The following is a 57,671-nucleotide window of genomic DNA, read 5'->3' on the forward strand; positions in this document are numbered from 1 at the left end:
GTCAAGGCCAGCGAGTTGGTATTTTTGCAGGCTCCGGCGTAGGGAAGAGTACGCTTCTCGGTATGGTCGCAAGAAACACTTCAGCTGACGTCAACGTAATTGCATTAATCGGTGAGCGTGGACGCGAAGTGCTCGAGTTCATGGAGAAGGATCTTGGTCCAGAGGGACTCGCTCGCTCCGTAGTCATTGTTGCTACTTCAGATCAACCGGCACTCATCCGAATCAAAGGCGCGCTTATTGCAACGACCATTGCGGAATACTTCCGTGACCGTGGTCTGAATGTAATGCTCATGATGGATTCCGTCACCCGTTATGCAATGGCATTGCGTGAGGTCGGACTAGCCATCGGCGAACCGCCTGCAACGAGAGGCTACACGCCGTCGGTGTTTGCAAACCTGCCTAAGCTGCTAGAACGTGCTGGAACAGGTGAACGAGGCTCAATTACAGCATTCTATACCGTCCTCGTTGATGGTGACGATATGAATGAGCCTATTGCCGACGCTGTTCGCGGTATTCTGGACGGACATATCGTACTCAGCCGTGCTTTAGCACATAAAGGTCATTTTCCTGCGATCGACGTACTTCAATCGATTAGCCGGGTTATGAAGGAAATTGTGCCGGAAGAGCAGCAAGAGGCTGCTAATGAACTGAAACGTTTGCTCTCAATTTATAAAGATTCGGAAGACTTGATCAATATTGGGGCGTACCAACGAGGTTCTAACGAAAAAATTGATCAAGCCATCGATTCTATCGACAATATCTGGTCTTTTACGCGACAGAAAACGAACGAAAAGGTTGGCTATGAGGAATCAAAAGAGAGGCTCATTCACGAATTTCATGCCTCAAACGGGAGATGAACTAGCTAGATGGCACGATTTCGTTACGCCTATCAAAAAATCGTCGACTTAAAAACAAGCGAGAAATCGCAAGCGGAATGGCAATTATCCGTTGTCGTAGGTGAGCTTCAGCATGAGGAACAATCTCTCTTAAAGCTTCATCGGGATCGAGCAGAATGGAGCGACCGTTTGCAGCTTTCATCGAATCAGGCGGTGACGCTCTCGGAGCTTATGGTAATCCAAGAGTACATCGATTATCTGGATCTTTGCATTAAACGGAAAATGATGGATATCAAGAAAGCTGAAGCTGCCGTCGAAGTCAAACGGAATGAATTGTCTGAACGAATGAAAGACGAGAAGGTATGGCAGAAATCGAAGGATAATGCGCGTCAGCGTTTCCAAGCCGATATGTTGCTTATCGAGCAGAATGAGCTTGATGAAATGGCATCTGTTCGTTTCATGTACGCAGCGCACTAACAGTTGAGACGTTTTGCGAATCGGGAGCCAATACCCGAGGGAGGGACTTATTTTGGCGGATTTGGATATGGAGAAGCAAGGCTACAGCGGGTTTGAACGGTTTATGTTTTTTGTCACACCGATCTTGTTTACGCTCATACTGCTTGGCGTACTGGTCACACTGTTTAATTTCGACTTGCGAAATAAGGCACTTGAAATTGGGAATACCGTTCCCTTCTTAAATAAAGTGCTGCCGGAGCCTGCAACTGATGAGAATTCAGCTGTTGTGGATGAAGGTAAAATCAAATCGGAAAATACGACAGCTAAGATTAGCGAGCTGAGAGCGCAATTGACCGTGAAAGAAACCGAGCTTAGCAAGGCTGCAGATGAGAAAACGAGATTATCGCTGCAGCTTAAAGATTTACAAGCTCAAGTAGAGCAGCTTAAGCAAGAGGGTACGAAGAAGGCGCTGGACGATGCAGAGTACCAGAACAACATCAATGAGCTTGCAGCCATGTATGGCAAGATTACGCCGAGCAAAGCGGCCCCAATCCTCGAAAGCATGGAGATGGATGAAGCCGTTCTCGTAATGGATGCTATGAAACCGGATGATCGCGTTCGAGTACTAGAGAAGATGAATCCGAAGAAAGCGGCCGAGGCAACGGTTAAGCTGAAAGATGTGAAGACCGCAAAGGATCGTCAGATCGCCGCGCTTCAAGCCAGAATCAAGAAACAAGATTCTGCAGTTGCCCAACCGGAGATCGTACTTAGCAAAGCACAGCTCAACACTACTTTCTCGACTATGGATCCGGCAAGTGCCGGAGAGTTGCTGCTAAAGATGGCAGATGTGAGCCCAAGTAAAGTGCTTCGTATTCTAAACGCAGTAGATGATGCGTCACGCTCTAAGATTATTGCGGAGATGTCGGGATTGAACAAAGACATTACGGCACAATTGGTTTCAAAGCTCATGCTAGGCAAATAATGCTGTTTGCCGAAGGAGGTGAAATAAATAATGCAAATGCCAGTATCAATTGCTTCTTCCAGCGTTAATGCTCCAACTGCGGTATCAGGTACAGCTTCTGGTAAAGGGACTGAAGGTAATGAGTTTAACCAGACCTTAGTTCAGACGCTTGCCGGTAATGGAGCAGGTTCAACTTCTGCACAACCTTCCAAAGATGCAGCCGTTGTTTCTCAGTTACCGGTAAATACCCTGGCATCACTATTAGGCGACAATGTATCGTCTACCGAGTTGCTTGCAGCCATCGAAGAGCTTCTAAAGAAGCTTGATGATGCAGACAGTGAGGATTTGGCTCAAACGACAACGGAAAGCAGTTTGGGCGATGCTTTGGTGCAATTAGACAATCTGTTGAGCATGCTTTCCGGTATGCCATCCGTACAGCCCGTACTTCCGCTTACCGGAAATCAAACTGCGGACATTGGCAATCAAGTCGAAGGCGATTCAGCTGGTGGGATCAACCAACTGCTTAGTATCATGGCAGGCATGATGAATGGTCAAGCGTTAGCTGCCAACATGCAAGGTCAAGCAGCACAAACGACATCAGATGCTTCTAGCAAAGAGTCGGTGAATGTTGAAGCGATCTCCGCATTGAAATCAGGCTTACAAGATGCATTATCTGACCTGCGGTCACTCTTGCAGAAGCAAAAAGGGAACGCGGCAGAGCGTGAACAAAACGTAGTGGTTAGCAAGCAGCTGATTGCAATCGAACAATTAATCAATGGGAAGAAATCGGAGCCGGCAACGGTCTCGGGAACACAACCATCCGAGCAATCGAACGAGATTGATTCCATCCGTGCTCTGCAAACGACGACTGTATCCAACAATCATCTTCAGCGCATGGCACACCAATTACTACATATAGGATTAGTGAAAACTACGGCAAAGCCTGAAGCTACACAGGGTGAGGTTGAGTCATCGCAGCCGCTTACGGAGCCAAGCAACATTAATCTAGGTCTATTAGCTGGTAATCAAGAGTTGCAGCGCCAAGCGATAACGGCTTCGAAGCAGCAGATTCAACAGCCTGTTCCGATCCAGCAATTCGTTTCAACCATTCAAAAGATGGTTGTGGGTCAGTTTAATGTAACGGCAAGCAATGGCATGTCCAATGCGCAATTGACGCTATTCCCAGAGCATCTCGGCCAAGTGAATGTCAATATTTCGATGCATAACGGTACACTCACGGCCCAGTTCGTAGCAGATACTGTAACTGCCAAGGATATGCTGGAAAATCAAATGGCACAGCTTCGTTCCACGCTGCAAGCGCAGGGGATGCAAGTTGAGAAGCTCGAGGTAACGCAATCATCTATACTGCCGAACATGTTCCAAGACCGTCAAGGGCAAAGCGGAAGAGAACAAGGAACTTCCAAACGTCAATCCAGCGATGAAACGATCGGAGAGATCGACTTTGATTCAGGGCTGGAAGAAGTAACGATGGAACAAGCGGTTGACCGTGATCTAGGCCTAGGCCGAGGTATTCATACGAGAGCATAACCTTTCGCGGTTATGGATGATTACGATGAACCTACAGATCGGAGGTGACGAGAAAAATGTCCGGTGATAATATTTCTACCCGCAACGTTTGGCCTTATTACAGTGCCAGCAATGTCCAAGCAGCAGCTGAGAAGAAAGCGGACACTTCCCTTGGCAAAGATGATTTTCTGCGGATTCTTGTAACGCAGCTGCAAAATCAAGACCCCATGCAGCCATTACAGGACAAGGATTTCATCGCGCAGATGGCGCAATTCTCTTCAGTCGAGCAGCTGGTAAACATGTCAGATCAATTAACGATGCTCCGTCAGAACCTGGGCATGGCTTCCAGCATGATCGGCAAGGAAGTTCAGTGGTATGAATACGCCAATACCGGTGAGATGCTTGCTGTAACTGGAAAAGTGGATTCTATTATTATTAAAGATAAAGCGCAATATGCAAGAATCGGTGATAAAGATATAAAGCTGGATGACATCGTATCGATCGCTGATCAAGGCGGTGAAAATACGAATGGATGATATCTTGAAGATCGGCCATTTACGCCTTACCGGGAATAGTCAGCTCCGTAAACCGAACCAGCAAGAAAGCGCAGCAGCGAGTACGGCAACTTTTAAAGAAGTGTTGGACCGCAATGTGCTTAAATTCAGCAATCATGCCGAGTTACGCATGGCGCAGCGCGGCATAACGTTCAAACCCGAAACGCTATCCAAAATCGTGAACGCAATCGATCAGGCTGCCGCAAAAGGTGCGAAAGATTCGCTGGTTGTATATCGCGACATCGCGATGATTGTCAATGTTCCAACTCGTACTGTCATCACTGCAATGGACGGAAATTCACTCCAAGGCAATGTATTCACCCAAATCGACAGTGCAGTCATTGTTTCTTAATCGGCTGGACCTTCATATTGGAAGCCGAAGAGTCGTGGATCGACTGAAGCGACTCACACGATTGACTTCTTTGCAAGGCAGATTAACTGTACTTACACCACTAGGAGGTTAACAATTCATGTTAAGATCAATGTACTCCGGCGTATCCGGCATGCGTGGTTTTCAAACGAAGCTTGACGTCATCGGTAACAATATTGCGAACGTAAATACGGTAGGCTTTAAAGCAGGCCGTGTCATGTTCAAGGATATTCTAAGCCAAACGGTCTCCGGCGTTACGCGTCCGGAAGAAGGAACGACTGGCGGCGTCAATGCAAAGCAAGTGGGCCTCGGTGTTGCGATTGCATCCATTGATACAATTCACACACCGGGTAGTGCAATGACAACAAACGTGCCGACCGATGTTCGTATTGATGGTGATGGATTCTTCGCGGTTTCTCCATCGGCAGACGGTGCTGAAGCGCCTTATCTGACTCGCGCAGGTAACTTCACGCTCGATGCAGCAGGCCAACTTGTTAATGGCGACGGCATGTTTGTACTAGATTCTAATGGCGGCCCGATTGTACTTGATCCAGGTGAGGTTAAATCCTTTACAATCTCACAGGATGGTTCGATTATTTCGGTTGGAGCAGACGGTCAAAGCCAGCCATCTGGTTTCCAGCTCGGCGTCGTGAAAGTTACGAACCCGAACGGACTTGAGAAAATCGGAGGCAACCTTTACCGGATGACGCCAAACGCGAATGTTGACGGTGAAGTGGTCATGACTACAGCCGGCGACGCTGAAGCAGGTACCGGAGCAATTATCGCAGGTCAGCTCGAGATGTCGAATGTTGATTTGACCTCTGAATTTACCGAAATGATTGTCGCACAACGTGGATTCCAAGCTAACTCACGGATCATTACAACTTCTGATGAGATTTTGCAAGAGGTTGTTAACTTGAAACACTAGTGAATAACCGTAGGGGAGGCCTACCTGCCTCCCCGCTAGTTTAAGGAGGAAGTCCATGATCGCAGTAAAGCGTTTGAATGGAAAGACATTACATATTAACGCGCTCTTGATTGAGCAAGTTGAAGAAACACCGGATACATTGATTACCTTAACAACCGGAAAAAAATTACTGGTATTGGATAAGGCCGATGAAGTTATTGCCTCCATACAGTCGTATCTTCGCAGTATAGGCGTTTATGCGGCTACCATAAAGAGTGAACATTCGGAGGGACCCTCGACATGAAAAAAATGCTGCCCTGGCTGATTACCATTTTACTAGCGATCACACTAATTGCTATCGTAGCTGTTATTTTGTACAACTCACTTATGGGTGGGGATGATCCGAAGGACGCTGTTGGCAAAGCGGCAAATAATGCAGAAGCCGTAAAGGTGGTCAAGCTTACTGCGGATGAACGGGTTAAATTAACCAGTGAAATTGCGGATATTAAAACAAACCTGGCGGACCCGGAATACATCGCGGTACTTGGGCTTGCTTTTCAATTAGATGAGAAATCGACGAAAGAAGATTTCGATAAAATTAAAGATATCCAAATCAAACCGATCATTATTCGTACATTATCTGACATGAAGCCGGATCAAGTTAAAGGTTCTGCCGGTAAAGACGAGCTGTGCGCGAAGCTGCTGAATTTGATCAATCAGGAGCTGCCGGAAGGCAAGCTCATTAAGGTAGAGGTAACCAACTTTATCGTGACGACGCTGTAGTCATTAGTTTGCAACATGACGCATTCCTTGAAGGGGGTGAAATAATTGGTTGATGTTCTGTCGCAGAACGAGATTGATGCGTTGCTCGCTGCTTTATCATCCGGTGAAATGGATGCTGAAGAATTAAAAAAGGAAGAGACGCAGAAGAAAATTCGTGTATATGAATTCAAACGTGCGGTCCGTTTCTCGAAGGATCATATCCGAAGCTTAACTCGGATACACGAAAACTTCGCGCGATACTTGACCACCTATTTCTCAGCACAGCTTCGTACATTCGTACAAATTAGTGTTGTTCAAGTTGAACAGCTGCCCTATGACGAGTTTATCCGCTCCATTCCCAAGATGACGATTCTAAACATTTTCGAAGCGGAGCCGTTAGAAGGCAGGATGGTGCTTGAGGTTCATCCGAACGTTGCCTATGCGATGTTGGATCGATTACTGGGAGGACAAGGTCTGGCGCCTTCCAAGATCAACGCACTGACCGAAATCGAAACGAACATTATGGAGCGAATATTCAGCAGGGCGTTTGAGAGCTTACAAGAGGCTTGGAAGACAATTATTGATATTTCGCCTCGGATGGAAGCACTTGAAACGAATCCACAGTTTATGCAGATCGTTTCACCGAACGAAACCATCGCGCTCATATCGCTGAGTACGAAGATTGGCGATACAACCGGGATGATTAACTTATGTATCCCGCACGTTGTAATCGAACCGATCATGCCTAGACTGTCCGTACACCATTGGTTCGTGTCGCAGAAGAAGACAAGGGCTCCTGAGGAAGTAGAGGTCCTGAAGCAGCGTGTGAGCAAAGCTAGGCTGCCAATCGTATGTGAGCTTGGTCAGTCCAGCATTTCGATTCGAGAGTTTTTGGGACTTTCGGTGGGAGATGTCATATCGCTCAGTAAACCAATAGATCAAGGACTTGATATCAAAGTCGGGGATAAGCTGAAATTTATCGGAAGCCCAGGATCGATTAAAGATCGTATGGCCGTTCAAATTGATGAAATCCTCACTGAAGGAGTGGAAGAAGAGTATGACGAGTAAAGATTACTTATCTCAAGAAGAAATCGATGCCTTGCTGCGTCAGACTTCCGATGAGGCTGAGATGCCGGAGTCGTTTAACCGGGAGCAGGAATTAAATAATTATCTGAGCTCAATCGAGCAGGATGCACTTGGTGAAATCGGCAATATAACATTCGGAAGCGCAGCAACAGCTCTTTCGACACTGCTTGGTAGAAAAGTAGATATTACAACTCCAAAAGTATCTTTGATCAAACGCAGTGAACTCGATAATGAGTTCCCTAAACCGCACGTAGCCGTATCAGTAAGCTATGTTGATGGTTTCCAAGGAATCAACTCACTCGTTATTAAAACAAAAGATGCACAGACCATTGCGGATTTAATGCTTGGCGGTGAAGGAAAGCTGCTTGGTTCAGAGTTGAATGAGATCCATATCAGCGCTGTGCAAGAAGCGATGAATCAAATGATGGGCTCATCTGCGACATCGATGTCTACCATCTTCAACCGCTTTGTAAACATCTCACCGCCGGGTATCGATATTTTGGATATTCATAGCGGTTCAGGCGTAGAGAAGCTCCCGCCGGACGATCTCTTCATTAAAGTATCGTTCCGTTTGGCTATCGGCGACTTGATTGATTCAACCATTATGCAGCTGCTGCCTATTTCTTTTGCAAAAGAGATGGTAGACACGCTGATGGGCGGAACTTCAGCTGCTGAACCTACACCGGCTCCAACACCTGTTCCAGCGCCAATACATACACCTGTAGCAGCTGCTCCAGTACCTGCTCCGGCACCTGTGCATACACCGCCTCCGGCCTATATACCGGAACCGCCGGCAGCTCATATGCCGCCTCCGGCAGCTTACATGCAGCCACCGATGCCGCAGCAGTATGCAGCAGCGCCGGTTGGGCCTCAAACTTATGGTGCCGCAGCGAGCCGCAATGTGAATGTGCAACCTGTACAATTCGCTAATTTCCAAGGCGCGCCGTATGTGCAGACAGATGATTCAAATTTAAATTTATTACTCGACATACCGCTTAAGGTCACAGTAGAATTAGGGAGAACTCAGAAGCAAATAAAGGATATTCTTGAGTTGTCGCAGGGGTCAATCATTGAGCTGGACAAGCTGGCAGGGGAACCGGTTGATATTTTGGTCAATAACAAGTTAATCGCCAAAGGCGAGGTTGTCGTTATCGATGAGAATTTCGGTGTTCGTGTCACTGATATCGTAAGCCAATGGGACCGTATTTCAAAATTACAATAACACCTTAGGGGGAAGAAAAGATGGCAAATCGCATTTTAATCGTAGACGACGCAGCATTTATGAGAATGATGATCCGCGACATACTTACAAAAAACGGATATGAAGTCGTAGGGGAAGCACAAGACGGTGCTCAAGCAATCGAGAAATACAAAGAATTGAAACCGGATCTTATTACAATGGATATTACGATGCCGGAGATGGATGGTATCGTAGCTTTGAAAGAAATCAAGAAAATCGATGGCAATGCAAAAGTGATTATGTGCTCCGCAATGGGACAACAAGCTATGGTTATCGATGCTATTCAAGCCGGCGCAAAAGACTTTATCGTTAAACCATTCCAGGCTGACCGCGTAATTGAAGCGATCAAGAAAACGCTAGGGTAATAGAATGAAGGTTTTAAAGAGTGTTCGACTTGCTGCTATGGCTGTCTCCGGCTGGCTTTTGACAGCAAGTCTCGCGTCAGCAGAGATTAGCGGTGATGAGGATAAACCGGTAATCGGGACGAGTATCGGGTATTACATCTGGGTCATCATTGCGCTCATGCTGGTCATCGGACTTATCATCCTCGTTATTAAGTGGCTTTCCGGTCGTAATCGTGGTTGGGGGACCAATCGAGCGCTTCGTTCATTAGGCGGCATTCCGCTTGGTCAGAATAAATCGCTGCAAGTGGTAGAGCTCTCCGGCAGAGTTTACGTTGTTGGTGTTGGTGAAGATATCACCCTGCTCGATAAAATCGATGATCCGGAAACGGCATCAGCAATTTTGGAAGCGATTGAACAACAGAACGGTCGCCATTGGAACACACCGACATTGACGGATGTTATCAGTCGATTCCGTAGAAGCAACAAAGCTGATGAGCCTACTAGCGAGCCTTGGCAAACTGCAACCTCATTCAAGGAACTGCTCAATAACGGGATGATGCGTCAGTCAGATCAGAAGCAGAAGGTTGAGGAACTGCTTAAAGAGCAAAATCAAAATGATCGGTTGTTGGATGAATGAAAAAGAAACTATTACTAGCGGCTGCTGCTTTTCAAGTGTTTACCCTATTGTTTCACGCTCATGCCTTTGCAGAGCCGCTGCCAAATGTAAGCGTAAGTATTGGAGACAGCGGCAGTGAAACCCCTGGTACGAGCGCGCTTTCCCTCTTATTGATGATAACCGTTCTAAGTGTGGCTCCGGCCATTCTCGTATTAATGACCAGCTTCACGAGAATTGTAATCGTTCTGGGTTTCGTCCGCACATCACTCGGAACGCAGCAAATGCCTCCGAATCAAGTATTGATCGGACTTGCCATGTTTCTCACGTTCTTCATCATGTCGCCGACTTTAGGGGCAGTTAATCAAGTGGCTCTTCAACCTTATCTCAAAGGTGAATTAACGCAAACGGAAGCGCTTAACAAGGCCGCTGTTCCAATGAAGACATTCATGATGAAGCAAACGAGAGATAAAGACTTACTTCTGTTTTTGAAATATACGAAGACAGAGAAGCCGAAGTCCATAGAGGATGTTCCAATTACGATTATGGTTCCGGCTTACGCGCTAAGCGAGCTTCGAACGTCATTTCAGATGGGCTTCATGATATTCATACCGTTTCTCATTATAGACATGGTAGTCGCCAGTACGCTAATGGCGATGGGGATGATGATGCTTCCACCGGTTATGATTTCACTGCCGTTCAAAATTTTATTATTCGTACTGGTAGATGGCTGGTACCTCATTGTCAAATCGTTACTATTAAGCTTTAATCCGTAGGTTCTGTCAGGAAGGAGTGCAAGCATGAGTACAGACTTCATCATTGCCTTGGCTGGACAGGCAGTATATACGGTTCTGAAAGCAAGTGCGCCAATGCTCTTAATCGGACTTGTAGTTGGACTGATCGTTAGTATTTTCCAAGCTACCACTCAGATTCAGGAGCAGACATTAGCATTCGTTCCTAAGGTGGCGGCCGTGTTGCTTTCCATCTTGCTGTTTGGGCCGTGGATATTGAATACGCTGGTCGATTTCACTTACAACCTGCTGAATAACTTGTATAAATACATCGGATAGGCTGTGGATCGATGGAGTTGTTTCTTCAAGGATTCCCTATTTTTTTGCTTATTTTTTGTCGAATAACAGCGTTTTTCGTCGTGGCGCCTATCTTTTCGACTCGAAATGTGCCGAATACGTTTAAATTGGGATTCTGTTTTTTTATATCGCTTCTCGTTTTCTTAACGTATGGTCTCAAACAAACCATTGTACCCGATGCTGACTATGTATTAGCGATCATTCGGGAAATATTAGCAGGTGCTTTGCTTGGGTTTGCAGCCTATCTGTTTTTTACGATTGTAAATACAGCGGGTAGTTTAATCGATATGCAAATGGGCTTTGGTATGGCGAACATCATTGACCCCATGACAGGTGCTTCGGCGCCGCTCATTGGCAACTTCAAAGGAATGATCGCAACCCTCGTCTTCTTATCGATTAATGGTCATCATTACTTGATTTCCGCTTTACTGCAAAGCTACGAATGGGTTCCGTTAACGAACACGCTGTTTGCCCACGTCAGTAGCGGGAGCATATCCAGCTATTTGATCGGAATGTTCGGGCAAACATTTATGCTAGCCGTTCAGATGTCAGCACCATTGGTTGTCGCGATGTTCTTAACGGACGTTGGACTTGGATTTCTTGCGCGGACAGCGCCTCAGTACAATGTATTTGTAATCGGGATCCCGATCAAAATTTTAGTCGGCTTTCTCATGTTGGCTGTTATGATGCCGGGTTTGGTAGTCCTGTATGAGCACTTGTTTGAACAGATGTTCACTGCCATGCGGAAGCTATTCGACATTTTACAAGGTCCTGCAGCTTAGGTAGGAGGCAGTAATTATGGTTAACTATCGTTGGACGCTCGATTTACAGATGTTCAATGGTGAAAAAACAGAGCGTGCAACACCGAAGAAGAGGCAGGATGCTCGTAAGAAAGGCCAGACGGCCAAAAGCCAAGAAGTTCCGGCTGCTCTTATTCTATTCTTTATTTTTCTAAGCTTTATCATGATGGGTGATTACTATAAGGTTCGTCTGATGCGTATATTTGGCCTGATATTAGAACAGAAGCTGTTGATGCAAGTGACGACGGATAATATCATTGCATTGTTTTCGGATTTAATGATGCAGGGCTTCATGTTATTGGCGCCAATATTTGCGATCACGGTACTTATCGCGATATTGGGCAATTACGCACAGATCGGAATTATGTTTACCGGTGAGCCGCTTATGATGAAGTTCAGTAAAATCAGTCCTCTAAAAGGCTTTAAACAAATTTTCTCCATGCATTCTGTAGTCGAGTTTGTGAAAAATATTTTGAAACTGCTTCTCATTGGATTCATGGTCTATTGGATTCTGTGGGGCGAACTGGATGTCATTATGCAGCTCGCGACGGTTTCGATTGGCGGTATCTTTAGCCTCATTGCAAGAATTACGATAAAGCTTGGTTTATATATTGGTGCAATCCTTGCTGTATTAGCGATTTTCGATTACATGTACAAGCGATATGAACACGAGAAGAGCTTGAAGATGTCTAAGCAAGATATCAAGGACGAATATAAGAAATCCGAAGGTGATCCGCTCATAAAAGGGAAGATCCGGGAGCGGCAGCGCAGGATGGCTCTGCAACGAATGATGCAGGATGTACCTAAAGCTGACGTCGTCATCACCAATCCTATTCACTTCGCCATTGCCATTCAATATGAAGGATCAAAAATGGATGCTCCTAAAGTAATCGCAAAAGGAATGGATTTTGTGGCCCTTCGCATCAAAGATGTGGCAAAGGAGCATGGCGTCATAATGATGGAAAATAGGCCGCTTGCCAGAGCGTTATACGATCGAACGGAAATCGGTGATACGGTTCCCGTTGACCTATTCCAGGCTGTGGCGGAAGTACTGGCATATGTATATAAGCTCAAAAAGAAAGTGAAATAATCTACATTTACCTATGGAGGAGGGAACGTCATGAAGGCTAGAGACCTGACCATATTAATCGGGATCATCGGCATCGTTCTTATGATGGTCATTCCGATTCCACCAGCTTTACTTGACGTGCTCCTAATAGTCAACATTTCAGTTGCGCTCATGATTTTGCTCATAGCTATGAATACGCAAGATGCATTGGAATTTTCCATATTTCCGGCATTGCTGCTCATCACAACCTTGTTTCGATTAGCCTTAAACGTTTCAACCACACGGAACATCCTTCAGCATGCACATGCCGGTAAGGTAGTAGCAACTTTCGGTAATTGGGTAGCCGGCGGCCAAATCGCAATTGGTTTCGTTGTCTTTCTAATCCTTGTAGTTGTTCAGTTCCTCGTTATCACGAAAGGCTCGGAACGTGTCGCTGAGGTAGCCGCAAGGTTTACATTGGATGCGATGCCCGGTAAACAGATGAGTATCGATGCCGACTTGAATGCCGGCCTCATCAACGAAGTACAGGCCAGAGAGCGTCGTCAAAAAATCGAACGTGAAGCCGATTTCTACGGATCGATGGATGGTGCCAGCAAATTTGTTAAAGGGGATGCCATTGCATCCATCATCATTCTCATTATTAACCTTCTTGGCGGATTTGTAATCGGGATGTCGATTCATGGCATGAGTTTTTCGGATTCGTTACATACGTTCTCCGTTCTGACGATTGGTGACGGACTAGTCAGCCAAATTCCTGCCCTATTGATTTCAACGGCTACCGGTTTAATCGTCACGCGTGCTGCATCCGATGGAAACTTGGCCCATGATGTTACTTCGCAGCTGTTTCGTTATCCGAAGCTGCTCTACATTGTAGCAGGTACGATCACGCTGCTTGGAGTTGGAACGCCAATCGGTCCGATTGCGACGCTGCCTTTTGCAGCTATGATTTCGTATGGAGCCTACAGGATGCAAAAATCGCTTACGAAGGAACAAGAAGCGCAAGAGCTTCTTGTGGAAGAACAGGAAATTGAAGAAGTTCGAAGCCCTGAAAGTGTAATCAGTTTGCTGCAGGTTGATCCGATCGAATTTGAATTTGGTTACGGTCTCATCCCACTTGCCGATACGCAGCAGGGCGGCGATTTGCTGGATCGGATTATCATGATTCGCCGGCAATGTGCGCTTGAACTCGGGCTTGTTGTACCGGTTATCCGAATTCGAGATAATATCCAGCTTAAACCGAATGAATACATAATTAAGATTAAAGGCAATACAGTAGCGCGCGGCGAGCTTCTGCTCAATCATTACCTTGCGATGAGCCCGGGCTTTGAAGATGATTCGGTTATTGGTATTGAGACAGTTGAGCCAGCCTTCGGCTTACCGGCCATTTGGATAGATGAGGCTACAAAAGAGAGAGCAGAGCTGACAGGCTATACGGTTGTGGACCCTCCATCTGTTGTCGCAACTCATCTGACCGAGCTCATAAAACGTCATGCGCATGAGCTTATCGGGCGGCAAGAGACGAAAGCACTTGTGGACAATGTTAAGGATTCTTACCCTGCATTGGTTGACGAACTCATTCCATCTATTCTAAATATCGGCGAAATTCAGAAGGTGTTGTCCAAGCTGCTTCGTGAGAAAGTTTCTATTCGCGACATGGTAACGATATTCGAAGCACTCGCCGATCATGGAACCTATACGAAGGATACGGATATTCTGACCGAATATGTTCGCCAGGCCTTGTCAAGACAAATTACACAGCAATTCTCCCATAATGGGGACACTCTTCGCGTCATAACAGTGGGACCAACGCTGGAGAAGAAGATTGCAGAATCGGTACAAAGCTCGGAGCAAGGCAGTTACTTGGCTCTAGACCCGGTATCGACTCAGACCATCTACCAGAAGTTGAATGAACAAGTCAATAAACAAATTCAATCCGGCAATCAGCCGATCGTGCTCACATCACCTACTATTCGCATGTATTTAAGACAAATCGTGGAACGTACCATGCAGGATGTTCCGGTTCTATCTTACAGCGAGCTCGAACCTAGTATTGAAGTACAAAGCATTGGAGTGGTGAATCTATGAAGGTAAAGCGTTATGTGGTCAATGCATTACCCGAAGCGCTGCCGATGATTCGCAATGAGCTTGGTGTAGATGCCATTATTCTGAATACGAAGGAGATTCGGGTTGGCGGATTTCTTGGTATGTTCGGCAAGAAGAAAACCGAAGTGATTGCGGCAGTCGAAGCGGGAAGCAAAGCACCGACACCTAAGTCGCCTTCGCGCCCCCAAGCGGCGAAACAGCCTACTGTCTCAGCGACAACGATGGCTTCGATTACATCAATGGCTGCAACTGCTGTAGCCGAACGGCAAGCCAATAAAGACAAACTTGCCAAACCGGAAGTAGCGGCTCAACTAGCACCTGAACTATCAGAGTTGCCTCGTGTCACCTCATCTGCGGCATATGAGCCTAGATTACCTGCACAACAGCAGCAAACCAGCGCGGAGAATCGCAAGCCTCGAATGTCAGAAGATGAATTGATTTCAGAGATTCGGGATATGAAGCATTGGATTGTCAAAATGTCCAAGCAGCAGAAGCTAGAGACAAGACCTGAAGCATTGCAAGCTTTATATGATCGACTTCTTGATCAAGAAGTCAGTCAGAAGCTGATTGACAAACTAATTGAAGAAATCGAAGAAGAGCTGGAAGCTTCTGATTTTTCAAGTCGGACGACTCCCGTTGATCGATTGACGGTATGGCGCATTGCTGAACGGATGCTGCTAGACTGGCTCAAAGATTTTGAAGCAAGTGTCATTGGAAGAGATACGCAGGTTATCCATTTCGTTGGGCCAACCGGTGTTGGGAAGACGACATCTATTGCTAAACTGGCTGCCGAGCAAACGTTAAAGTCGGGTCGTAGAGTCGGATTCATCACTTCCGATACTTATCGCATCGCCGCAGTCGATCAATTGAGAACGTACGCTACGATTCTGAATGTACCTCTTGAGGTCGTGTTCTCTCCATCGGAAGTAGCAAGAGCCTTCAAGCAGCTTGAAGACCGCGAGCTGATTTTTATGGATACAGCGGGACGGAACTTTCGCAACGAGCTTTATGTATCTGAAGTGAACAGCTTGCTTCAATCGGACCGACGTTCAGAAACATTCCTAGTGCTCAGCCTAACCGGCAAGTTTGCCGATATGTCGAGCGTCGCCGAGAATTTCGCGAAATACGGCATTGATCGCGTGCTGTATACGAAACAGGATGAGACCAACGCGTGTGGAGCCATTCTCAATTTGGCTTTGGAACAAGGACTCCGTCCCACTTACATTGCATACGGTCAAACGGTTCCTGACGATATTACGACGTTCAAGGTATCGAGTTACGTTTCGCAATTGTTGGGGGCTTCTCAATGATGACTGACCAGGCGGAAGCACTGCGAAATTTAGTGCGCAATCAAGAACAGAAGAATGAAGGACGCACGACCAAAGTCATTACGGTGACAAGCGGTAAAGGCGGCGTTGGGAAATCTAACTTTAGTCTGAATTTTTCACTCGCTCTGCAGCGGGTAGGGCAGAAGGTGCTCATTTTCGATGCTGATATTGGAATGGCCAATATCGATGTGTTAATGGGTGTGTCGTCGACCTACAACCTCTACCATCTCTTGAAACAAGAGAAAACGATTTGGGAGATTATTCAAGAGGGGCCGCAAGGGGTTCATTTTATTGCTGGCGGCTCGGGGTTTAAGGATCTTCTAGATTTATCGGCAGCACAGCTTGACTACTTCGCTGAACAAATTAGCAAGCTGCATGGTCAATATGATGTGATTCTGTTCGATACCGGGGCGGGGCTTTCCAAAGAAACGGTGAAGTTCATCACTGCAGCCCAGGAAACGATCGTCGTCACGACACCTGAACCGACCTCGATTACAGATGCTTATGCACTAATTAAGATGGTCACAGCAATGGAACATGACGTTAAATTTAAACTGATTGTGAATCGGGCCATCGATACAAAGGAAGGCAACGCAACCGCAGACAAAATCGGTCTTGTGGCACAGCGTTTTCTGAATATTGAACTGCCGGTGCTGGGCATATTGCCGGATGATCCAAATGTAACAAAGGCCGTAAAGAAACAAGTTCCATTCGCTATTGCCTATCCGGGTACCGAAGCGTCGAAATCGATCTTGGAAATTGCCAAACGATTCGTTGACGTACCTCTCACTCCTGCCGCCGCAAATAGCGGTGTCAAAGGATTTCTACATAAGATGTTCAGACTTTCATAATAATCCTTTGAATCGAGGAGGCACATCGATGAATGCAATCTCGCGAGTATTGGTGGTAGATGATTCTGCCTTTATGCGGAAAATTCTGTGTGATCTGATCGCTGTTGATCCCCAATTTGACATTATTGCTACAGCAAATAATGGCCGCGAAGCAATCGAGGCAGTACGAACGCTTAAACCGGATGTCATTACGATGGACTTGGAAATGCCGGAGATGAACGGGCTAGAGGCGTTAGAGCGTATTATGCGAATTCATCCGGTGCCGATTATCATGCTCTCCAGCATTAGCGATGACGGAACAAGAGAGACAATTAAAGCGCTGCAGAATGGCGCCTTTGACTTTATCCGTAAGCCTTCTGGACCGATGTCTCCTGATATCCATACCGTTGGCGAGCAATTGCTGGAGAAGCTTCGTATCGCAGTACTGACGAAGAGGCATTCTTACTTGTTCCAGCCTTCAAAGCCGGTTCCGGCACCGAAGAAGCCCAATATCGCTAAATCGAAGCCTGAGACAATCAGCTTTGAATCAGCACCAATGGTTAAGGATGAGCTCCCACAGAAGTCTGCGCAACCGCTAATGGAAGAGTTTACGAGTCTTCGTGAGCGGAAGCCTGCTGCTAAAGAGAAAACAGCGAAACCAACGCCTCCGATGGAAGCAAACAAACGCACGACAAAGAAGGAAACTGAACCCTTGTTACCGACGGTGGATTCAGAAATGGAATCGGTCATTAAGCCGAATAAGCCTGTCCGTTCCAGAAACTTCAAGCATTTGGTTGCGATCGGAACCTCTACTGGAGGACCGCGTGCCCTTCACGAAGTCATTACGACACTTCCGATGGACTTCCCGGCTCCTGTGCTGGTTGTACAGCATATGCCGCCCAAATTCACACGTTCCTTGGCACAGCGGCTCGACACATTCAGTTCGCTGCATGTTACGGAAGCTGCACATGGAGAGCGAGTAGAAGCGGGAGTCGTTTACATCGCGCCAGGCGGATACCACATGGAGATTGTGAAAGAAGGCGGCGGGTTTTCGATCAAACTTTCCGAAGATGCACCGCGCGGCGGGCACAGACCATCCGTCGATACGATGTTCGAATCCTGCGCCGCATTCCCGGAATTGCGCAGACATGCGGTCATTATGACGGGTATGGGAAGCGATGGAGTAAAAGGGATGAAAGCTCTTAATGACAGCGGAGCAGAAACGGCAATTGCCGAGTCGGAAGAGACTTGTGTCGTATATGGAATGCCGCGTTCCGCAGTAGAAGCAGGTGTCGCCAAGTCGATTGTTCCGCTTCGACAGATCGCAAACGCAATTACCCATGCCGTCAGAAAGTAAGGGATACATTTTCGTATGGCAACCATTTATACAGGAGGTGCATGGAAATGGATATGAACGCTTATCTATCAATGTTTATTGACGAATCAAATGATCATTTGCAGTCTTTAAACGAGAATCTATTGAAACTCGAAAGCGCTCCGGAAGACATTAGCATCGTTCAAATCATTTTCCGTTCTGCCCACACATTAAAAGGCATGTCAGCGACCATGGGCTTTGAAGATCTCGCGTCGCTCACGCATGAAATGGAGAATGTACTTGATCTTGTTCGTAATAACAAGCTCAAAATGGATAACTTCATTTTTGATACCTTATTTAAAGGTCTGGATGCCCTCGAATCTATGGTACAAGACATTATTGGCGGCGGTACGGGGAAGGCGGATGTTACGTCCATCGTGGCTTCCTTGCAAACCATCGTGAAAGCTGACTATAAAAGTGAGCAAAGCACTTCTGCTGCAGCTGCAGCTGGGGGCAGCAATGGAGATGGAGCGATCTTGGATGAGTTCCAAAGCTCAATTCTCCTGCAATCTATCGATGCCGGCCACTCCGTCTATCATGTAGTAGTGACAGTCCGCGAGGATTGCGTGCTTAAAGCGGCACGTGCCTATATGGTATTTGATTTCCTGGAACGAAGCGGAGAGATTGTGAAATCAACGCCAAGCGTCCAAGAGATCGAGCAAGAAAAGTTCGATCGTTCCTTCACCGTGTTTACGATTGCCAGCATCTCGGAAGAGGAACTGCGCAAAGGCATTGAATCGGTTTCCGAAATCGAAGGTGCAGCCATAACACAGCTTGATCGTGAATCCTTACAGCAGCTTTGTGGCGCAGCATCCCAAAGCGCACCTGTTGCAGCAGCGAGTCCGGTGAACGCAGCCCAAGGAGAAGTGAATGCCGCTAGATCCCAGGCGGCAGCGACAACAACGGCTACAGCGACTACACAGCCAGCCGTCTCAGCTGGTGGCAATGCTTCTCGCACCATACGCGTAGATATCGAGCGGCTGGATGCATTAATGAATCTATTTAGTGAGCTGCTGATAGATAGAGTAAGGCTTGAACAGCTTGCTAGTGAGATTCGCCGTAATGAACTTACGGAGACAGTAGAACACATGACTCGTGTCAGCAGCGACTTGCAGAATATCGTACTTAAGCTAAGAATGGTTCCGGTAGAATCGGTATTTAACCGCTTCCCGCGGATGATTCGCGATCTTGCCAAGACGCTTGATAAGAAAGTGGATCTAATCATCTCAGGAGCTGATACGGAGCTCGATCGTACCGTAATCGACGAAATCGGTGATCCTCTCGTTCACTTACTTCGCAACTCGCTGGATCATGGCATCGAACCGATCGCAGATCGAATTGCAGCGGGTAAGTCAGAGACGGGTGTTGTGCATCTCCGTGCTTTCCACAGCGGCAACCATGTCTTTATTGAAGTAGAAGAGGATGGCCGTGGGATTAACCGAGAGAAAGTGAAACAAATCGCCATTAAGAACGGAGTTGTTTCAGCTGAAGAAGCCAAGCGCCTAACAGACAGTGAAATTAATATGCTGATCTTCGCGGCAGGCTTCAGTACGGCGGACAAAATTTCCGATATTTCCGGCCGTGGCGTAGGACTTGACGTCGTCAAATCCAAAATCACTTCGCTCGGTGGTCATGTAAGTGTAGAATCCGAACCGGGGAAAGGTACGAAATTCTCGATTCAGCTGCCACTTACGCTTTCCATCATTTCTGCGATGCTAGTAAAACTCGGGACGGAGAAATACGCGATTCCGCTTTCCTCTATCGTTGAAACTGGAATTGTACCGCGTGAGCAAATCCGTAAAATTCACGGCAATCGCATGATCGATTATCGCGGTTCATTGATACCGCTTATCTCTCTTAGCCAAGTGCTCGATGCGAAATCCTTCCTGGAGGAAGAAGAGCAAGAGACGGAGATCGTCGTTATTCGCAAAGGCGATAAAACGTGCGCAATTACGGTAGACGAATTTATCGGTCAAAGTGAGATCGTATTGAAATCGCTGGGCAAATATTTAACGAATATAGAAGCAATTTCTGGTGCGACCATACTTGGTGATGGACAAGTTGCCTTGATCGTGGATCCAAACGCGCTCATTAAATAAAGGAGGGATTACGAATGGCTGAGGAAATCAAAGTTATCGTATTTGGCCTGGCACACGAAGAGTATGGAATTGAAGTGGAAAAAGTACGCACGATTGAGCGTATGATGCCGATTACGCGTGTTCCTAAAACACCGTCATTCATTAAAGGTGTCATTAACCTGCGTGGTGTTGTTCTTCCGGTCATCGATCTGCGCGGCCGTTTTAGCTTGGCGGAATCAGAAGAGACGGAAAGCTCCAGAATCATCATCGTAGCCGTAAATGATTTGGAAGTGGGATTCATCGTTGATTCAGCAAATGATGTCATCGATATTGATCCAGACTCCATCGATTCGCCTCCAGAAGTTGTGGGTGGCATTAAAGCGAAGTACTTACGCGGTGTAGCAAAAATCGGAGACAGCCGATTGCTTATCATGCTCAACCTTTCCGAAGTGCTCAATAAGAGCGAAATTATTCAACTGGAACAGCAAGAGGTTTAAGCCCCGTGAATCCATTAGATACGCTAGAAGCATTCAAGCTTGATGTATTGAAGGAAGTCGGGAACATCGGTGCGGGCAATGCAGCAACGGCGCTTTCCAGACTTCTGGACAAGCCTGTCGATATGAATGTTCCCACTGTCAGTTTAATCCCCTTCGAGCAGGTTGCCGATCGAGTAGGCGGATTTGAACAAGTAGTCATTGCCGTGTTCCTTCGAGTTGAAGGCGATGCACCAGGTAATATGTTCTTTCTTATCGAGGAGCATTCAGCGAAGAAGTTGTTGCGTAATTTGCTTTCCATTCCAGTTTCAGAAGAAGGATATTCCGAAATGGAATTTTCCGCACTGGCTGAGATCGGTAACATACTAGCAGGTTCTTATTTATCATCTTTGGCCGATTTCACGCAGTTGAACATGTCGCCGACCGTCCCAGCCATCGCAATCGATATGGCCGGAGCTATCTTGAGTTATGGACTTGTTCAATACGGTGAAATGGGCGATTCCGCGCTGTTAATTGATACCACGTTTCTTGAAGGTCGGGAGGAACTTGCAGGTCATTTCTTCCTTATTCCGGATCCAGAATCTTTTGGTAAAATATTTAGCGCTTTAGGAGTGCCTAACGAATGATGCAGGAAAATCTCGTGAAAGTGGGCATGGCCGACCTCCAGATTGCACTGAATGGTGCAATCTTGAAAACAACGGGTCTTGGGTCATGTGTAGGCTTGACTTTGTTTGACGAACGCTCGAAGGTGGCGGGCATGGTACATGTCATGCTGCCCTCCTCCGAGATTGCAAGAGAGGCTCCGATTAATATCGCAAAATATGCAGATACGTCGGTTCCTCATTTGATTGGGCTCATGAAGCAAGCAGGCGCAGAACCGAGAAGACTCGTTGCCAAGATGGCAGGCGGCGCGCAAATGTTCGCTTTCATATCAAACAGTGATTCGATGCGGATCGGTCCGCGTAATGTTGAATCCTGTAAAGAGATGCTGCGTCAATTCTCAATCCCGCTATTGGCGGAAGATACCGGAGCTAATTACGGTAGGACGATTGAATTTAACAGTCTAAGCGGTGTACTAGTGATACGCAGTGTGCAGCAAGGAGTAAAGGAGATTTAGCATGGTAGGGTCTTGGCGCTGGAATGTCTTCCTTGGAGTAGGCGGCAGTTTACTTACATTATTATTCTCGCTGGACAGTAATGGGATGGCGGTTACTAGCCTTCGTTGCTTGTATGCTTTTCTAACCTTTTTTGTACTGGGCTTTGTTTTCCGCGCGTTAGTGGCACTTATTATGAATCCAAAGGCGCAGGCTTTATCACAGCTAGACGGTGATGAATCGAAAGGGACTTCGATTGACTATGCAACACCGGATCAAAGTGATGAGTTGAATAGTTTGTTGAAAAATCAGCTGGATGGAACCCAATCGCTTGATGCAACGCAAGGAGCCATCTTTCAGCCGCTGACACCTCCCAAATTAGTTTCAACTCAGAATAGAGAGCCTGAAGAACTGGCTAAAGCAATACGTCACCTAACAGGAGGGTGAGAAGATGATTGAGCCGAAAGCGCCTCATTTGTCTAACATCGAGATTTGGCAGAAGTGGAAAGAAGACGGGGACATTGAAGCGAAGAAACTGTTGATCGAACAATACTTAACGTTGGTTGATTATGTGAGTAACCGTATGGCTATCGGTTTGCCTAAGAATGTGTCCAAGGATGATTTGGCAAGCAATGGGGCTATGGGGTTAATTGATGCGATTGAGAAATTCGATTATAGACGTGGTCTTCAATTTGAAACGTATGCTTCTTGGAGGATTCGTGGCGCTATTATTGATGGTTTGCGTCAAGGCGACTGGGTACCGCGTTCGGTACGCGAGAAAGCCAAGCGTATCGAAGAAGCGTATCAATTGCTTGAGCAGCAATATATGCGTTCGGTGACGGATGCGGAGATCAGCGGATATTTGGATGTTTCGGAGAAAGAATTTGACGTTATGCTGCAAGAGATCGCGGTTACAACGGTATGTTCGCTCGAGGATCCGATTCGAGAAGAAGAATCCGAAACCCGCTTGTCGCTGCTCATCGATGAGAAAGCGAAGAACCCGGATTACAAGGTGCATGAGTTTTTCCTTAAAGAATCACTGATTCGCGGTATCGATCGTTTGACAGAGAAAGAGAGAACGGTAATTTCGCTTTTCTATTACGAGGAGTTATCGCTAAGTGAAATTGCGGAAGTCATGTCATTATCACCTTCAAGGATTTCACAACTTCATTCAAAAGCAATTTTGAGACTACGAGGTGCTTTAGAAAAACAAAAGGATCAATTAATGCAGCATTAGTGTAATAAAGGGGGGCCAGTTTTGTCTACATCTGAAACATTACAATCACATCTCGTTGTTCAGCTTGCACCTGATAAACTGACCGCTACGATCCAATTTAATGTTGCGGATGAGCAGTTTTCATGTACGGAAGGGCAGCTAGAAGAGTTTTTGAAAAGCCACGGAGTCAGTTACGGCATCAGTCGCGACATGCTTCGAAGTATCTCGCAGCGGCCGAGTGCTTATTTTTACAGTCAAAATGTCATCGCACAAGGCAATCAACCCGTTCATGGTGAGGACGGCTACATCCGTTTCTCCCATGATATGAATGAAGGCGAATACCGTCCGGTGGAACTCGAAGGCGGTAAGATTGATTTTAAAGAAGTAACACAGCTGAAAAATGTGAAGCGTGGTCAATTAATCGCCGAGAAGGTTCCCGCTAAAGCGGGAGTGGATGGCAAATCAGTAACCGGCGATCCGATTGCTTGCAGAAACGGAAAAGAAGCGTATTTTAAAATCGGCAAAAATGTCGTGTTGAATCCCGAACAAACAGCTATGTACGCTACAATTGACGGGCTCATCTCGCTTACAGATAAAAGCAAGATCAATGTGTTCCCGGTTTTTGAAGTAAATGGCGATGTGGATTACAAGGTTGGCAACATCGACTTTGTAGGTACGGTAGTCATTCGAGGGAATGTATTGACCGGATTTAAGATCAAGGCATCCGGCGATATCCGAGTAATTGGCGGCGTTGAAGGGGCCATACTCGAATCAGACGGCTCGATTGAAATTACCGGCGGCATACTCGCAAGTAATAAAGGGTATGTGAAAGCAAATCGTAATGTGAAAAGCTCGTTTATTCAAGACAGCAACGTCTCAGCTGGAGAAGATGTACTAGTCTCGCAAAGTATCATGCACTCTCATGTTCGTGCAGGAAGAAATGTCGTTTGCAGCGGACCCAAAGGGCTGCTTGTCGGAGGGAATATCCAAGCCGGTGATCGTGTAGTAGCGAGAACGATTGGGAATACGATGTCAACGGCCACCACGCTCGAGGTTGGTGTGCGTCCGGAATTGAGAGCGGAGCTAAGCGATCTTCGCTTACAAATTAAGCAAACCGTGGATAATTTGGACAAGACGGAGAAAGCACTCAAACTGCTGGACCAGCTTGCTGCTGCCGGCCAATTGACCCCTGATAAAATGACGATGCGCATTAAACTGACTTCTACCAAACGCGCTGCGGTAGAAGAGATCGCAACAGCAAAGGATCGCGTACTTGAAATTGAGAAGTCACTTGAAGATACCGATCGCGCCAGAATCGATGTCGTCAACGTCGTTTATGGAGGTACTAAGATCGTAATCGGCCGGTACACTCGTTTTGTCAAAGACGCGACGCAGCGTGTTTCGTTCCGGTATTTTGAAGGCGACATTGTAATGGCGCCTTACGTCTAGCACCTTATGTCGGGTCGAAGAATTGCTTGATGTTTAGGAGGAAACGGGATGCCTTTTAAACCTATTGATTTCCAAATGTCTATTCCGCGCATGCCTGATAACAGTACGCAGCAGCAGCAGATAAATCAGAGACCAATCGCAGAACAAATGCGTCTGGAGAATGATACGGCCAAACAAACCGAACTGCTGCGTAACCGCAATACAGCTGTTGAACAGAACATAGACACCAAGATCAAAGATAACCGGCAGCGGGGATCTGAGAGGAAGCAGAATCGGAAGAAACAGCAAGACGGTGAAGCCGGAACGGATGCGGAAACCGAGCAAGGGCAGAACCATCCCTATAAGGGAAAACATATCGACATATCAATGTAACTGATTGTTAAACCGAAATGCAGGTGAATGAAGATGGAATCATGGCAAACGATCATGTTAATAGGCGGAATTGTTGTGGTTTGCGCAGCTGTTCTGCCGCGTAGAGCATCAAATGGCAAACCGGAACAATCGACGCAAACCGTTCGCAATATGGAAACGGCACTGGAGCAGTTTATGGAGAATATGGAAGCGGACAATCGAGAGCTTGTTGAGCTTGTCAGTAAATCCACCCAAGATACGCAGCTTCAGTCCAAGAAGCGCGATGAGCGTGTGGAAGTGCTGGAGAAGCGCTGTGCCGAGCTTGAACTGCTTCTAGCTGAACAAACGAAGCTGCATGTTTCTGCGATGGAGATTCAGTCTGTAATGGCCCCGAATCCTCCGATCAACCAAATACCGGGTACTCATGTAACTCAACCGATGATTCAAAATCCATTCGCTGCAGCGGCAATTGAAGCTGAAGCTGAGTTGAAAGTTGAAGAACCTATTTTAACGATTCGTGATCGTTATACCGACTTATTTGAAATGTATCAAAGCGGAAAATCGATTGATGCAATAGCCAAGAAGCTCGGTAAAAACAAAGGTGAAGTCCAGCTTATTCTTCAGCTTTCGAAGCAGGAGGAAGCTGCGCGTCATGAATAAACGTACATTTCTCTTTGGCGTTGGTGTCGGAATAATTATTGGTGCAGCTCTTCTGCAGCTCATGTTTATTGGTGAGAACCAAGTGAACCGTATGGAAGAGCCGGTAAAGCAGGAGACTACAGAATCAGCGGTCATTGGTTATTCGAAAGCTGAACTGGATCAAGCTGTTGCCGATGAGCATAAACGGGTAGAGACTGAATATAAGAAGAAACTAGCGGAACAGCAGGCAAAACAGGAGCAAGCGAAGCAAGATGCTGGAGCGGCTGCAGATAAGGATGATAAGGAGACAGCAGCAGCTTCAGAGAATACTGCTGTCTCAAAACCTATAGTCGTGCGCATTCCGCCGAATGCAAGTGTAACGGAAACAGCAGATATTTTGAATGCTAGTGGCGTCATAACGGATAAGAAAGCTTTTATCAGCCTGATGCGTACAACGATGATACGCGCAGGTTATTTTGCTTTTAAAGGTGACTTGTCATTGAAGCAAATTCGCACGATTATTACGAGCAAACCGAATGCTTCGTCAGCCGATATGCCTTCATCCGACGATTAAATCAGAGTCTAGCGAAATATGCTAAGGAAACCTGTCAATTGCGGTTGCATGCGTGCATACAGATGTGGTATAGTAATTGACGGTGTTAAAAACACACGCCGATTAATTTCGTTATTGGTGCTTCGACCCGGTCGAAGTGATGACGGAAAATGATATTGGCGGAGGTAACCACTAAAAACCATTTAACAGGAGGTGTGTAAGAGATGGCGGTAATTTCCATGAAACAGCTTCTAGAAGCTGGGGTACACTTCGGTCACCAAACTCGTCGTTGGAACCCTAAGATGGATCGTTATATCTTCACAGAACGTAACGGTATTTACATCATTGACTTGCAGAAAACAGTTAAGAAAGTCGAAGAAGCTTACAACTTCGTACGTTCGATCGGCGAAGAAGGCGGCACTATTCTCTTCGTAGGTACTAAGAAACAAGCACAGGATTCGGTGAAAGAAGAAGCAGAACGTTGCGGTAACTTCTACATCAATCAACGTTGGCTCGGCGGCACGCTGACTAACTTCCAAACGATTCAAAAACGTATCGACCGTCTTAAAACGCTTGAGAAATGGGAAGAGGACGGCACTTTCGAAGTTCTTCCTAAGAAAGAAGTTATCATTCTCCGTAAAGAGAAAGATCGTCTTGAAAAATTCCTCGGCGGTATCAAAGGCATGAGAGGTTTGCCAAGCGCATTGTTCATCATCGACCCACGCAAAGAGCGTATCGCGGTTGCTGAAGCACGCAAGCTTGGTATCCCAATCGTAGGTATCGTTGATACAAACTGTGATCCGGATGAAATCGACTACGTGATCCCAGGTAACGATGATGCAATCCGTGCAGTTAAATTGCTGACAGCTAAAATGGCTGATGCAATTGTTGAATCGCGTCAAGGCGAAGTAACAACTGCTTAATAGAGTTTACGATACGACACGAAAGGGTGGTCAGAAGGTGCATAACCTCTCACCGCCCTTTTTTCGAATGTTCACGCTGATTGTTTTGAATGGACCAACGGTTCACTCCGCGGTCAGTTATACTTAACTAATTTCAGGAGGTTTCCAACATGGCAGTTAGTGCGAGTGCAGTAAAAGAATTGCGTGAAAGAACAGGCGCAGGCATGCTTGATTGTAAAAAAGCGCTTGATGAAACAAATGGTGATATCCCGAAAGCAATCGACTTGCTTCGTGAAAAAGGTCTTTCCGCTGCAGCAAACAAAGCGGGTCGTGTAGCTACTGAAGGTACAGTAGAATCCTACATCCACGCTGGCGGCCGTATCGGTGTCCTGGTTGAAATCAACTGCGAAACTGACTTCGTTGGTAAAACAGAACAATTCCGCGAGTTCGCTCGTGATATCGCAATGCAAATCGCAGCTGCAAACCCTAAGTTTGTTAGCCGCGAAGAAGTGTCCCAGGATGAGCTTGATAAAGAGCGCGAAATCCTGAGAGCACAAGCGCTGAATGAAGGCAAACCAGAGAAAATCGTTGAAAAAATGGTTGATGGCCGTATCAGCAAATACTACGAAGAATACTGCTTGCTTGAGCAGCCGTTCATCAAAGATCCAGACAAAACAATCCATACATTGCTGAAAGAGAAAATCAGCACAATTGGAGAGAATATCTCTATCCGCCGCTTTGCTCGTTTTGAGCTTGGTGAAGGCCTTGAGAAAAAAGAAGACAACTTCGTTGCAGAAGTTATGTCGCAAGCTAAATTGTAAACCGAACGCGCAGGCGGGGCGGGGCGTTCGCCCCGCCTATTTCCTATAATTAGGTCTAAATTTTCAAGTCCGTATACGGCCTTTTAAACAAAGTTGAAGATGGAGGTATACCAAGTTGCAAAGTCCCGTGTACAAACGTATAGTGCTGAAGGTGAGCGGCGAATCGCTCTCGGGTAATAATGGGTTTGGAATTGACTCCGCAATGATTTCCTCGATTGCAGAGCAAGTGAAAGAAGTAGTGAAACTGAATGTTGAAGTCGCGATCGTATGTGGCGGCGGAAACATCTGGCGTGGAATTGCCGGTTCGGAGAAAGGTATCGACCGTGCTACAGCAGATTATATGGGTATGTTAGCGACAGTCATGAACTCTTTGGCCCTTCAAGATGCGCTTGAGCAAATCGATGTGCCAACTCGCGTGCAAACATCAATCGCCATGCAGCAAATCGCTGAGCCTTACATACGCCGCCGGGCGATCCGTCACCTGGAAAAAGGGCGTGTCGTTATTTTCGCGGCAGGCACAGGCAATCCATTCTTCTCCACCGATACGACTGCAGCGTTGCGCGCAGCTGAAATCGAAGCAGAAGTTATCCTAATGGCGAAAAATAAAGTGGATGGCGTCTATTCCGCAGATCCATTTAAAGACGCGACAGCGGAGAAATTTGAAACGCTGACGTATATGGAAGTTCTGAACCGCAATCTGGGCGTCATGGACTCAACGGCTTCATCTCTTTGTATGGACAACAATATTCCACTTGTCGTCTTCAACATTACCGAGCAAGGGAATATCAAGCGTGTTGTCCTTGGTGAGAAAATCGGTACTATTGTGATGAAAGGTAGTGTGAACTAATGCCACAAGCCATTAAGAAAAGCGCGGAAGATCGGATGGAGAAAGCGATCGGAGCACTGAGACGTGATCTCTCAACACTTCGTGCCGGCCGTGCTACTCCAGCGTTACTTGACCGGATCCAAGTTGAATATTACGGTGCAATGACACCGGTCAATCAATTGGCTAACGTCAATACGCCTGATTCCCGGACGCTCATGATCCAGCCTTGGGATAAATCCTCCCTGTCTGCGATTGAGAAAGCGATCATGAAATCGGATCTGGGTTTGACACCCTCGAACGATGGCGCAACCATTCGCCTCAGCATTCCAATGCTGACAGAAGAACGCCGCTCCGAGCTTGTCAAATTGACGAAGAAGTTTGGCGAAGAAGCGAAGGTAGCGATTCGCAACGTTCGACGCGACGCGAATGACGACATTAAGAAACTCGAAAAAACCGAGATTTCTGAAGATGAGTCCCGCCGTCATCAAGATGACGTTCAGAAGACAACGGATAAATTCATCGCAGAAGTGGATAAAGTTCTCGCTGCGAAAGAGAAAGAAATCATGGAAGTATAATGCAAGCTCTCCGGCCCCTCCGAATGGTGGGGTTTGTTGCATAAATCAACGTAAGCGTGGGAGGACGAGCGTGTGTTAAAACGATTGATGGATTTATTCGGTAAAGCGTCCGCGAAACCAACTTCGCCGACGCTTGATCCGGATGGCATCCCGAAGCATATCGCCATTATTATGGACGGCAACGGCAGATGGGCCAAGAGCCGCGGTTTGCCTCGAATGGCCGGACATCACTCAGGTATGAAAACAGTCAAGAAAATTACGATGGCTGCCGATCGACTGGGTGTGAAATATTTGACGCTGTATGCCTTTTCGACGGAGAACTGGAAGCGTCCGAAAGCTGAAGTGGAGTTTCTGATGAAGCTGCCTCAGGAATTTCTTTCTATTGAACTCAAGGATCTGATGGAGAATAACGTTCAGGTTCGCATGATGGGATACAAAGGTGATTTGCCGGACTATACGCTGAGAGCGGTAGAAGAGGCGATCATCAAAACGGCTAATAATACGGGGCTTGTTCTCAACTTCGCCCTAAATTATGGCAGCCGGAAAGAAATGATTGAAGCGGTACGTGCGATCGGTCAAGCTGTTCAAGATGGCAAACTGTCGCCGGATGATATTGATGAATCAATGATGGAAGCAAACTTGCTGTCTGCAGGTGTTCCTGATCCTGATTTACTCATTCGTACGAGCGGCGAACTTCGTTTGAGCAACTTTATGCTCTGGCAGCTTGCTTACAGCGAGATGTGGTTTACCGACGTCTATTGGCCTGAGTTTACAGAAGAGCATTTCTTTGAAGCTGTTCGAGAGTATCAGCGTCGCGGCCGTCGCTACGGCGGACTGTAATCGGCCTTACTGGAGAGTGTCATACAGGTGAAACAACGTATAATTACCGGCCTTATCGGCGGCGCAGCATTTATATTTCTAACTGTACTTGGCGGATGGTTTTTCTTTGCACTCCTCCTATTACTAGCTGTTATTGGGTTTATGGAATATACACGGATGAATGGCGTCTCTGCTAAACATCCGCTATCGTTAATCGGACTGGCGGGTATGCTGGTCTTGTTTATTCCTTGGGAAGATTTCGGCCTAGACTCGCCTACAGCCATACATACAATTTGGTTATTGTTATTCTTATTGCTCACGGTAACGGTATTGACGAAAAATGTCATTACCATTGACGGTGCAGCTTTAATGCTGCTTGGCGCTTTATACGTAGGCTATGGATTTCATGCGATGTACGAGGTGCGTAACGCGGAATTCCATGGTTTGCTTACGACCTGCATGGCTTTCGGCGCAATATGGGCATCCGATATCGGAGCTTATTTCACCGGACGAGCATTCGGGAAAAATAAACTGTGGCCATCCATCAGTCCAAATAAAACAATTGAAGGCTCGATCGGCGGTATTGTGCTTTCACTAGCCATCGCGGCCATTTTTGCATTGGCATACCCGGATATCATCAGCATCAGCAGGGCACTGCTTATCGGTCTCATTGCAGCTGTTGCAGGGCAGTTTGGAGATCTCATTCAATCGGCTTACAAACGCATTCGCGGCATCAAAGATACGGGATCGATTTTACCCGGTCATGGCGGTGTACTGGATCGTTGTGATAGCTGGCTAATCGTGTTTCCATTGCTCGTAATGACCGGGCTGCTCCCGCTCTGATTCAAGGAGGCTCCTTAGCGTTGAAGAAAATAACGATTCTCGGTTCTACCGGTTCTGTAGGGACGCAAACCTTAGATATTCTAGGCCATGAGCCTGATCGCTATCAGGTTGAAGGTTTGGCCGCAGGCAGCAATTTGCAATTACTCATTCAGCAAGCTAATCAATTCAAGCCGAAGACCGTTTGTTTATCGACAAAGGCATTGGCAGAAGAAGCGATACCTCATCTGCCGCAAGGAACTAAAGTTCTTTACGGCAATGAAGGACTGATTGAAATCGCAGCTGATAATGAAGCTGATACTGTAGTCACAGCAATCGTAGGAAGTCGCGGCCTTCAAGCCACACTAGCCGCAATTGATGCAGGTAAACATATCGGACTGGCGAATAAGGAAACGCTCGTAACGGCAGGCCATATTGTTATGAAGCGTGCCATCGATAAAGGTGTGTCCATCCTGCCTATCGATAGCGAGCACTCCGCTATTTTTCAATGCTTGAACGGAGAACGCCGCAGTGATGTACACCGCATTACACTTACAGCATCCGGAGGATCCTTCCGTGACCGTTCACGGGCAGAGCTTGAAGGGGTTACTGTTGCTGAAGCACTGAATCATCCAAACTGGTCGATGGGGGCCAAGATCACTATCGATTCGGCAACAATGGCCAATAAAGGACTTGAGGTTATAGAAGCTCATTGGTTATTCGGTCTTCCATACAGTCAAATCGATGTTCTCATTCATCCGGAGAGTATTATCCACTCTTACGTTGAATTCGTAGATCACAGCATTATTGCACAGCTGGGAATGCCGGATATGCGAGTTCCGATTCAATATGCACTTACCTATCCGGAGCGTAGGCCAACGCCAACGGAACGACTGAATTTAGCGAAATTGTCCGCCTTGCACTTCCGGGAAATGGACTTCGATCGCTATCCGTGTCTTCGATTTGCATATGAGAGCGGGCAGGCCGGCCAATCCGCGCCTACAGTCTTCAATGCAGCGAATGAAACGGCCGTTGCGCGCTTCTTGGCAGGCGAAATCACATTCCTTGAGATCGAAACTGTTATAGCAGCTGTGCTGGATAAGCATCAGCTTGTGGATGTTCCCGATGTCGAGGCCATCGCAGAAGTAGATGCCTGGGCTCGAAGAGAAGCGGCAAGCATCTAACCGGGGGTTCTCTTGTATCGAACGGGAGAATAATGATAATCTAAGTACAGGCCGTTACGAACAGGAGGCAAGGGGAACGATGCATACGATTCAAGTCGTCTTTTTGACGGTAATGGTCTTCTTCGTCATTGTGACCATTCACGAGTGGGGTCATTTTTATTTTGCGAAGCGTGCCGGAATATTGGTTAGAGAGTTTGCGATTGGGTTTGGTCCAAAGCTGTTTTCCATTAAACGTGGTGAAACCAGATACACGCTGCGGCTTGTCCCAGCAGGCGGTTTTGTCCGAATGGCCGGTGAGGATCCGGAGTTAATTGAGATTCATCCCGGGCAGACAGTCGCAGTACGGGTGAAAGATAACACGGTTACTCGTATTTACTTAGATCGTTTGGATGATCGCAGCAATGTTGTTCGCGGTGAAGTCGAAACGATCGATATCGAACGTAAACTTAAGCTTGCTTTGAGTGCCGACGGAATCACTGATTCTTATGACGTACATCCGCAAGCGCTGATGATCAGTAAAGGGAAAGAAACGCAGATCGCACCGATCGACCGCCAATTCGGCAGCAAAACAGTAGGTCAACGGGCACTCGCTATCGTTGCGGGTCCTGTCATGAACTTTGTTTTGGCTTTCGTGTTGTTTGGTCTGTATTTTCAGATGGCTGGCGTTCCGATGGAGAATCCGGATCGTTTGTTAATCGGCAGCGTAGTTGCGGGAATGCCGGCATCACAGACGGATCTTCGTGTCGGTGATGTCATCGATTCGGTGAACGGGGAGAAAATCGGCGGCGATTCCAATAAGATGATCGAGCTGATCAGTAAATCGGTCAACGTACCACTCGTATTTAATGTGCTGCGTGACGGAAAGCCGATCTCATTCAAGATCACACCGAAGAAGGATCCCACTACAGGTGTCGGCAAACTAGGCATCTCAGCCGCGGTACCTACACGTTCTGTAACGTTTGGCGAAACATTCACTTATGCCGGAAAAGCGATGAAAAACATGACGATCATGATCTTCGATGGATTTAAGAAGCTGATTCTCGGTGATTTCAAGATGGAGGACCTTGGCGGACCGGTACGGACTGCTCAAGTGACTAGTCAAATCGCGGATGAAGGCGTCGTTCAGCTGACTTCATGGGTAGCGGTTCTCAGTCTGTATTTAGGGATCTTTAACCTGCTGCCGATACCGGCACTGGATGGAAGCCGATTGGTTTTCCTCGGATTTGAAGCTGTACGAGGCCGTCCGGTTGATCCGAACCGGGAAAGCATGGTGCATTTTATCGGCTTTGCGATGCTGATGCTGCTCATGCTGGCGGTTACTTATAATGATATATTGCGATTGGTACGAGGGGAGCACTGAGTCGGTCATGTCGAAGGATAAGCAATTCGTAACGGAAATTACACCGCAAAACGAGGATTTCTCGCGGTGGTATATTGATGTAATCAAGAAAGCGGAATTAATGGATTATTCCCCGGTGCGCGGTTGTATCGTATTCCGTCCAGAGGGGTTTGAAATTTGGGAGCATATGAAGGATGAGCTGGACCGCAGGTTCAAAGAAACCGGTCATCGTAATGCTTACTTCCCAATGTTCATTCCGGAGAGCTTTTTCCTTAAAGAGAAAGAGCACGTGGAAGGATTCAATCCAGAGCTGCCTTGGGTAACCGAAGCCGGTGGAGAGAAGCTTGAAGAACGATTGGCGATTCGCCCGACATCGGAAACGATTATCGGCCATATGTACTCCAAATGGATTCAATCCTATCGTGACCTGCCCGTACTGATCAATCAATGGGCAAACGTAGTTCGCTGGGAAAAACGGACACTGCCATTCTTGCGTACAACCGAGTTTCTGTGGCAGGAAGGTCATACGGCGCATGAAACCGAAACAGAAGCGCGGGAAGAAACAAACCAAATGCTCGAAATTTATCGCGACTTCTGCGAGAACTATTTGGCAATTCCGGTCATTATGGGGCAGAAGACACCATCGGAGCGTTTTGCCGGCGCGGTAGATACGTATTCGATTGAGGCGATGATGAAAGACGGCCGTGCCGTACAAGCAGGAACGTCCCATTATCTTGGCAATAAATTCGCAGTTGCGTTCGATATTAAGTACTTGGACCGCGAAAATACACAACAATTTGTTCATACCACCTCATGGGGGGTATCGACACGTCTTCTAGGTGCAATGATCATGGTTCATGGTGATGATCGCGGTCTGGTGCTTCCTCCTAAGGTTGCACCGACGCAAGTCATCATGATTCCGATCGGCCCGCCGAAGACACGTGAGCAAGTGGTTGGACGGGTGGACGAGCTGTTCGCTGAGCTGAAGAAAGCTGGTATCCGCGTGAAAGTGGATGACCGCAGCGATGTAAGCCCAGGCTGGAAATTCAATGAATATGAAATGCGCGGCGTACCGATTCGTCTTGAGCTTGGACCTCGTGATATGGAGAATGGACAAGTCGTTCTCGTATCGCGTATTACCGGTGAGAAGCGAATTGTCCTGCAAAGCAATTTGAAGGAAGAAATTGAGCATATGCTGACTGAGACGCATAATGATATGCTTGAGCGTGCAAAGCAATTCCGTACGGAGCATACCTACTCAGTGGAGACGCTCGATGAGATGAAGGCACTCTTCGAAGAGCAGCGCGGGTTCGCGCTTGCCGGATGGTGCGGTTCAGATGCATGTGAGCGTCAAGTGAAGGAAGAAACGGGCGCAACTAGCCGTAACATTCCGTTTGAGCCTGCTGAGCACAAAACAGTTTGTCTCGTTTGTGGAGAGAAATCCGAGCATTCCGTCGTATTCGCCAGAGCTTATTAATTGCAACAAGAGTAAAAAAGGAATAAACGGCTGTATTCGCTGAAAGGCGGCGACAGCCGTTTCGTCTTGGGGGAGGACAATATGAACCAAACCGGGGGAAAGCGACAGCGGTTCGAGCTGCTGTTGAAGCAGGCGGATCTGCCGCAGCAAATGGTCGATGAGTATTTTGCAGATGGGCATATAGAGAAAGTAATCGTAAGCCGGAGTAACCGGGAATGGACGTTTTGCATAGGCAAAACGACTGTGGTTCCTTTACCGGCTTTTGGTGTTTTTTGCCGCGCAGTCGTTGCGAAATATGCGCATATCGCTCAAATCTCGTTTCAGTTTCAATATGGCAGCGATGTACCGAAGGACGAGCTGGTTCAAGAATATTGGCCGGCTTTCGTGGAATGGCTGCAGCAGAACAATCCTTCCGTTAACGGCTGGATCAGCAAATCGAAGATGATTGCTGAAGGCGATCTGATTACCCTTCATTTGATGGACGAAATGGGTCTGGAACTAGCCAAGAAGAAGAAAATTGACGAGCTTGCGATCGACTTTTTCAAGCAGCAATTTGCTACAACATGCCGCATGAAGATGATTGTCGGTGAATCCAATCAAGAGGTGTACGAACAGTTCCAGCAGAAGCGGGATCAAGAAGAGCGCGAAGTCATTCAAGCGATGATGACAAGCACGACGGTTTCCGAAGAGCCAACGCTGGACGAAGGCGAAGTTCGCCTTGTCGTCGGGTACGATATTCGAGACGCACCTGTACCAATTATGAATATTATTGAAGAAGAGAAGAAGATCACCGTGCAGGGCGCGGTCTTCGGTCTCGAAGAGAAAGAGCTCCGTAACGGCAGCACGCTCTTTACGTTTAACGTCACGGACTTCTCCGACTCGATTGCGATGAAGATGTTCGCTAAGACGAAAGATGATGTCAAAGTACTGAAGCAGCTCGCGAATGGCAAATGGATCAAGGCACGTGGACGCGTCGAATACGACCGGTTCATGATGGAACCTGAGCTGGTTATGATGCCATCTGACATGCATGAGGTTCTGGCGCCTAAGGAAACGAAAGACGATGCCGAAGAGAAGCGCGTCGAGTTCCATTTGCATACGACAATGAGCACGATGGATGCTGTTGCTCCGGTTGATGCATACATTAAGCAGGCTGCCAAATGGGGACATAAAGCGATAGCTATTACGGACCACGGCAATGTACAGTGTTATCCGGAGGCGGCGAAAGCGGCTAAGAAACATGGCATTAAAGTGCTGTTCGGCTTAGAGGCGAACGTAGTCAATGATGCTATTCCCATGGTTATGAATGCACGTGAAGAAGCGATGCAGTCTGCCGTTTACGTTGTATTCGACGTGGAAACGACGGGGCTATCGGTTGTGAACAACAAAATCATTGAGCTTGCCGGCGTGAAAATGCACGAAGGCAAAGAAATCGATCGCTTCTCAACGTTCATTAACCCGCATGAGAACATTCCTTATAACATTCAACAATTAACGAATATTACGAACGAAATGGTTGAAGACGCGCCGGAGCTTGGGCCGAAGATTCACGAGTTTATTGCGTTTATTGGCGATGCGGTACTGGTTGCCCATAACGCTCGATTTGATATGGGGTTCCTTCAAGCGGCTTGCAAACTTCATGGTCTACCGGAAGTGAAGAATCCCGTTCTGGATACTCTTGAATTTGCGCGATTCCTGCATCCGACGATGAAGAATCACCGTCTGAATACCCTTTCGGATAAATATAAAATCAGTCTCGAGAATCATCACCGCGCGATCGATGACTCCATTGCACTCGGCGGCGTACTATACGGTCTAATTGGGGATGCAGCTGCCCGCAACATAACCGGCCTACAAATGCTGAACGACTATGTCGGGCTCGACTTGTCGAACATGCGGCCCTTCCATTGCTGCATCTACGCGCTCAATGGAGCGGGGAAGAAAAATTTGTTCAAGCTGATCTCGAAATCGCATACCGAACATTTTAAACGCGTCGCTACGATCCCGAAGAGCAAGCTGACCGAATTGCGCGAAGGGCTGCTGGTAATCTCGGGTTGCGAGAAAGGCGAGTTCTTCGAAGCCGTTATGAATAAGTCGATGGAAGAAGCAGAAGATGTCGCGCATTACTACGACGTACTTGAAATTCAGCCAATCGACTTCTATATGCATCTTGTTGAGAAAGGTTTTGTAGCAAGCCGCGCTGAGATCGAACAGGCGATTCGCCGCGTATGCGAGATTGGCGATAAGCTCGGTAAACCGGTCATTGCAACAGGCAATGTGCATTACTTGCTGCAACGGGACAAGCTGTTCCGTGACATTACAATCCATGGCATAACAGGCTTTAGTCCGCTCAAAGATATCCGCAAGCCGGATGCTCATTTCCGTACGACAAAAGAAATGCTGGAGGAGTTCGCTTTTCTCGGTGAAGCCCGCGCTTATGAGGTTGTAGTCAAGAATACGTCAGAGCTTGCGGAACGATTTGAGCCGTTTGATATGTTCCCGCCGAAATTGTTCGTTCCTATTATCGAAGGCGCCGATGATGAAATGCGTAATACATGTTATGACACTGCACGTAAATTGTATGGCGAACCGCTTCCGGATGTCGTCGTTCAACGTCTCGAGAGAGAGCTTGTTCCGATTACGAAAGCCGGTTTTGCTGCCAACTATCTCATTTCGGCGAAGCTAGTGAAGAAGTCCAATGAGGATGGATACCTGGTTGGATCACGGGGTTCCGTTGGTTCTTCCATCGTTGCAACCTTCCTAGGGATATCTGAAGTAAATCCTTTACCTGCGCACTACACTTGTTTAGATGAAGCATGTAAGTTTAGTGAATGGTTCCTTGACGGCAGCTATCCAAGCGGTTTCGATTTACCGGATAAGGCTTGTCCAAACTGCGGTAAACCGCTCAAAGGCGAAGGGCAGGATATTCCGTTCGAGACGTTCCTTGGCTTTAAAGGGGATAAAGTTCCCGATATCGATTTGAACTTCTCCGGCGAATATCAAGCGGTAGCCCATAACTTCACGAAGACGATGTTCGGAGCGGAAAACGTATTCCGTGCAGGTACTATCGGTACGGTTGCAGAGAAAACAGCATACGGCTATACGAAGAAATACGAAGAAGATTACGGCAAGAAGTGGCGCGGTGCTGAGCTTGCAAGGCTCGCCAACGGTTGTACCGGTGTAAAACGAAGCACGGGCCAGCATCCGGGCGGTATCGTCGTTGTGCCGGACTACATTGAGGTTGAGGATGTAACACCGGTGCAGTATCCCGCCGACGATCAGAACGCCGAGTGGAAAACGACCCACTTTGACTATCATGCTTTCGAGGATAACCTCTTGAAGCTCGATATTCTGGGGCACGACGATCCGACCATGATGCGCATGCTGCAGGATCTCACCGGAATTGATCCGACTACGATTCCGATGAACGATCCGAAAGTTATGAGTATGTTCAGTTCTACGGAAGCCCTTGGCGTCACTCCGGATAAAATACGTTCTTCCGTCGCGACCTATGGCGTTCCGGAGATGGGAACCAAGTTCGTACGTCAAATGCTTGAAGAAACGAAACCGGCTACCTTTGCCGATTTGCTGCAAATTTCAGGATTGTCCCATGGAACAGGGGTATGGCTCGGCAACGCGCAAGAGCTGATTAAGAACCGTACATGTACGATCAAAACCGTTATCGGTTGTCGTGACGATATTATGCTTTTCTTAATTTATAAAGCAGGTATGGATGCGGGGCTTGCCTTCAAAATTACCGAGAGCGTTCGTAAAGGTAAAGGTCTTACTCCGGAATGGATCGAAGAAATGAAACGCTGTAAAGTGCCGCAATGGTATATCGATTCCTGTTTGAAAATCGAGTACATGTTCCCGAAAGCCCATGCGGCTGCTTACGTTATCTCGGCCGTGCGGACAGCATACTTCAAGCTGTATCAGCCTATTGCGTATTATGCGACGTACTTCTCTATTCGCGCGGAGGACTTTGACTTAGAGCTGCTTTGCAAAGGCTATGAGGCTATCGCAAAGAAGCTGGTCGAAATCGAAGCCAAAGGCTTCAATGCAACGCCGAAAGAGAAAAACAGCGTCTCCTTGCTTGAGATGGCGCTGGAGATGACTGCTCGAGGCTTCTCCTTCAAGCCGGTTGATCTCTATCGTTCGGAAGCTACGCGGTTCATCATCGATGGAAACTCAATCATCCCGCCATTCGGCGCAATCAGCGGTATCGGGGAGAACGCTGCGAAGAACATCGCAGGAGCTCGGGATTTTGGCGAGTTCCTATCGATCGAAGACTTCCAGCAAAAATCCAAAGCAACCAAAACCATCGTCGAAGTGCTGACGACTATGGGCTGCTTCCGAGGATTGCCGGAGTCGAATCAGTTGTCTTTGTTCTAGGAGTACGTTTACCGCAGGTGAACAAGCCCCCGAAGGGGGCGACTTCTCTAGGTGTGTACATTGAAAGTTCACCAAAGGTGAACAAGCCTCCGAAGGGGGCGACTGTTTTCAGGTTTAGGCACTTAAAGTTCACCACAGGTGAACAAGCCCCGCAGGGGGCGACTGTTTTCAGGTTTTTCTTCTGGGGTTTATGGTAGTTAAAGGTTGGCGTGAATCTCCGAAGTTGCCGGATTACCTCGGCAACTTCGGCTTCGCCTCAAAGCGCTGGTAAGCGAGGGGAAGGAGCGGAATTCGGGGTGCAGCCGGAGAGTTTACGTGCCGCCTTTGAACTCGGGATGCTACCGCGAAGCCGTCTATTCGAGCATCCCGAGTTCAACAGCGGCCGCAGGCGCACCCCGAATGGAGCGACCCACCCCGAGCGCACCCTCCAGCGCCGTATTGTCACCACATCATGGTTATGTTATAATCTTTCTGGTAATGCTGATGATACGACCTTTTCGCAGAAGAGTGGGGAAACCCACTCTTTACGTTTTGTCTGCACCTTTTTACATATACGATGGGACATAAGCAGGTTCTGCAACAGGTGCATTTCAGCTGAAAAATTAAACTGACCGTACGCCGCCTCTGTTGTGGCGCACCGCTGCAGTGGGAGGTACATTGTTTTTGAGCACATCCACAATCAAAACCGCTGTCGAAGAAATGGTTAGACCGTTCCTCGATGAAAATGGATTTGAACTCGTTGACGTAGAGTATGTGAAAGAAGGAAGCAACTGGTTTCTTCGTGTCTACGTGGACAAAGAAGGCAACATTGATATCGATGAATGCGGCCGGATTAGCGAATATTTGAGCGAGAAGCTGGATGAGAATGATCCGGTATCTGACGCTTATTTTCTCGAAGTATCCTCACCGGGTGCGGAACGTCCGCTTAAGAAGCCCGAAGATGTTAAGAAAGCCGTCGGCAAGCATGTGTTTGCAACGACCTATGAGCCGATTGGCGGCTTGAAAGAATTCGAAGGCAAGCTTCTTTCATTTGATGGGGAAGAGATCGTCATTGAAATCGGTAAAAAGAAACACACCATACCGTATACGAAAGTTGCCAGTGCCCGTTTAGCCATCGTCTTCTAAGGAGAAGACAACGGCATGATTATAACGTTAGGGAACTAGTTGAAAGGGGGAACTCATTTCCAATGAGCATGGAATTTATTGAAGCACTGACGGAAATCGAAAGAGAGAAGGGGATCAGCAAGGATATCTTGCTGGAAGCCATTGAAGCAGCCCTGATATCGAGCTACAAACGCAATTTTAATACCGCCCAAAATGTACGTGTTGATATTAACCGGTTTACCGGAGTCATTAAAGTGTATGCACGCAAAGCCGTAGTAGAGGATGTACTAGATCCTCGACTTGAGATCTCGGTTGAAGCTTCCCGTGAGATCAACCCGCATTATCAGCTTGACGATATCGCGGAAATCGAAGTAACGCCTCGTGATTTTGGCCGGATTGCGGCTCAAACGGCGAAGCAGGTTGTTACACAACGTATCCGTGAAGCAGAACGCGGCCTCATTTACAATGCCTTCATCGATAAAGAAGAAGACATTGTGAATGGTATCGTGCAGCGTCAAGACGTGCGCAACCTGTTTATCGACCTTGGCAAGGTAGAAGCGGTATTGCCGCTCACCGAATTAATGCCAACGGACAAATTCAAACATGGGGATCGCGTGAAATCGTTCATTACGAAAGTGGAGAACACGACGAAAGGACCGCAAATTTTCCTTTCCCGTACGCACCCGGGCTTGCTGAAACGCCTATTCGAACTCGAAGTGCCTGAGATTTATGATGGCGTAGTTGAGATTCGCTCTGTCGCGCGTGAAGCGGGCTTCCGCTCCAAGATCGCTGTTTATTCCCGCAATGCCGAAGTGGATCCGGTCGGATCATGCGTCGGTCAGAAAGGGATGCGTGTGCAAACCATCGTTACGGAGCTCAAAGGCGAAAAGATTGATATCGTTCGCTGGTCCGAAAACGTTGAAGAATATGTTGCGAATGCGCTTAGCCCTTCTAAAGTTATCGAGGTAATCGTATACGAGCAAGAGAAGATGGCACGCGTCATTGTTCCGGATTATCAGCTGTCGCTGGCAATCGGAATTAAAGGTCAGAATGCTCGTTTGGCTGCGAAGCTGACGGGTTGGAAGATCGATATTAAGAGCGAAACGCAGGCGGAGCAAGAATTTGGTCGTCCAAAGTCGCCGATGAGCACGATGCATCAGGATTCCGTCTCCATCGACTAAGAGCTGATGTTCAGGGGGGATGAACGGTGAGACCTAGAAAAATTCCACTGCGTAAATGTGTTGCTTGTCAGGAGATGAAGGCAAAGAAAGAGCTGATCCGCGTCGTTCGTACGCCTGATGAATCGGTTCTGATCGATTTGACGGGCAAGAAAGCAGGACGCGGCGCTTATCTTTGCGGGAAAGTCGCTTGCTTTAAGCTGGCCAAGAAGAGCAGAGCACTTGATCGGGCTTTGAAACAAACCGTTGGCATTGAAATATATGATCAGCTGGAGCAAGATTTTATCGCTGTAGAGGACACGTTTAACGCGAATAAGGATGAGATCGATGACGAAGACGAAGCATAAGTCGCTTAACACGCTTGGCATGGCGATGCGGGCCGGTAAGCTTGTTACCGGAGACGAAACCGTATTGAAAGCAATCCAGCAGGGCAAAGCGAAACTTGTCATAGTTGCCGGTGATGCATCAGATAATACAAAGAAGAAGTTTCGGGACAAATGTGCTTCCTACAATGTCAAACTCGTAGAAGCATTCGACCGAATTACGCTTGGGGAAGCAATCGGCAAGTCAGAGAGGGTTCTCCTAGGTGTAACCGACTCAGGCTTTTCTAAAAGCATTGCACAGAGCTTAATTGAACCTACGGAGGTGGAGTATATTGACTAAACAACAAGACAAAGATAAATTACGCGTCTACGAATACGCGAAAAACTTAAATATGAGCAGCAAGGAAATCATTACGATCCTAAAGCGACTCAATCTGCCCGTTAACAATCATATGAGCGTTATGGAAAATGAAATGGTTTCGAAGGTGGAAGGTTTCTTCCGCGATATTAAAGCTAACGCAGCAGCGAAACGCGCCCAGGAGAGCGCGACCGTCTCTGCAGCAGCTCAGTCGTCTAATCGCCAGCAACCGCAGGGTCAGCCTGAACGCAAGGCTCAATCAAGCACGAATGCTCCAGCGCAAGGACATGGACAGGTCAACAAAAATACTCAGGAACAGCAGGGGAATATGAATACAACTAATACGCAAGCACCTAGCGCAGCTCAGACTGCGAACGCGGCGCCAAGTCCGGCAAGCACACAAACACCGGCATCAGGCGTTACAGCGAGCACGACACCGACGACCTCCACTCAACAGCCTACATCAGGCCAACCGCAAGGCAGCTCGAGCTCAAATCCGCGTCCGCAAGGTCAAGGCGGCTATCAAGGCAATCGTCCGCAAGGTCAAGGCGGCTACCAAGGCAACCGTCCGCAAGGTCAAGGCGGTCAAGGTGGTCAAGGCCAGCGTCCGCAAGGCCAAGGCGGCGGCTATCAAGGCAACCGTCCAGCAGGTCAAGGCACCGGCTACCAAGGTAATCGTCCGCAAGGCCAAGGCTCTTCGCAAGGCGGTCAAGGACAACGTCCGCAAGGCCAAGGCTCCTCGCAAGGCGGCCAAGGTCAACGTCCGCAAGGTCAAGGCGGCGGCTACCAAGGCAATCGTCCGGCAGGTCAAGGCGCAGGCGGTGGCGGCGGTTATCAAGGCAACCGTCCTTCGGGTCAAGGCTCCAGTACTGGCGGCGGTCAAGGCGGCGGTTTCCGTCCTTCCACACCGCGTCCGGATCAAGCGAGTCAACAACCGAACCGCAGTGCTGCTCCAGCTCGTACATTCGAGTCGCGCAGTACGACGTCCGATGATCATGCAAAGAAAAGAAACAATCCGAAGGCGGCTAACAGCAACTTCGGTGCGAATAAACGTTTTGAAGATTCCCGTACAGGCAACTTCAAGAACAACCGCGGCGGTAAGAACAACCGTGGTAAAGGACAACAGCAAGAACGCAAAGAGAAAATCGACAATACGCCGAAGAAAATTATCGTACGCGGTACAGTAACGGTTGGCGAATTGGCTAAATTGCTTCATAAGGATGCTTCCGAGGTTATCAAGAAACTCATCATGCTTGGCGTAATGGCTACCATTAACCAAGAGGTCGATCTGGATACCGTTCAATTGATCGCTACCGAATATGGCGTTGAGGTTGAAGTGAAGATCCCTGTAGAAGAGGATGCGTTCGAAACACTGGAAGAGAAGGACGAAGAGGATACACTGGAAGCTCGTCCACCGGTTGTAACCATCATGGGTCACGTCGATCATGGTAAAACAACGCTTCTTGATGCCATCAGACACACTAGCGTAACTAGCGGTGAAGCCGGCGGTATCACGCAGCATATCGGGGCTTATCAAGTTGAAATCAACAATAAGAAAATTACGTTCCTCGATACACCGGGTCACGAAGCGTTTACGCTCATGCGTGCTCGCGGTGCTCAAGTAACGGATATTACAATTATCGTTGTAGCAGCCGATGACGGCGTTATGCCTCAAACGGTTGAAGCCATTAACCATGCTAAAGCAGCAGGCGTTCCGATTATCGTAGCGGTTAACAAAATCGATAAGCCAGGCGCTGACGTAGATAAAATCAAACAAAGCTTGACGGAGTATCAGCTCGTTCCGGAAGAGTGGGGCGGAGATACCATCTTCGTAAACGTGTCCGCTAAGCAACGCACTAATCTTGAGGAGCTCCTTGAGATGATTCTGCTCGTTGCCGAAGTGAACGACTACAAAGCGAACCCGAACAAACGTGCACGCGGTACGGTAATTGAGGCTGAGCTTGATAAAGGTAAAGGTCCGGTTGCTCGCGTTCTCGTTCAGCACGGTACGCTTAAGATCGGTGACGCATTTGTTGCGGGCAACTGCTTCGGCCGCGTTCGCGCGATGGTCAACGATAAGGGCCGCCGTCTCAAAGAAGCGGGACCTAGCACGCCGATCGAGATTACGGGTCTAACGGAAGTTCCGCAAGCCGGCGATCCGTTCCTCGTGTTCGAAGACGAGCGCAAAGCACGCGCGATTGCAGATCGTCGCGCAATTAAGCACCGCCAATCCGAGCTCGGTGCAAATTCGAGAGTAACGCTCGAAGATTTGTACAATCATATTAAAGAAGGCGAAATCAAGGATCTGAACGTGATCATCAAAGCTGACGTTCAAGGCTCCTCTGAGGCGCTTAAAGGATCTCTTGCCAAAATCGACATCGAAGGCGTACGCGTTAAGATCATCCATAGCGGTGCAGGCGCGATTACAGAATCCGATATCAACTTGGCAGCAGCGTCCAGTGCAATCGTTATCGGCTTTAACGTTCGTCCAGAGCCGCAGGCGCTTGCAACGGCGGAGCAGGAGAAAGTCGATATTCGTCTGCACAGCATTATCTATAACGTGATTGACGAAATTGAGCATGCCATGAAAGGGATGCTGGATCCAATCTTCAAGGAAGTTATTATGGGCCAGGCTGAAGTGCGTAATATTTTCAAAGTTACAAAGGTCGGCGTCATTGCTGGCTGTATGGTTACTTCCGGAAAAATTACACGCAGCGCGAAAGCTCGCTTAATCCGTGCCGGTATCGTGGTCTTGGAAACCGAAATCGAATCGCTTAAACGGTTCAAGGATGATGCAAAAGAAGTGGCGCAAGGCTATGAGTGCGGCATAACGCTCGAGAAGATGAACGACCTTAAAGAGGGAGACATTATCGAGGCTTACGTCCTGGAAAGTGTAGAGAGGTGATCAACCTATGGCTAAAGTCCGCGTAGGACGTGTAGGTGAACAAATCAAGAAAGAATTGAGCCAAATCATTCAGACGGAGCTCAAAGATCCGCGCATCGGTTTCATAACGGTAACCGGCGTTGATCTAACGAATGACCTCTCGCAAGCACGTGTTTATCTAAGCGTGCTGGGCAGTGAAGAGCAGAAAGAAGAAACGCTTAAAGCTCTTGCCCGCGGTACAGGTTTCATTCGTTCCGAGCTCGGCAAACGAATTCGATTCCGCCATACGCCGGAGCTGCTGTTCAAATTCGACAGCAGTATCGAGTACGGCAGCAAGATCGAAGCGTTACTGCATACGATTAACGGCAGGAGCGGCGAATGACCACGGCGAAAGCTGCGGTTTTCTCGGCCGCTTATAAAGAACAGCTGCAAGCGGCGCTTGACTTCATTCGAGACGGCAATCGGTTTCTTGTCGTCTCGCATGTTCAGCCGGACGGGGATGCCATTAGCTCGACAGTAGTTGTTGGCTGGCTTCTTCGCCAATTTGGTAAGCAAGCCGTCTTAATTAATGAAGGTGCGGTGCCGATTCGTCTACAGTTTCTGGAATCGTCTGCATCGATCATTAATTATAGCAAGCAGCCACTGGATGAAACGTTTGACCGCATCATTGCGATTGATTGCGCGGACTTCCGCCGAATCGGACGAGTGAGTGAAAGATTTGCCGAATCAGCTCAACTGCTTAATATTGATCATCATCCTACTAATGATGCTTTCGGCACAGCGAACTTAATCCGAATCGATGCGGCCGCAACGGTCGAAATTTTATATGATCTCATCGAGCATGGGGCCATTTCACTTGATCGTGAAGTTGCTACCGCCATTTATACAGGTCTTCTTACGGATACGGGCGGATTCCGTTACTCCAACACCACTCCAAGGGTCATGCAGGTTGCATCGCGCATGCTGGCGGAGGAAGTTGAAGGACACTGGATTGCCAATCATTTGCTGGAGCAAATGACAAAACCGCAGTTGCTTCTCTTGCAGCGCGGACTTAATCGGTTAACGTTCTCGGATGATAACCGGATTGCGTGGCTGTATGTCGCTTTCTCCGATATGGCGGAAACCGGTGCGGTTGGCGATGACCTTGAAGGTCTGGTCAACTACGCGGTAAATGTGGAAGGCGTAGACGTAGGCATCTTGTTCAAAGAAACCGAGAATGGCGATGTGAAAGTAAGCATGCGCTCTACCGGTAAAGCAGATGTGGCGGCAATTGCGCAAACGTTTGGCGGCGGCGGACATGTCCGGGCAGCAGGCTTCCGATTGGAGAACGGGATACAAGAAGCAATCGGCAAAGTTGTGCAAGCAGCAAGTGAGGCGCTTAACCTATGATGGATGGCATTTTGGCAGTTTGGAAGCCCGCTGGCTGGACCTCGCATGACGTGGTCGCTAAAGTCAGAGGCATTGTTAAAGTCAAACGAATCGGCCATACCGGTACACTGGATCCTGCCGTAACCGGAGTGCTGCCGCTTTGTATAGGCCGCGCGACGCGCGTAGTCGAATATGTGCAGGAACGGCCTAAATGTTATGAAGCGGTGATGCAATTCGGCATTGCGACAGATACAGAGGACTTAACCGGAACGGTACTCGAAGAGCTTCCTTCTGTGACGTTGACGGAGGCGGATATTCGCCGCGTCTTATCCTCGTTCTTAGGCGAGATCGAGCAGGTACCACCGATGTACTCAGCTGTTCGAGTTGACGGTAAACGGTTATATGAGTTGGCACGTGAAGGTCAAGTTATTGAACGGAAATCCAGACCGGTAACGATCTATGCTCTGGATTTGCTGGATATGAAGCTGGACCAGCCGCACCCAACCATTCGATTCTCTGTTTCCTGCTCCAAAGGTACTTATATCCGCACGCTATGTGTAGATATTGGACAAGCCCTTGGCGTACCTGCTGTAATGGCAGAGTTAATTCGCACAATGTCCGGAGGTTTTACAAAGAAGCAATGCTTCACGCTCGAACAAATCGCGCAGCTTCAGGCTGCCGGCGAACTAGAAGAGAAGCTGACGCCTTCTGATGAAGCGCTTGATCATTTTCCCCGTGCTACAGTTAGCATGGAGAATGTACAGCGTGCCTTCCAGGGCAAGCGGATCTACTTGAACGCGATGTTCGATCATGGAGATTATCGGAAGGATTCCATCATTCGCCTCTATGGCATTGACGGTACATTCGTCGGCTTGTTTTCTCCGGATGAAGATACAGCGACGCTTAAAGCTGTGAAGGTTTTCACCAAAACAGCAGATTAGTGAAGAACTTAAAGCAGGTGTGACTGCAGTGGAAATTATCTCATTACAATATCCGATTGTCTCGTCTCAAGCAGCGCTTACAGCCAAACCGAAAACGCTGGCAATCGGTCATTTTGACGGCGTCCATCGCGGCCATCAGAACGTGATTCGGCATGCAATGGAAGCTGCCCGCGCGGCAGGCCTTCAGGGAGCTATTATGACCTTTCATCCTCACCCGAAGGAAGTGCTTGGTCAGAACGGGCAGTATACGGCAAGTCTTACTCCCCTTGATGAGAAGGTAGAACGCTTCCGCAAATTAGGTGCTCAAGTCGTATACATCGTGAACTTCGATTTGGATTTCGCCAGCGTAACTCCGGCAGACTTTGTCGAGTACGTGCTGCGACCGCTTCAAGTGAAGCAAGCGACGGTTGGCTTTGATTTTACCTTTGGAGCCAAGGGTGCAGGGAAGCCGGAAACATTATGGGCACTTGGTGAGCCTGATATCGAGGTGGAAATCGTGGATCCTTTCATGCAGGATGGGGATAAAGTAAGCAGTACGCTAATTCGTGAAGCACTTTCTGAAGGGCGGCCCGAAGTAGCGGAGCAGCTTCTCGGCGAACCGTATCAAGTACGGGGAGTTGTTATTCATGGGGAAGGCAGAGGACGGACGATCGGTTTTCCGACAGCGAACATTAAGCAAGAAGCAGCCTATCTGATTCCAAGACAAGGCGTTTATGCTGTAATGGTTCAAGTTGACGGGAAGCGGGTGCCGGCTGTTCTCAATATCGGCGTAAAGCCGACTTTCCACGAGAAACTGCCAGAACCGGTTATGGAGGCGCATCTGCTCGATTTCAGCGGCGATCTGTATGATAAATCCATCACGGTCCAATTTATCTCCTTCTTACGAAGTGAGAAGAAGTTCGGATCCATTGATGAATTGATCGCTCAGATCAAATCAGATGCCGAACAGGCGAGTTTCGTTCTGGCTGCTTACAATAAGAATTAGGCTCGGCATTTACTTCTTGTAGGCAGATGTGTTATACTCTATTTCGTTGCGTAATCATGTTCAATTGACACTACGCGCAGCGAAACAGAACCTTAGCTTGGCCAGTTCGTTTTTCACCGGGCGACGGCGAGGCTAACGGCGATTATGATAGAAGGAGGTGAACATGGATGGCACTTACACAAGAGCGTAAACACCAATTGATCGACGAACACAAAACCCACGCGAACGATACCGGTTCTCCGGAAGTTCAAATCGCTATCCTGACGCAAAACATCGTCAACTTGACAGATCATCTTCGGACGCACAAGAAAGATCATCACTCGCGTCGCGGTCTGCTTAAGATGGTTGGTCAACGTCGTAAACTGTTGGCTTACTTGAAAAACAAAGACGTTAAACGTTACAGCGCATTGATCGAAAAACTCGGCCTTCGCCGATAATAGATGCGGGGATAAAAGCAACCTGGTTGTCAAGCCGCCTGGGATTCCAGGCTCAGCTGCACTGGGTTGCTTTTTGTAAATAAACCATACATAATGTTTTTGAGCAGCTCCATGTGGAGCTTTTCTTATAGGTAATTTTTCGACAGTTTTTGGTAATGGAGTGCGTGTGTGGAAATCAATGAAAACCTGACAGCTGAGCATCCCGGGTGGGGTGTAGCGGCTTGCAGTTGAGGAGGAATAATATGCTGCATCGTGTAGAAACAACGCTTGGCGGCCGCCCGTTCATTCTTGAGACGGGTCGTTTAGCCAAACAAGCAAACGCAGCGGTAACCGTGAAATACGGCGAAACTGTAGTATTATGTACGGTTGTATCATCCACTGAACCGAAGAATCTTGACTTTTTCCCACTGACTGTCAACTATGAAGAGCGTTTATATGCAGTAGGTAAAATTCCAGGCGGTTTCATTAAGCGTGAAGGTCGTCCAAGTGAGAAAGCGATCCTGGCGAGCCGTTTGACAGACCGTCCGATTCGTCCGCTATTCCCGGATGGCTTCCGGAACGAGGTGCAAATTGCCAATATCGTCATGAGCGTGGATCAAGACTGCACACCGGAAATCGCAGCGATGATCGGAACATCCGCGGCGTTGACATTGTCGGATATTCCGTTCAACGGACCCGTTGGCGGCGTTATTGTTGGCCGTATCGACGGTCAATTTATCATCAACCCAACGGTTGACCAAGAAACGAAAAGCGACGTGCACGTTGTAGTTTCCGGTACCAAAGATGCGATTATGATGGTAGAAGCGGAAGCAAACGAAGTATCGGAAGATGTTATCCTCGAAGCGATTATGTTCGGTCACGATGAGATCAAACGTATTGTCGCTACGATCGAAGAGCTTCAAGGTCTTGCAGGCAAACCGAAGGTTGAAGTGAAGCTACATACGGTGGATGCCGCGGTTAACGAGGCTGTTCGCGCTTTTGCGAAAGCACGTCTTGTTGAAGCAGTCAGCATTGCGGAGAAACATGCTCGTCAAGAAGCGATCGACGTTGTGAATGCGGACACGATTTCCCACTTTGAAGCGGAATATGCGGAAACGCCGGAGCTTCTTGGCGATGTGAAGGAAGTCCTTTACGATATCGTGAAAGAAGAAGTGCGTCGTTTGATCACGCATGATAAGATTCGTCCGGATGGACGAGCTCTAAGCGAAATCCGTCCAATCGAATGTGATGTCGCCTTGCTGCCACGTACGCATGGTTCCGGTTTGTTCACACGCGGACAAACGCAAGCACTAAGCATCTGTACGCTTGGCGCACTCGGCGATGTGCAAATTCTTGACGGTATTGATCTGACTGAAACGAAACGTTTCATGCATCATTACAACTTCCCTCCGTTCAGCGTAGGGGAAGCTAGACCATTGCGTCCTCCGGGCCGCCGTGAAATCGGTCACGGTGCTCTTGGTGAGCGCGCGTTGTCCAAAGTCATTCCGAATGAAACTGAATTCCCATATACCATTCGTCTCGTTTCCGAAGTGTTGGAATCGAACGGCTCCACCAGCCAAGCAAGTATCTGCGCAAGCACACTTGCCATGATGGATGCGGGCGTTCCGATTAAAGCGCCGGTTGCGGGTATCGCAATGGGTCTAATCAAAGACGGCGATCACTTCTCGATTCTCTCGGATATTCAAGGGATGGAAGATCACCTCGGCGATATGGACTTCAAAGTTGCGGGTACTGCAGCTGGCGTAACTGCGATCCAAATGGATATCAAAATCGACGGTATCGATCGTGCGATTCTCTCGCAATCCTTGGAGCAAGCTCGTGTAGGCCGTTTGCACATTCTTGGTAAAATGAATGAAGTGATGCAAACACCTCGTACAAGCCTTTCCAAATATGCGCCGAAAATCGTCATTATGAAAATCCATCCGGACAAAATCCGTGACGTTATCGGCTCCGGCGGTAAAATCATCAATAAAATCATTGATGAAACCGGCGTAAAAATCGATATCGAGCAAGATGGAACAGTGTTCATTGCATCTTCCAACGCAGAAGCCAATGAGCGCGCAAAACAAATCATCGAAGGCATCGTTCGTGAAGTGGTTGTAGGCGAGGTTTACCTCGGTACAGTGAAACGGATCGAGAAATTCGGCTGCTTCGTAGAAATTTTGCCAAACAAAGACGGTTTGGTTCACATTTCGCAAATCTCTACAGAGCGTGTTGCTAAAGTTGAGGATGTCCTGAAAATTGGCGATCAAATTACAGTAAAAGTAACGGAAATCGACCAACAGGGCCGTATCAACTTGTCCCGCAAAGCAGTTCTGACGCCAGAGGTTCCTGCTCAGCAGTCCTAAGGATAGAGCAACAGATAAGAAAGTAGAGACAGATGCTGGCATCTGTCTCTTTTTTGTTGCCTTATAGTCCTTCGCTTCTTCTCATAAAGTGGGCCGAGCCATAATATGATGAAGGAGAAGGGTGGGACAGCTCCTATGAGGCTGAAGAAAGCAATCGTCATGGCATTGGTCATGTGTACGCTGATAATGTTTGTAAGGCTGAATGGCCCGCTCTCTGAATACGTGACGGCAGTAAAGAATGGCAACCGTGGCGCATTCGAGCCAACACTATATGCATTCTCCGGAACGAATGCAGCTCTTATGGATACGATTCGATCTGAAGCAGAGAAGAAGCGGATTGCACCGGTTGACGCAAGAGTGGATCGGGTTTGGAAAGCGATACCGGGCTACAACGGTTTGGAGATCGATGTGGACAAAACCTATAGGCTCATGGAGAATGCTCCCGAGAATGAGCCTATTCGGTTTGTATACAAGGAAGTGGAGCCGAAGGTTAGCTTGAATGATCTGGGACGCGTTCCTATTTATAAAGGCAATCCAAACAAGCCTATGGTGGCCATAATGATTAATGTGGCTTGGGGGAACGAGTACATTCCGTCCATCTTGAACACGCTGAGGAAGGAAAACGTAAAAGCGACTTTTTTCTTCGATGGGTCTTGGCTCAAGAAAAACACCGATGTCGCCAAGCTAATTCAAGCTGAGGGACATGAAATTTCGAATCACGCGTATACGCATCCAAAGATGAGTCAACTTGATCGGCGTTCTGCATATAATCAAATTGCAAAGACCGAAGCCTTACTGAAGTCTACTTTGAATGTCACGAACAAGTGGTTCGCGCCGCCTTCGGGTGATTTTAATCAAATGACGGTTGATGTCGCAGCGGAGCAGGGGCTCAAGACCGTCCTCTGGACGCTCGACACGGTTGACTGGACGCATCCGCCCGCATACTCGATCATTCGTAAGGTGCGTACCCGCGTGGAGCCGGGATCGCTCATTCTGATGCATCCGACGGATTCATCAAGCGCTGCGCTTCCAGGAATGATTACCGCAATCAAGCAGAAAGGACTCATGCTCGGTACCGTCAGTGAAACGCTCTCTTCCAAGAGAACCTCATTAGTTGAGGCAAGACCATAATTTTGTTATAGTGAAGTCATTGTATTTCTGCTAGATGGTGATGAAGCAGCAGAAAACGTGTAGGAGGAACCGAATTGAATAACTATACCCTTAGCAATGGTTTACGCGTCGTAGTAGAATACATACCGACATTCCGATCGGTGGCCTTTGGGATCTGGGTCAAGACCGGCTCGCGCAACGAGTCACCTGAGAATAATGGGATTTCCCATTTTATCGAGCACATGTTGTTTAAAGGAACAGAACGTCACAGCGCGAAAGATATCGCAGATCTGTTCGATGGTATCGGCGGCAACGTAAATGCGTTTACTGCCAAAGAATACACTTGTTATTTTGCCAAAGTATTGGATCAGCATTTGCCAATCGCCGTAGATGCGTTAGCGGACATGTTCTTCAATTCGCAAATGGACGGCGCGGAACTGGCAAAAGAGAAAAATGTCATTCTCGAAGAAATTTCGATGTATGAAGATACGCCTGATGATAAAGTGCATGACGAAGCGTCTCGTTCTGCTTATGGCGATCACCCGCTTGCATATTCCATTCTCGGTCTGGAAGAGCGGTTAAGTGCCATGGATGGCGACTCGCTGCGCGGCTACATGAAGAGTCAATATCGAATTGATAACACCGTTATAAGTGTGGCAGGCAATGTTGAAGAGAAATCGCTAATCGAGCTGCTGGAGAAGCACTTCGGCGGATTCACAAATAACGGGACAGAAACTGCGGTTTCTACACCAACCTTTAGCGGACAATACCTGTTCCATAAGAAGAAAACAGAACAGAATCATATCTGTATCTCGTTCCCGGGATGTTCCTTTGCAGATCCGCAGCTCTATGCCATGATTTTGCTGAATAATGCAGTAGGCGGAGGCATGAGCTCCAGACTGTTCCAAGAAATCCGTGAGAAACGCGGTCTGGCGTATTCGGTTTATTCCTATCATACCTCTTATGCCGACAGCGGTTTGTTTACCGTTTATGCAGGGACAGCGCCGAAGCAAACCAAAGAAGTGCTGGAGTTAACAATGGCGCAAATGCATGATTTGGCTGTTAAAGGACTAACGGATATTGAACTGCACCGCGGTAAGGAGCAGCTTAAAGGAAGTCTGATCTTAAGCCTTGAAAGCACATCGAGCCGGATGAATCGACTTGGCAAGAACGAGCTGATGCTTGGTCGCCACTATACGCTGGATGAGATGCTGAAGCGTATTGACGATGTGGATATGAAGGATATTCAAGATGTAACGAAACGTATGCTATCCGTTCCTTTTGCCGTGGCGATGGTGGGCAGCAACGATAAAGCAGCAGCGTCAATCGGGAGGGATTCACTTGTTTCAAGTGTTATTTAAACGACTGCCCGGCAATGAAGAAATCGCACTGCCACGCAAGATGTCTGAGCTTGCGGCGGGATTCGATCTTCAAGCGGCAGTAAGCGAGCCTGTTATCTTGAACCCGGGAGAGCGCAAGCTCATCCCGACGGGGTTCTCGATGGCCATGCCCGCGGAACTAGAAGCGCAAATCCGCCCTAGAAGCGGGCTTGCGTATAAACATGGCATTACTTGCTTGAATTCGCCCGGAACAATCGATGCCGACTACCGCGGCGAGGTAAAGGTGCTGCTCGTGAATTTAGGGCAGGAGCCATTTGCGATTGAACGCGGGGAGCGCATTGCACAGATGCTGTTCCAGATCGTGCCTGATGTAACGATTACTGAAGTGGATGAACTGCCGGATACCGTACGCGGTGCAGGCGGCTTTGGCCATACCGGTGTGTAATCTGCAAAGGTAGAAATCATATATTTATTGTACGAAGAGCACCGGGGCTGCAGCCTCGGTGCTTTTTTGTGTTTGACGACAGCCCGAATTTCATTTTCACCCCGCTCTGGGCGGATGCATAAGATGGTCTATAACCAAGTGCGCATACTGTCATTTGGGTTGCCTTGACGGAAGGCGCTGGGGCAGTTACAGAGATGCTGCTAACCGAGCCGCGGTTCTCGCGCGTCTAACGGTTACAGTAGTACTGCTAACCGAGCCGCGGTAGCTCGCGCGTCTAACGGTTACAGTAGTACTGCTAACCGAGCCGCGGTAGCTCGCGCGTCTAACGGTTACAGTAGGAAAGGAGTGATACCCTTATGTTGACAGGGGTTCAGGTCTTGCTTCTAGGCGGTGACGCTCGGGGGCTTGAGGTCATCCGGAAGCTGACCGAGCTCGATGCATCGGTAACGGTTGCTGGCTTTGATCAGTTGCATTCCTCACTGGACGGAGCGGTGCGCGCCGAGCTCAGCGAGGACTTATTTGCAACTGCCGATGCGCTTGTGCTTCCGGCTGTCGGAACGGACGATGACGGCAAAATCATTGCTGTTTTCAGTGACCGTGAATTAGTGCTGACTGATGAGTATGTTGCACGATTACCGAAGCATTGTACCGTGTATACGGGGATGGCAAAGCCATATTTACGCAATTTATGCGGTAAATATGCGATTCGGCTTGTTGAACTGTTTGACCGCGATGATGTCGCCATTTATAACTCGATCCCGACAGCGGAAGGTGCTGTCATGATGGCGATCCAGAACACGGATATCACCATTCATGGATCATCTTGCATGGTGCTCGGCATCGGTAGAACCGGATTTACATTGGCGCGAACGCTGCAGGGGCTTGGGGCAAAAGTGAAGGTAGGCGTGCGCCGCGAGGAGCATTTTGCAAGAGCGTACGAGATGGGTTTCGAGCCCTTCTACATCAAGGAATTACAGCAGTTTGTGGGGAATATTGACTTGCTTTTTAATACAATTCCGACTATGATAGTCACAGCGCAAATTATAGCAAATTTGCCATCGCGAGCGGTCATTATTGACCTCGCTTCGAAGCCCGGCGGAACGGATTTCCGCTTTGCGGAGAAGCGTGGAATTAAAGCATTGCTCGCCCCCGGCCTACCAGGAATCGTCGCACCCAAAACCGCTGGACGTATCATTGCGGATTGTTTAAGTCGATTGATTGAGGAAGATTTCAGGCAACGGGGGAATGAGCAATGAAATGGCAAGGCAAAACGGTGGGCTATGCGCTCTCCGGTTCTCACTGTACGTTTGCAGAGGTCATGCCGGTAATTCAGCGGTTTGTTGACGAAGGAGCGAATGTCGTTCCGATCGTGACCCAAACACTGATTACTACGGATACGCGATTTGGAACTGCGGCAGAGTGGCAGCGGCAGCTGAAGTCCATCACTGGCAATGAAATTATTTCGACAATCGTCGATGCTGAGCCCCTGGGGCCGTCTAAACTGCTCGACGTTCTTGTTATTGCGCCTTGCACGGGCAATACGACAAGTAAACTCGCCAATGCGATGACTGACAGCCCTGTACTCATGGCTGCGAAAGCGCAAATGCGCAATCAACGCCCGCTCGTTCTCGCAATCTCGACGAATGACGGTCTCGGCTTAAACGCCGCTAACATTGCAAAACTTTTAGTATGTAAAAACGTTTATTTTGTACCCTTCGGGCAGGATAATCCCATCCAGAAGCCCAACTCGCTTGTCGCCAAAATGGAGCTGGTGCCTGAGGCTTGTGAAGCCGCCTTACTAGGTAAACAGCTGCAGCCTTTATTGATTGAACGTTCTTAATTTGTAAGCAGAAAAGTCTCAATTTTACGAATTCAGATGTAATTGGAGCAATCCTTGACTTACGTTCTTTTTTTGAGGGGAGACAACAACCAGCATGTCGAATCAGAAATTGTTTAACGTCGCAGTAGTTGGTGCGACAGGCGCAGTAGGAGAACAAATCATTGGTTTGCTCGAGAAAAGGGATTTTCCGATTGCTGAGCTGAAATTGCTGTCTTCCGCACGTTCAGCAGGTACGAAGATCATGTTCAAGGGTAAAGAAATCACGGTGGAGGAAGCTTCGCCGGACAGCTTTAAAGGAGTCGAAATCGCCTTGTTCAGTGCGGGCGGCGATGTGACAAAGGCACTTGCCCCCCACGCTGTCGAGCATGGCGCTGTCTGTATCGATAACACGAATGCCTATCGGATGGATCCGGATACTCCGTTAGTTGTACCTGAGGTTAATATCGACAAGGTAAACGACCACAAGGGTATCATTGCGAATCCGAATTGCTCGACGATCCAGATGGTTGCTGCGCTGAAACCATTGCAAGACCGTTACGGCATTTCTCGAATTATCGTCTCCACTTATCAGGCCGTTTCCGGCGCAGGCAGCCGTGCAATCGACGAAATGCTGCGTCAAACGCGCGAAGTTTTGGATGGCAATGAAGTGAATCCGGATATTTTGCCGGTAGGATCGTTGCCTGTGAAGCATCAGATCGCATTTAATGCAATTCCGCAAATTGATAAGTTTCAAGACAACGGCTATACCCTCGAAGAAATGAAAATGGTTCGTGAAACAAAGAAAATCTTGGGTGACGAGTCCATCGACGTAACAGCGACTTGTGTTCGTATTCCTGTCGTTTATGGCCACTCGGAGTCCGTATACGTAGAGCTCAAAAAAGATTATGAACTGGAAGACGTCAGAACGCTCATTGCCGAAGCTCCCGGTGTCGAACTTGTCGACGATCCTGCAGGTCAACGTTACCCGCTTGCTACTGAAGCGGCTGGCAAACCTGAAGTATTCGTGGGACGACTTCGCCGTGATCTGGGCCATGCACGCGGTTTGAATCTATGGATTGTTTCCGATAATCTGCTCAAAGGTGCAGCATGGAATGCTGTGCAAATCGCAGAATACATCGCAATTGAGAAGGAATAGACGTCCTACAACAAAAGCAGGTTGTTCAGGAAGCTAACGATTCGGCGACGTTGTTCTCGTTCGGATACGGAGGCTTGAATGCGCATCCTCGTTCAGAAGTTCGGCGGGACTTCATTGTCCTCGGAGGAAGCAAGACAATTAGTAATCGGACATATTGATCGGGAACGGCAACGACAGTACGGACTCGTCGTTGTCGTCTCTGCAATGGGGAGAAAAGGCGATCCCTATGCAACGGACACGCTGCTCTCTCTTATTCGCAATCATGGTGATTCATTGCCTGCTAAAGAACGCGATATGCTGCAGGGTTGCGGAGAAATCATCTCTGCTGCTTTATTGTGCAGCCTGCTGCGTGCCGCTGGGATATCGGCGATTGCTTTAACCGGCGGAGGCGCAGGAATTATTACAGATAATCAATATGGGCGTGCCCGCATTATTGAAATTCGGACGGAAGCCATTCATAAAGCGCTAGAGGATGGCCAAGTTGTAATCGTTACCGGATTTCAAGGCGTTACTGAAGCAGGGGATATTACGACGCTCGGCAGAGGTGGCAGCGACACTTCGGCAACCGCCTTAGGAGCTGCGCTCCGCGCAGAGCGAG

General features: G+C 48.0%; 59 protein-coding genes (2 of these 59 cut by a window edge). All 59 read left to right on the top strand.

The genetic code is table 11. From position 1 onward, the window contains the following. A protein-coding gene (gene fliI / locus AC6ESO_RS11380) for a flagellar protein export ATPase FliI (RefSeq protein ID WP_494819033.1) crosses the window boundary here: on the top strand, positions 1-857 show its 3' portion. 478 nt of this gene lie to the left of the window's left edge; the window shows 857 of its 1,335 coding nt (coding positions 479-1,335); its start codon lies beyond the left edge, outside the window; its stop codon occupies positions 855-857. A gap of 9 nt (positions 858-866) precedes the next feature. Beyond that, the gene (gene fliJ, locus AC6ESO_RS11385) at positions 867-1,313 is read left to right on the top strand and encodes a flagellar export protein FliJ (RefSeq protein ID WP_497091411.1); all 447 of its coding nucleotides are present in this window, start codon (positions 867-869) and stop codon (positions 1,311-1,313) included. 52 nt (positions 1,314-1,365) lie between these two features. Beyond that, entirely contained in the window at positions 1,366-2,274 is a 909-nt protein-coding gene (locus tag AC6ESO_RS11390; RefSeq protein ID WP_497091412.1) for a MotE family protein, read from the top strand. Positions 2,275-2,304: 30 nt separating this feature from the next. Further along, a complete protein-coding gene (locus tag AC6ESO_RS11395; RefSeq protein ID WP_497091413.1) occupies positions 2,305-3,801 on the top strand; it encodes a flagellar hook-length control protein FliK in 1,497 nt (498 codons plus the stop codon). 56 nt (positions 3,802-3,857) lie between these two features. Then, positions 3,858-4,316, top strand: a complete 459-nt coding sequence (locus AC6ESO_RS11400) for a flagellar hook capping FlgD N-terminal domain-containing protein (RefSeq protein ID WP_494819037.1) — start codon at positions 3,858-3,860, stop codon at positions 4,314-4,316. Continuing rightward, positions 4,309-4,686 (top strand): TIGR02530 family flagellar biosynthesis protein, encoded by a 378-nt coding sequence (locus AC6ESO_RS11405; protein WP_497091414.1) that lies wholly within the window; start codon positions 4,309-4,311, stop codon positions 4,684-4,686. The genes AC6ESO_RS11400 and AC6ESO_RS11405 overlap by 8 nt, the downstream gene beginning before the upstream one ends. A 118-nt stretch (positions 4,687-4,804) precedes the next feature. Continuing rightward, positions 4,805-5,632, top strand: a complete 828-nt coding sequence (gene flgG / locus AC6ESO_RS11410) for a flagellar basal body rod protein FlgG (protein ID WP_497091415.1) — start codon at positions 4,805-4,807, stop codon at positions 5,630-5,632. 55 nt (positions 5,633-5,687) lie between these two features. After that, complete coding sequence (locus AC6ESO_RS11415; RefSeq protein ID WP_494819040.1) at positions 5,688-5,915, top strand: flagellar FlbD family protein; 228 nt, start codon at positions 5,688-5,690, stop codon at positions 5,913-5,915. Next, on the top strand, positions 5,912-6,394 hold the full coding sequence (locus AC6ESO_RS11420; RefSeq protein ID WP_494819041.1) for a flagellar basal body-associated FliL family protein: 483 nt from the start codon (positions 5,912-5,914) through the stop codon (positions 6,392-6,394). Before AC6ESO_RS11415 ends, AC6ESO_RS11420 begins: the two co-directional genes overlap by 4 nt. A gap of 45 nt (positions 6,395-6,439) precedes the next feature. Beyond that, positions 6,440-7,441 carry a flagellar motor switch protein FliM gene (gene fliM, locus AC6ESO_RS11425; protein WP_494819042.1) on the top strand — a complete coding sequence of 334 codons (1,002 nt, stop codon included), beginning with the start codon at positions 6,440-6,442 and terminating at the stop codon, positions 7,439-7,441. Continuing rightward, a complete protein-coding gene (fliY, locus tag AC6ESO_RS11430; protein WP_497091416.1) occupies positions 7,431-8,681 on the top strand; it encodes a flagellar motor switch phosphatase FliY in 1,251 nt (416 codons plus the stop codon). The genes fliM and fliY overlap by 11 nt, the downstream gene beginning before the upstream one ends. Positions 8,682-8,701: 20 nt before the next feature. Further along, a complete protein-coding gene (locus tag AC6ESO_RS11435; protein ID WP_090637619.1) occupies positions 8,702-9,064 on the top strand; it encodes a response regulator in 363 nt (120 codons plus the stop codon). A 4-nt stretch (positions 9,065-9,068) separates the two neighbouring features. Further along, positions 9,069-9,680 carry a flagellar biosynthetic protein FliO gene (locus tag AC6ESO_RS11440; protein ID WP_497091417.1) on the top strand — a complete coding sequence of 204 codons (612 nt, stop codon included), beginning with the start codon at positions 9,069-9,071 and terminating at the stop codon, positions 9,678-9,680. Beyond that, positions 9,677-10,432 carry a flagellar type III secretion system pore protein FliP gene (gene fliP / locus AC6ESO_RS11445; protein ID WP_497091418.1) on the top strand — a complete coding sequence of 252 codons (756 nt, stop codon included), beginning with the start codon at positions 9,677-9,679 and terminating at the stop codon, positions 10,430-10,432. The genes AC6ESO_RS11440 and fliP overlap by 4 nt, the downstream gene beginning before the upstream one ends. A gap of 24 nt (positions 10,433-10,456) precedes the next feature. Further along, positions 10,457-10,726, top strand: a complete 270-nt coding sequence (gene fliQ, locus AC6ESO_RS11450) for a flagellar biosynthesis protein FliQ (protein ID WP_091218725.1) — start codon at positions 10,457-10,459, stop codon at positions 10,724-10,726. Between the two features lie 11 nt (positions 10,727-10,737). Further along, positions 10,738-11,526, top strand: coding sequence for a flagellar biosynthetic protein FliR (fliR, locus tag AC6ESO_RS11455; protein WP_497091419.1), 789 nt, complete (start codon positions 10,738-10,740; stop codon positions 11,524-11,526). 16 nt (positions 11,527-11,542) lie between these two features. Then, complete coding sequence (gene flhB, locus AC6ESO_RS11460; RefSeq protein ID WP_497091420.1) at positions 11,543-12,634, top strand: flagellar biosynthesis protein FlhB; 1,092 nt, start codon at positions 11,543-11,545, stop codon at positions 12,632-12,634. Positions 12,635-12,664: 30 nt separating this feature from the next. Further along, entirely contained in the window at positions 12,665-14,698 is a 2,034-nt protein-coding gene (flhA, locus tag AC6ESO_RS11465; protein ID WP_497091421.1) for a flagellar biosynthesis protein FlhA, read from the top strand. Beyond that, the gene (flhF, locus tag AC6ESO_RS11470; protein ID WP_497091422.1) at positions 14,695-16,026 is read left to right on the top strand and encodes a flagellar biosynthesis GTPase FlhF; all 1,332 of its coding nucleotides are present in this window, start codon (positions 14,695-14,697) and stop codon (positions 16,024-16,026) included. The genes flhA and flhF overlap by 4 nt, the downstream gene beginning before the upstream one ends. Further along, positions 16,026-16,895: a MinD/ParA family protein gene (locus AC6ESO_RS11475; protein WP_497091637.1), complete on the top strand. Its 870-nt coding sequence runs from the start codon at positions 16,026-16,028 to the stop codon at positions 16,893-16,895. Before flhF ends, AC6ESO_RS11475 begins: the two co-directional genes overlap by 1 nt. 28 nt (positions 16,896-16,923) lie before the next feature. Beyond that, a complete protein-coding gene (locus tag AC6ESO_RS11480; RefSeq protein WP_497091423.1) occupies positions 16,924-18,231 on the top strand; it encodes a protein-glutamate methylesterase/protein-glutamine glutaminase in 1,308 nt (435 codons plus the stop codon). A 47-nt stretch (positions 18,232-18,278) separates the two neighbouring features. Continuing rightward, positions 18,279-20,348 (top strand): chemotaxis protein CheW, encoded by a 2,070-nt coding sequence (locus AC6ESO_RS11485; RefSeq protein ID WP_497091424.1) that lies wholly within the window; start codon positions 18,279-18,281, stop codon positions 20,346-20,348. A gap of 14 nt (positions 20,349-20,362) precedes the next feature. Beyond that, positions 20,363-20,824, top strand: coding sequence for a chemotaxis protein CheW (locus tag AC6ESO_RS11490; RefSeq protein ID WP_091218708.1), 462 nt, complete (start codon positions 20,363-20,365; stop codon positions 20,822-20,824). Positions 20,825-20,829: 5 nt separating this feature from the next. Then, on the top strand, positions 20,830-21,447 hold the full coding sequence (locus tag AC6ESO_RS11495) for a chemotaxis protein CheC (protein ID WP_497091425.1): 618 nt from the start codon (positions 20,830-20,832) through the stop codon (positions 21,445-21,447). After that, positions 21,444-21,938, top strand: a complete 495-nt coding sequence (locus AC6ESO_RS11500) for a chemotaxis protein CheD (protein WP_497091426.1) — start codon at positions 21,444-21,446, stop codon at positions 21,936-21,938. Before AC6ESO_RS11495 ends, AC6ESO_RS11500 begins: the two co-directional genes overlap by 4 nt. A 1-nt stretch (position 21,939) precedes the next feature. Next, entirely contained in the window at positions 21,940-22,362 is a 423-nt protein-coding gene (locus AC6ESO_RS11505; protein WP_497091427.1) for a hypothetical protein, read from the top strand. A gap of 4 nt (positions 22,363-22,366) precedes the next feature. After that, entirely contained in the window at positions 22,367-23,152 is a 786-nt protein-coding gene (locus AC6ESO_RS11510; protein ID WP_091218697.1) for a FliA/WhiG family RNA polymerase sigma factor, read from the top strand. A 21-nt stretch (positions 23,153-23,173) separates the two neighbouring features. Further along, on the top strand, positions 23,174-24,580 hold the full coding sequence (locus tag AC6ESO_RS11515; protein WP_497091428.1) for a flagellar assembly protein A: 1,407 nt from the start codon (positions 23,174-23,176) through the stop codon (positions 24,578-24,580). Between the two features lie 48 nt (positions 24,581-24,628). Continuing rightward, positions 24,629-24,952: a hypothetical protein gene (locus AC6ESO_RS11520; RefSeq protein ID WP_497091429.1), complete on the top strand. Its 324-nt coding sequence runs from the start codon at positions 24,629-24,631 to the stop codon at positions 24,950-24,952. A 33-nt stretch (positions 24,953-24,985) separates the two neighbouring features. Further along, complete coding sequence (locus AC6ESO_RS11525) at positions 24,986-25,591, top strand: hypothetical protein (RefSeq protein WP_497091430.1); 606 nt, start codon at positions 24,986-24,988, stop codon at positions 25,589-25,591. Then, positions 25,584-26,144, top strand: coding sequence for a hypothetical protein (locus tag AC6ESO_RS11530; RefSeq protein WP_497091431.1), 561 nt, complete (start codon positions 25,584-25,586; stop codon positions 26,142-26,144). Before AC6ESO_RS11525 ends, AC6ESO_RS11530 begins: the two co-directional genes overlap by 8 nt. A gap of 203 nt (positions 26,145-26,347) precedes the next feature. Next, positions 26,348-27,046 (top strand): 30S ribosomal protein S2, encoded by a 699-nt coding sequence (rpsB, locus tag AC6ESO_RS11535; RefSeq protein ID WP_090976482.1) that lies wholly within the window; start codon positions 26,348-26,350, stop codon positions 27,044-27,046. A 149-nt stretch (positions 27,047-27,195) separates the two neighbouring features. Next, positions 27,196-27,846 carry a translation elongation factor Ts gene (tsf, locus tag AC6ESO_RS11540; RefSeq protein ID WP_494819060.1) on the top strand — a complete coding sequence of 217 codons (651 nt, stop codon included), beginning with the start codon at positions 27,196-27,198 and terminating at the stop codon, positions 27,844-27,846. Between the two features lie 115 nt (positions 27,847-27,961). Then, the gene (pyrH, locus tag AC6ESO_RS11545) at positions 27,962-28,693 is read left to right on the top strand and encodes a UMP kinase (protein ID WP_494819061.1); all 732 of its coding nucleotides are present in this window, start codon (positions 27,962-27,964) and stop codon (positions 28,691-28,693) included. Continuing rightward, complete coding sequence (gene frr, locus AC6ESO_RS11550) at positions 28,693-29,247, top strand: ribosome recycling factor (protein ID WP_497091432.1); 555 nt, start codon at positions 28,693-28,695, stop codon at positions 29,245-29,247. The genes pyrH and frr overlap by 1 nt, the downstream gene beginning before the upstream one ends. A gap of 87 nt (positions 29,248-29,334) precedes the next feature. Next, on the top strand, positions 29,335-30,087 hold the full coding sequence (gene uppS, locus AC6ESO_RS11555) for an undecaprenyl pyrophosphate synthase (protein WP_497091638.1): 753 nt from the start codon (positions 29,335-29,337) through the stop codon (positions 30,085-30,087). A gap of 27 nt (positions 30,088-30,114) precedes the next feature. Then, positions 30,115-30,909, top strand: coding sequence for a phosphatidate cytidylyltransferase (locus AC6ESO_RS11560; RefSeq protein WP_497091433.1), 795 nt, complete (start codon positions 30,115-30,117; stop codon positions 30,907-30,909). A 20-nt stretch (positions 30,910-30,929) separates the two neighbouring features. After that, positions 30,930-32,069 (top strand): 1-deoxy-D-xylulose-5-phosphate reductoisomerase, encoded by a 1,140-nt coding sequence (locus AC6ESO_RS11565; protein ID WP_497091434.1) that lies wholly within the window; start codon positions 30,930-30,932, stop codon positions 32,067-32,069. A gap of 79 nt (positions 32,070-32,148) precedes the next feature. After that, the gene (gene rseP / locus AC6ESO_RS11570; RefSeq protein WP_497091435.1) at positions 32,149-33,429 is read left to right on the top strand and encodes an RIP metalloprotease RseP; all 1,281 of its coding nucleotides are present in this window, start codon (positions 32,149-32,151) and stop codon (positions 33,427-33,429) included. 7 nt (positions 33,430-33,436) lie between these two features. After that, positions 33,437-34,885, top strand: a complete 1,449-nt coding sequence (gene proS / locus AC6ESO_RS11575) for a proline--tRNA ligase (RefSeq protein WP_494819067.1) — start codon at positions 33,437-33,439, stop codon at positions 34,883-34,885. Between the two features lie 81 nt (positions 34,886-34,966). Beyond that, complete coding sequence (locus tag AC6ESO_RS11580; RefSeq protein ID WP_497091436.1) at positions 34,967-39,277, top strand: PolC-type DNA polymerase III; 4,311 nt, start codon at positions 34,967-34,969, stop codon at positions 39,275-39,277. Between the two features lie 663 nt (positions 39,278-39,940). Beyond that, positions 39,941-40,402 carry a ribosome maturation factor RimP gene (rimP, locus tag AC6ESO_RS11585; protein WP_497091437.1) on the top strand — a complete coding sequence of 154 codons (462 nt, stop codon included), beginning with the start codon at positions 39,941-39,943 and terminating at the stop codon, positions 40,400-40,402. Between the two features lie 62 nt (positions 40,403-40,464). Continuing rightward, entirely contained in the window at positions 40,465-41,562 is a 1,098-nt protein-coding gene (gene nusA, locus AC6ESO_RS11590; RefSeq protein ID WP_091218655.1) for a transcription termination factor NusA, read from the top strand. A gap of 26 nt (positions 41,563-41,588) precedes the next feature. After that, a complete protein-coding gene (gene rnpM, locus AC6ESO_RS11595; RefSeq protein ID WP_210661455.1) occupies positions 41,589-41,906 on the top strand; it encodes an RNase P modulator RnpM in 318 nt (105 codons plus the stop codon). Next, the gene (locus AC6ESO_RS11600) at positions 41,887-42,222 is read left to right on the top strand and encodes a ribosomal L7Ae/L30e/S12e/Gadd45 family protein (protein ID WP_494819070.1); all 336 of its coding nucleotides are present in this window, start codon (positions 41,887-41,889) and stop codon (positions 42,220-42,222) included. The genes rnpM and AC6ESO_RS11600 overlap by 20 nt, the downstream gene beginning before the upstream one ends. Then, the gene (gene infB, locus AC6ESO_RS11605) at positions 42,215-45,145 is read left to right on the top strand and encodes a translation initiation factor IF-2 (protein ID WP_497091438.1); all 2,931 of its coding nucleotides are present in this window, start codon (positions 42,215-42,217) and stop codon (positions 45,143-45,145) included. The genes AC6ESO_RS11600 and infB overlap by 8 nt, the downstream gene beginning before the upstream one ends. Positions 45,146-45,152: 7 nt before the next feature. Next, positions 45,153-45,506 (top strand): 30S ribosome-binding factor RbfA, encoded by a 354-nt coding sequence (gene rbfA, locus AC6ESO_RS11610; protein ID WP_091218644.1) that lies wholly within the window; start codon positions 45,153-45,155, stop codon positions 45,504-45,506. Next, on the top strand, positions 45,503-46,513 hold the full coding sequence (locus tag AC6ESO_RS11615) for a DHH family phosphoesterase (RefSeq protein ID WP_497091439.1): 1,011 nt from the start codon (positions 45,503-45,505) through the stop codon (positions 46,511-46,513). Before rbfA ends, AC6ESO_RS11615 begins: the two co-directional genes overlap by 4 nt. Further along, positions 46,510-47,433: a tRNA pseudouridine(55) synthase TruB gene (gene truB, locus AC6ESO_RS11620; RefSeq protein WP_497091440.1), complete on the top strand. Its 924-nt coding sequence runs from the start codon at positions 46,510-46,512 to the stop codon at positions 47,431-47,433. The genes AC6ESO_RS11615 and truB overlap by 4 nt, the downstream gene beginning before the upstream one ends. Before the next feature lie 28 nt (positions 47,434-47,461). After that, positions 47,462-48,418 (top strand): bifunctional riboflavin kinase/FAD synthetase, encoded by a 957-nt coding sequence (locus tag AC6ESO_RS11625; protein WP_497091441.1) that lies wholly within the window; start codon positions 47,462-47,464, stop codon positions 48,416-48,418. Positions 48,419-48,585: 167 nt separating this feature from the next. Next, on the top strand, positions 48,586-48,855 hold the full coding sequence (rpsO, locus tag AC6ESO_RS11630; RefSeq protein WP_090574209.1) for a 30S ribosomal protein S15: 270 nt from the start codon (positions 48,586-48,588) through the stop codon (positions 48,853-48,855). A gap of 242 nt (positions 48,856-49,097) precedes the next feature. Then, positions 49,098-51,203: a polyribonucleotide nucleotidyltransferase gene (gene pnp, locus AC6ESO_RS11635; RefSeq protein WP_494819075.1), complete on the top strand. Its 2,106-nt coding sequence runs from the start codon at positions 49,098-49,100 to the stop codon at positions 51,201-51,203. A 135-nt stretch (positions 51,204-51,338) separates the two neighbouring features. After that, on the top strand, positions 51,339-52,334 hold the full coding sequence (locus tag AC6ESO_RS11640; RefSeq protein ID WP_497091442.1) for a polysaccharide deacetylase family protein: 996 nt from the start codon (positions 51,339-51,341) through the stop codon (positions 52,332-52,334). Between the two features lie 74 nt (positions 52,335-52,408). Then, on the top strand, positions 52,409-53,674 hold the full coding sequence (locus tag AC6ESO_RS11645; RefSeq protein ID WP_497091443.1) for a M16 family metallopeptidase: 1,266 nt from the start codon (positions 52,409-52,411) through the stop codon (positions 53,672-53,674). Beyond that, positions 53,655-54,098 carry a dUTP diphosphatase gene (dut, locus tag AC6ESO_RS11650; protein ID WP_494819078.1) on the top strand — a complete coding sequence of 148 codons (444 nt, stop codon included), beginning with the start codon at positions 53,655-53,657 and terminating at the stop codon, positions 54,096-54,098. Before AC6ESO_RS11645 ends, dut begins: the two co-directional genes overlap by 20 nt. 356 nt (positions 54,099-54,454) lie before the next feature. Further along, complete coding sequence (gene dpsA, locus AC6ESO_RS11655) at positions 54,455-55,354, top strand: dipicolinate synthase subunit DpsA (protein WP_494819079.1); 900 nt, start codon at positions 54,455-54,457, stop codon at positions 55,352-55,354. Next, positions 55,351-55,938, top strand: a complete 588-nt coding sequence (locus tag AC6ESO_RS11660; protein WP_090976436.1) for a dipicolinate synthase subunit B — start codon at positions 55,351-55,353, stop codon at positions 55,936-55,938. The genes dpsA and AC6ESO_RS11660 overlap by 4 nt, the downstream gene beginning before the upstream one ends. A 94-nt stretch (positions 55,939-56,032) precedes the next feature. Beyond that, positions 56,033-57,073 (top strand): aspartate-semialdehyde dehydrogenase, encoded by a 1,041-nt coding sequence (locus AC6ESO_RS11665; protein ID WP_497091444.1) that lies wholly within the window; start codon positions 56,033-56,035, stop codon positions 57,071-57,073. 78 nt (positions 57,074-57,151) lie between these two features. Then, positions 57,152-57,671 carry the 5' end (the start) of an aspartate kinase gene (dapG, locus tag AC6ESO_RS11670; protein ID WP_497091445.1) on the top strand. 698 nt of this gene lie beyond the right edge of the window, so only the first 520 of its 1,218 coding nucleotides appear in the window; it begins with the start codon at positions 57,152-57,154; its stop codon lies beyond the right edge, outside the window.

Source organism: Paenibacillus rhizoryzae (assembly GCF_059686995.1).

Excerpts from the sequence above, each read along its gene's own strand:
- fliP (WP_497091418.1), top strand. The coding sequence starts at position 9,677 with ATGAAAAAGAAACTATTACTAGCGGCTGCTGCTTTTCAAGTGTTTACC.
- dpsA (WP_494819079.1), top strand. The coding sequence starts at position 54,455 with ATGTTGACAGGGGTTCAGGTCTTGCTTCTAGGCGGTGACGCTCGGGGG.
- AC6ESO_RS11490 (WP_091218708.1), top strand. The coding sequence starts at position 20,363 with ATGGCTGAGGAAATCAAAGTTATCGTATTTGGCCTGGCACACGAAGAG.
- AC6ESO_RS11520 (WP_497091429.1), top strand. The coding sequence starts at position 24,629 with ATGCCTTTTAAACCTATTGATTTCCAAATGTCTATTCCGCGCATGCCT.
- AC6ESO_RS11440 (WP_497091417.1), top strand. The coding sequence starts at position 9,069 with ATGAAGGTTTTAAAGAGTGTTCGACTTGCTGCTATGGCTGTCTCCGGC.
- frr (WP_497091432.1), top strand. The coding sequence starts at position 28,693 with ATGCCACAAGCCATTAAGAAAAGCGCGGAAGATCGGATGGAGAAAGCG.
- flhF (WP_497091422.1), top strand. The coding sequence starts at position 14,695 with ATGAAGGTAAAGCGTTATGTGGTCAATGCATTACCCGAAGCGCTGCCG.
- fliY (WP_497091416.1), top strand. The coding sequence starts at position 7,431 with ATGACGAGTAAAGATTACTTATCTCAAGAAGAAATCGATGCCTTGCTG.
- AC6ESO_RS11525 (WP_497091430.1), top strand. The coding sequence starts at position 24,986 with ATGGAATCATGGCAAACGATCATGTTAATAGGCGGAATTGTTGTGGTT.
- AC6ESO_RS11485 (WP_497091424.1), top strand. The coding sequence starts at position 18,279 with ATGGATATGAACGCTTATCTATCAATGTTTATTGACGAATCAAATGAT.
- pnp (WP_494819075.1), top strand. The coding sequence starts at position 49,098 with ATGCTGCATCGTGTAGAAACAACGCTTGGCGGCCGCCCGTTCATTCTT.
- AC6ESO_RS11660 (WP_090976436.1), top strand. The coding sequence starts at position 55,351 with ATGAAATGGCAAGGCAAAACGGTGGGCTATGCGCTCTCCGGTTCTCAC.
- flhA (WP_497091421.1), top strand. The coding sequence starts at position 12,665 with ATGAAGGCTAGAGACCTGACCATATTAATCGGGATCATCGGCATCGTT.
- AC6ESO_RS11395 (WP_497091413.1), top strand. The coding sequence starts at position 2,305 with ATGCAAATGCCAGTATCAATTGCTTCTTCCAGCGTTAATGCTCCAACT.
- AC6ESO_RS11435 (WP_090637619.1), top strand. The coding sequence starts at position 8,702 with ATGGCAAATCGCATTTTAATCGTAGACGACGCAGCATTTATGAGAATG.
- fliJ (WP_497091411.1), top strand. The coding sequence starts at position 867 with ATGGCACGATTTCGTTACGCCTATCAAAAAATCGTCGACTTAAAAACA.
- proS (WP_494819067.1), top strand. The coding sequence starts at position 33,437 with ATGTCGAAGGATAAGCAATTCGTAACGGAAATTACACCGCAAAACGAG.
- AC6ESO_RS11475 (WP_497091637.1), top strand. The coding sequence starts at position 16,026 with ATGACTGACCAGGCGGAAGCACTGCGAAATTTAGTGCGCAATCAAGAA.
- AC6ESO_RS11480 (WP_497091423.1), top strand. The coding sequence starts at position 16,924 with ATGAATGCAATCTCGCGAGTATTGGTGGTAGATGATTCTGCCTTTATG.
- flgG (WP_497091415.1), top strand. The coding sequence starts at position 4,805 with ATGTTAAGATCAATGTACTCCGGCGTATCCGGCATGCGTGGTTTTCAA.
- AC6ESO_RS11415 (WP_494819040.1), top strand. The coding sequence starts at position 5,688 with ATGATCGCAGTAAAGCGTTTGAATGGAAAGACATTACATATTAACGCG.
- fliQ (WP_091218725.1), top strand. The coding sequence starts at position 10,457 with ATGAGTACAGACTTCATCATTGCCTTGGCTGGACAGGCAGTATATACG.
- AC6ESO_RS11505 (WP_497091427.1), top strand. The coding sequence starts at position 21,940 with ATGGTAGGGTCTTGGCGCTGGAATGTCTTCCTTGGAGTAGGCGGCAGT.
- uppS (WP_497091638.1), top strand. The coding sequence starts at position 29,335 with ATGGATTTATTCGGTAAAGCGTCCGCGAAACCAACTTCGCCGACGCTT.
- AC6ESO_RS11420 (WP_494819041.1), top strand. The coding sequence starts at position 5,912 with ATGAAAAAAATGCTGCCCTGGCTGATTACCATTTTACTAGCGATCACA.
- nusA (WP_091218655.1), top strand. The coding sequence starts at position 40,465 with ATGAGCATGGAATTTATTGAAGCACTGACGGAAATCGAAAGAGAGAAG.
- flhB (WP_497091420.1), top strand. The coding sequence starts at position 11,543 with ATGGTTAACTATCGTTGGACGCTCGATTTACAGATGTTCAATGGTGAA.
- rpsO (WP_090574209.1), top strand. The coding sequence starts at position 48,586 with ATGGCACTTACACAAGAGCGTAAACACCAATTGATCGACGAACACAAA.
- AC6ESO_RS11400 (WP_494819037.1), top strand. The coding sequence starts at position 3,858 with ATGTCCGGTGATAATATTTCTACCCGCAACGTTTGGCCTTATTACAGT.
- AC6ESO_RS11530 (WP_497091431.1), top strand. The coding sequence starts at position 25,584 with ATGAATAAACGTACATTTCTCTTTGGCGTTGGTGTCGGAATAATTATT.
- rbfA (WP_091218644.1), top strand. The coding sequence starts at position 45,153 with ATGGCTAAAGTCCGCGTAGGACGTGTAGGTGAACAAATCAAGAAAGAA.
- AC6ESO_RS11500 (WP_497091426.1), top strand. The coding sequence starts at position 21,444 with ATGATGCAGGAAAATCTCGTGAAAGTGGGCATGGCCGACCTCCAGATT.
- AC6ESO_RS11665 (WP_497091444.1), top strand. The coding sequence starts at position 56,033 with ATGTCGAATCAGAAATTGTTTAACGTCGCAGTAGTTGGTGCGACAGGC.
- AC6ESO_RS11640 (WP_497091442.1), top strand. The coding sequence starts at position 51,339 with ATGAGGCTGAAGAAAGCAATCGTCATGGCATTGGTCATGTGTACGCTG.
- rseP (WP_497091435.1), top strand. The coding sequence starts at position 32,149 with ATGCATACGATTCAAGTCGTCTTTTTGACGGTAATGGTCTTCTTCGTC.
- AC6ESO_RS11615 (WP_497091439.1), top strand. The coding sequence starts at position 45,503 with ATGACCACGGCGAAAGCTGCGGTTTTCTCGGCCGCTTATAAAGAACAG.
- AC6ESO_RS11510 (WP_091218697.1), top strand. The coding sequence starts at position 22,367 with ATGATTGAGCCGAAAGCGCCTCATTTGTCTAACATCGAGATTTGGCAG.
- rpsB (WP_090976482.1), top strand. The coding sequence starts at position 26,348 with ATGGCGGTAATTTCCATGAAACAGCTTCTAGAAGCTGGGGTACACTTC.
- tsf (WP_494819060.1), top strand. The coding sequence starts at position 27,196 with ATGGCAGTTAGTGCGAGTGCAGTAAAAGAATTGCGTGAAAGAACAGGC.
- AC6ESO_RS11405 (WP_497091414.1), top strand. The coding sequence starts at position 4,309 with ATGGATGATATCTTGAAGATCGGCCATTTACGCCTTACCGGGAATAGT.
- truB (WP_497091440.1), top strand. The coding sequence starts at position 46,510 with ATGATGGATGGCATTTTGGCAGTTTGGAAGCCCGCTGGCTGGACCTCG.
- AC6ESO_RS11600 (WP_494819070.1), top strand. The coding sequence starts at position 41,887 with ATGACGAAGACGAAGCATAAGTCGCTTAACACGCTTGGCATGGCGATG.
- AC6ESO_RS11580 (WP_497091436.1), top strand. The coding sequence starts at position 34,967 with ATGAACCAAACCGGGGGAAAGCGACAGCGGTTCGAGCTGCTGTTGAAG.
- fliR (WP_497091419.1), top strand. The coding sequence starts at position 10,738 with ATGGAGTTGTTTCTTCAAGGATTCCCTATTTTTTTGCTTATTTTTTGT.